Genomic DNA, 54,869 nt, shown 5'->3' with positions numbered 1-54,869 from the left:
GAGCAGGGAGCAGCCCGGGTGATCCTGCAGACCGGTGACAAGCAGCCCGAGGCCGTCGCGCTCTACCGCAAGACGGGCTGGGAGCAGATCCCGGTGTACACGCCGTACGCGGAGACCATGCCGTGGTCGTTCTGCTTCGCGAAGGCGCTCTAGCCGAAGAACAGCCATTGCACTCTCAGACTGATAGTGCAATTCTTGTGCGGTGAACACCACCGAACGCACCCGCGCGCTGCGCCGACGCATGATCGTCGAGGCGCGCCGTGCGACCGTCGAGCACGGGTTGCACGGCTTCACGATCGAGCAGCTCTGCGAGACCGTCGGGGTCTCCCGTCGCACGTTCTTCAACCACTTCTCCTCGAAGGACGACGCGGTGCTCGGCATCGAGCAGGGCGCGTCCGCGGCGATGCTCCGCGACTACGCCGAGCGGGCCGTCGTGGCGGAGGAGCTCGACCCGCTCGGGTCCGTCGTCGCGCTCGCCGTCGAGCAGCTCCACGTCGTCGGGCTCGACCGCGCGGACGAGGCGCTCGTCCGCCGGGTGTTCGACCGCGAACCCGCGATGGTCGCGAAGTTCCTCACGGCTGCCGACGCGCAGCTCGCCGCGGTCGCCGGCGCGGTCCGGGACCGCTTCGGTTGGCCGGACGACCCGAGCGACCACCGGGCGCAGCTGGTGGCCGAGACGGCGGCCGCCCTGCTCAAGGTCACCGCCGGCACGTACTTCGACGACACCTACGACGAGAGCACCGGTCCACCGTTCGACGTGCTGCTCACCGACAACCTCCGCCAGCTCAGGGCGGCCATCACCACCACCGGACAGGACCCCACCGCATGACCGCCACCGCGCAGGGTGCCCGGCGCACCCGCCCCGGCACCGACGGACCGCTGCTGCTCACCCAGCGGCGCATCTGGATCATCTTCTCGGCGCTCATCGCCGGGATGCTGCTGTCCAGCCTCGACCAGACCATCGTGTCGACCGCGATGCCGACCATCGTCGGCGACCTCGGCGGAGTGGCGCACCAGGCCTGGATCACGACCGGCTACCTGCTGGCCTCGACCGTCGTGATGCCGATCTACGGCAAGTTCGGTGACGTCATCGGCCGCCGGAACCTGTTCCTCGTGGCGATCGCCCTGTTCACGCTGGCGTCGCTCGGCTGCGCGATGTCCACCGACTTCTGGCAGTTCGTGGTGTTCCGCGCGCTGCAGGGCCTCGGCGGCGGCGGGCTCATGATCCTGTCGCAGGCGATCATCGCCGACATCGTGCCGGCCTCGGAGCGCGGCAAGTACCTCGGCCCGCTCGGCGCGATCTTCGGGCTCTCCGCGGTCGGCGGGCCGCTGCTCGGTGGCTTCTTCGTCGACCACATGACCTGGCACTGGGCGTTCTGGATCAACATCCCGGTCGGGATCGCGGCGTTCGCGGTGGCGTGGTTCGCGCTGACCCTACCGAGCAAGAAGGCGACGCGTCGCATCGACGGGCTGGGCGTCCTCCTGCTCTCCGCGACGACCGCCTGCCTGGTGTTCTTCACCGAGTCCGGCGGCAACCGCGACCACGGCTGGGGTGCCCCCGAGACCTGGGCCTGGGGTGCCGGGTTCCTCGTCGCCGCCGCGCTGTTCGTGTTCGTCGAGTCCCGCGCCGAGGACCCGATCATCCCGCTGTCGTTCTTCCGCAACCGCACGTTCGTGACCGCGACCGCGATCGGCTTCGTGCTCGGCGTCGGCATGTTCGCGGCGATCGGCTTCGTCCCGACGTTCCTGCAGATGGCGTCGGGCACCTCGGCCGCGGTGTCCGGCCTGCTGATGCTGCCGATGATGGCCGGCCTGATGGGGACCTCGATCCTCTCCGGCACGCTCATCACGAAGACCGGCAAGTACCGGATGTTCCCGATCGTCGGCACGATCCTGGTCGGCCTCGCGATGCTCTCGATGACGACCCTCGCGGCGAGCACCCCGATCTGGCTCATCTGCGTCTACCTGTTCGTGTTCGGCGCCGGGCTCGGGCTCATCATGCAGGTGGTCGTCCTCGTGGCGCAGAACGCCGTCCTGCCGGAGCAGGTCGGCACCGCGACGTCGACGAACAACTACTTCCGCGAGGTCGGCGCCTCCCTCGGGGTGGCCGTCTTCGGCGCACTGTTCACCTCGCGCCTGACCGACGCGCTCCGCGACGTGTTCACGAGCGCCGGTGGCAGCGCGTCCGACGCGGCGTCCGCGAGCGCGAGCATCGACCCGACGGCGCTCGCGAAGCTCCCGCAGGCGATCCAGGACGGCATCGTGAACGCCTACGCGGACTCGCTCGCGCCGGTGTTCTGGTACCTCCTGCCGTTCATCGCGGTCGCGCTCGTGCTCGCACTGTTCATCCCGCAGATGCAGCTCGCCGACGTGGCCGGGATGGTCGCCCGCGGCGAGGCCGTCGGCGGTGCCGAGGCCGACGAGCTCGAGCGCGCGCAGCGCGGCCCGGCTGCACCGGCCGCTGCGGCTCCCGCCGGGACGGAGGGCGACGGCCGAGACTCGGCCTGACCGGTTCCCCGCGTCACCACCGACGGACGGGAGGCACGGTGCCAGCTGGCACCGCGCCTCCCGTCCGTCATGTGGTGCTCCGGCACTCGCCGGGACCACGCGCGTCCTGTCACCATCGCGAAAGCGACAGCATGCCGCGGACCGGACGCACGCACCTGTCGCTCTCGCGGCACAGAGGTGGTCGCGTCAGCCGGCGGTGCTGGCGCGGACGACGAGTCGTGTGGGGAGCGACGGCACCTCCGCGGCACCGCCGTCGAACGTCGCGAGGAGGCGGAGCGCTGCAGCCCGGCCGAGGTCCGCTCCCGGCAGGGCCACGCTCGTCAGCGCCGGAGCGGTGACCGAGGACGACGGCAGGTCGTCGAAGCCCGCGACCGCGAGCTGGCCCGGGACGCGCAGTCCCCGGTCCGCGGCCACCCGCAGGACGCCGTACGCCAGGGTGTCGGCGGCCGCGACGACCGCCGTGACCCCGTCGGCGACCCACGGGTCGAGCAGCTCCGACGCCACCGAGGCACCGGCGTCCACCGTGAGGTCCGCGCGCCCGACGAGCGGCGACACCGTGAGTCCGGCGGCGGTCGCAGCACCCTCGAGCAGGCGTCGGCGGAGCGCGAAGGTCGCCGCGCGGGAGGTGCCGTCGAGGTACCCGATCCGGCGGTGCCCGGCACCGGCAAGGTGCTCGACCAGCTCGTGCACGCCGGTCGTCAGGTCGTAGTTCACGGCGTCGGCCCCGCCCGGGGCGTCGAGCTGCACGACGGGCACGCTGGCGGAGAGGTCCTCGCCGGCGGCCGGAGCGTCGACGAGGATGCCGGCCGGTCGGAGCCGCTCGAAGCGCCGCACGTCCGAGGTCTCGGGCTGCCGTCCGCGCTCGGTGACCGAGAGCACGAGCTGGAAGCGGTCGGTCAGGGTGTCCCGGACACCGCGGATGACCTCGGCGAAGAACGGGTTCGACAGGTCGGGGGCGATGAGCACCACGAGGTCGCCACTGCCACGGGCGAGGGAGCTCGCGGCGTGGTCGACGACGTACCCGAGCTCGTCGACCGCTGTCCGGACCCGTTCGGCGATCGGGGCCGAGACGCGGCCGCGGTCCTTCCCGTTGACCACGAGCGAGACGGTGGCGATGCTGGTGCCGGCGCGCTCGGCGACCATCGCGGCGGTGACGCGGGTGGGGGAGGACACCTGCCGATCGTACCGACAGGCCTCGCAGCAACTTGACGTCAAACGCTTGACGTGGTTCCATGTCAAACGCTTGACGTGCCGCGGGAGCTGATTCCTCCGCCGCGGACCCCACCGCGTCAGGCCTCGACGTTCCATCCCCGACGAAGTGGAGACCCCGTGGCAGAAGACCGCGTGCCGGCTCGCGTGCCGAGCAAGATCATCCTCGACTGCGACCCCGGCCACGACGACGCCGTCGCGATGCTGCTCGCCCACGGGAACCCCGACATCGACCTGCTCGCCGTGACCACGGTCGTCGGCAACCAGACCCTCCCGAAGGTCACCCGCAACGCCCTCGCCGTCGCCCGCATCGCCGGCATCACCGGCATCCCGTTCGCCGCAGGCTCGCCCCGACCGCTCCTGCGCGAGATCGAGGTGGCCGAGGACATCCACGGCGAGAGCGGCCTCGACGGGCCGATGCTCCCCGAACCGTCGTTCGACCTCGACGAGCGGCACGCGGTCGACCTCATCATCGACACCGTCATGGCGCACGAGCCCGGGACGGTCACGCTCGTCCCGACCGCCGGCCTGACGAACATCGCCCTCGCGGCCCGCAAGGAGCCCCGCATCGTCGAGCGCGTCAAGGAGGTCGTCCTGATGGGCGGCGGCCTGCACGTCGGCAACTGGAGCCCGGTCGCCGAGTTCAACATCGTCATCGACCCCGAAGCCGCGGACATCGTCTTCAGCGCCGGGTGGGACGTCGTCATGGTCGGGCTCGACCTGACGCACCAGGCACTCGCCACCCCGGAGGTCGCCGCCCGCATCGCCGCCGTCGGCACCGGCCCGGCCGCGTTCGTCGGCGAGCTCCTCGACTTCTTCGGGCAGACCTACCAGGACGCCCAGGGCTTCGACGCGCCGCCCGTGCACGACCCCTGCGCCGTCGCGTACGTCATCGACCCGACCGTCGTGCGCGCCGTGAAGGTGCCGATCACCGTGGAGACGAAGGGGGAGCACACCCTCGGCATGACCGTCGCCGACTTCCGCGCCCCGGCCCCGGCGGACTGCCGCACGAGCGCCGCGACCGAGCTCGACCACGGCCGGTTCTGGGACCTCGTCGTCGACGCCCTCGAGCGCATCGGCGAGACGCCCGACACCGGCTGGACCCCGCGTGCCGCAGCCTCCACCCTCACCGACCCCGACACCGCCGTCACCCCGGAGCACTGACCCCCATGACCACCACCTCGACGAAGAAGTCGATCGGCGCACTGACCGCCGCACTGCTCGCCGCCTGCGTCGCGTTCCAGCTGAACGCGAGCATGCTCAGCCCCGCCCTCGTCACGATGGCGCGCGAGCTCCGCACCGACGACGCGACGATCGGGCTCTCGCAGACCCTGTTCTTCACCCTCGCAGCGCTGTTCTCGTTGTTCCTGCCCCGACTGTCGGACATCGTCGGCCGGAAGCGCGTCCTGCTCGGCATGCTCGTCGTGATGCTCGTCGGCAGCGTCGTGGCCGCCCTCGCCGTCAACGTCCCGATGCTGTTCGTCGGCCGCATGATCCAGGGCGTCACCGGGCCGGTCGTGCCGATCGGCCTGCTCATCCTCCGCAACGAGATCGCCGACCCGAAGCGCTACGGCGCCGCGCTCGGCCTGCTCACCGCGGTCAACGGCGGCATCGCGGGCGTGGACGCCCTCGCAGGCGGGTGGATCGCCACGCACTTCGGCTTCCGCGGGATCTTCTGGGTGATCGCCGTCGTCACGGTGGTGGCCGCGCTCATGGTCGCCGTGTGGGGCGTCGAGTCGAAGCCGTCCGCCGGCACCCGGATGGACTGGTGGGGTGTCCTGCCGCTCGTCGTCAGCGTCGGCGCCCTGCTCACCGCGTTCAACGAGGCGGGCAAGCTCGCGGCCGCGGACTGGGCGCTCGTGGTCGGCGGGATCGTCGTCGCCCTCGTCGCGTTCGGCGTCTTCTGGGCGGTCGAGTCGCGGGTCCGGGAACCCCTCGTCGAGACGCGGTTCCTCAAGCGCCGCGGCACCTGGGCGCTCCTCGTCACGACCCTGCTCACGATGACCGGTGTCTTCGCGGTGGTCAACGGGCTGGTCACGTCGCTCGCGCAGAACACGGAGGTGGGCTTCGGGATGGAGGCCGACCTCGCCTCGCTCGCGTTCCTCACGCCGTACGCGCTGGTCGGCTGGATCGTCGGGCCGTTCGCCGGTCGGCTCGCGCCGACCCTCGGCTACCGGGCCGTCCTCCGCGTCGGCCTCGTCGGGAGCATCGTCGCGACGCTCGTGATGGCCTTCGTCGGCGTGCACTCGCTCCCGGTGCTCGTCGTCGCGACGGTCCTGATCGGCATCACCTACGCGGGCATCGCGAACATCATCCTCAACGGACTGGGCATCGTGCTCTCGCCCGAGTCGAACCCGGGGTTCCTGCCCGGCCTGAACGCCGGGGCGTTCAACCTCGGCGCGGGCATCAGCTTCGCGGTCCTCCCAGCGTTGCAGATCGCGCTCGGGACCGGTGGGTCCGCGGGTACCGCCGGGTACTCCGGTGGCATGCTGCTCGGGGCCGTGATCACGTGCGCGGCCCTCGCCACGTCCTTCCTCATCCCGCGCCCGGCCTCGGCCGAGACAGGAGCAGCCGCATGACCGGCATCGTCGTCGTGGGCAGCCTCAACGCGGACCTCGTGGTCCGCACCGAGCGCTTCCCGAAGCCAGGTGAGACCCTGCAGGGCTCGGACCTCGCGATCCTTCCCGGCGGCAAGTCCGCCAACCAGGCGGTGGCAGCCGGGAGGCTCGGGGGCACGGTGCGCATGATCGGTGCGGTCGGCGACGACGGGAACGGTGCGCTGCTCCGCGACTCCGTCGCGGCGGCCGGGGTCGACACGACGCACGTCGCCGTCCGGCAGGGAACGGCGACCGGCACCGCCGTCATCACGGTCGACGGCGCGGGGGAGAACACCATCGTGATCTCCGCCGGCGCGAACGGCACGCTGACGCCGGACGACGTCCCCGCCGACGCCTTCGCCGACGCCCGTGTGCTCGGGCTCTGCCTCGAGGTCTCGATCGACGTCGTGCTCGCCGCCGCCCGCGCCGCGCACGACGCCGGGGTCACCGTGCTGACGAACCTGTCGCCGTTCGGCGCCGTCCCGCAGGAGCTCCTCGACCTGACCGACGTCCTGCTCGTGAACGAGCACGAGGCGGCCGAGCTCGGCGACCACGGTGTCGCGCGCTCGATCGTCACCCGGGGCGGAGCGGGCTGCACCGTGCACGACGGCGACGCGGACCCGGTGTCGGTCGACGCCGTCCGCGTGGACCCGGTCGACACCACGGGCTGCGGCGACGCGTTCATGGGGGCGGTGGCGCTCCGGCTCGCCGCCGGGGACTCCCTCGCCGACGCGGCCCACTTCGCCGTCGGGGTCGGGGCGTACGCCGCGACGAAGCCGGGCGCGCAGGCGTCCTACCCGACCACCGCCGAGCTGGAGGCGTTCCTGCGGGCGTGAGCCGCGCCTCCCGGCCGCTAGCGTGGTGCCATGCGCGTCGGAGTCCTCGACATCGGGTCCAACACCGGCCACCTGCTCGTGGTGGACGCCCACGGCGGGGCCGCCCCGCTGCCGGCGTCCTCGTTCAAGCAGCCGCTGCGGCTCGCCGAGCACCTCGACGACGCCGGAGCCGTGACGCAACGGGGGATCGACGCGCTCACCGCGTTCGTCGCCGACGCCGTCCGCGTCGCCGAGGAACGCGGTTGCGAGGACATGCTCGCGTTCGCCACCTCGGCCGTCCGCGACGCGGTGAACTCCGACGCGGTGCTCGCCCACGTCGAACAGGCGACCGGTGTCGAGCTCGCCGTGCTCTCCGGCGACGACGAGGCGCGGCTGACGTTCCTGGCGGTCCGCCGCTGGTTCGGGTGGTCCGCCGGACGGCTCGCGGTGTTCGACATCGGCGGTGGCTCGCTCGAGATCGCCGGCGGAGCCGACGAGGCACCGGACGTGGCGTGGTCGATGCCGATCGGTGCGGCCCGGCTCGCGCGGTCGTTCTTCGCCACGGGCGCACCCACCGACGACGACGTCCGACGGCTCCGGCACGAGATCCGGGTGTCGATCGCGCGGGACGCCGGGCTCCTGCTCCGCTCCGGGCGGCCCGACCGGGCCGTCGCGACGTCGAAGACGTTCCGGTCGATCGCCCGGATCTGCGGCGCGGCGCCCTCGGCCGACGGGCCGCTCGTCGCGCGGTCCCTCGACGGCGCCGAACTCCGACGGCAGCTGCCCGCGCTGCTCGGCATGACGGTCGAGGAACTCGCGACGCTCCCCGGGGTCTCACCGAGCCGCGCGCACCAGGTCGTCCCCGGCGCACTCGTCGCCGAGGCCTGCCTCGACATCTTCGACCTGCCGGCGCTCGAGATCTGTCCGTGGGCCCTCCGAGAGGGTGTCATCCTCGAGCGGCTCGACCAGCTGTCCGTGCTGGGCTGAGGGTCACGCGTCCCGGGGCGGTGCGAGCAGCCACGGGCGGATCGCCTTCGTCACGAACGGCAGTACCCAGAACGTCATGATCGGCGTGAGCACGAGCGTCGTGACGAGCACGCGCGGCAACACGGCGAGGTGCCCGAACGCCGGGACGAGCCAGCCGACCAGGTACGTGAAGACGAGGTTCACCGGGAAGAAGCCGAGCCAGATGCTCACCGCCTGCTTCCACCGCGGGGGAGCGCTCGACGCCGGGGTGTCCTGCGGGGCGTCGAACCAGCCCTCGATGCCCGTGCGCTTCTCGACCCGGGACTCCACCACGAGGTCACGGCCGAGGTCGAGCCACCGCAGACGGTCGTCGGAGGACTCCCACGTCGCGAGCTGCTCGTGGTCGGCGAACCGGTACAGCACGTGCCACTCGCGGCTCGTCGCGTGCGAGCGGACCCACCCGGAGCCGAGGAAGCCCGGGTAGCGGTTCGCGAGGTTGACGCCGGACTGCACCCAGCGGGTGGCCTCCGGGATGCGGTCGGGTTCGACGAGGCGGGTGATGGACACGGTGACGGGCGGGCCTGCGCTCACGGATGACGAGGTCAGGCTCCCTGGCTCTTGTGGAGTCATGCTCCCAGTGTCCCCGAAGCGTGTTTCCGGCTCGTGACGGAGCGGGGCGATCCGCGGGCCGCCGCGGGCAGTACGGTCGCGGCATGAGCGAGTTGCAGCGGGGTCGGAACGAGACCCCGACCGAACGGTGGGACCGCAACTGGAGCGACATCCAGCAGGAGCTGCGGATCGTGCAGACGGGGACGCAGATCCTCGCCGGGTTCCTGCTGACGCTGCCGTTCCAGCAGCGGTTCTCGTCGCTGACCGTCCGGCAGGAGACGATCTACCTCACGCTCGTCGTGCTCGCGGTCGTCGTGACCGTCGTCGCGCTCGCCGTCGTGGCCACCCACCGCCTCGTCTTCAAGCAGCGGCAGAAGCACGACCTCGTGCGCGCGGGGAACGTCCTGCTGCTCGTGACGCTCTTCGCCGCGGCGCTGCTGTTCGCCGGGACCGTGTGGTTCGTGTTCGACGTGGTGCTCGGCGGCCGCGGGGGGATCATCGCCGGGGTCGCGGTGTTCGTCGGTACCGGAGCGCTGTGGACGGCGCTGCCGACGGTGCTGCGCCGCACGGCGCGGGACACCGAGGACTAGCTGGCGCGCTTCTTCGCCGGTGCCTTCTTCGCCGGCGCCTTCTTCGCCGGTGCTCTCTTCGCCGGTTCCTTCTTCGTCGTGGTCCCCGAGGTCGACGCCTTCGTCTTCGTGGTGCTCGTCTTCGCGGTGCTCGTCCGCTTCGAGGCGGGCGTCTGCTCGGCCGGCGCGTCGTCGGCGGTGGAGTCGTGCGTCGCGGAACGCGACCCGCTCCGGTAACGCGACCCCGAGCCTCCCGTCCGCTTCTTGTCGACCGACGCCCGCAGGGCGGCCATCAGGTCGATGACGTCACCACCCTCACCCTCGTCGTCGTCCTCGTCGCGCTCACCGAAGGTCTCGGCGGTGTCGACGTCGTCGCCGGACGCGAGCTTCGCGTCGATGAGTTGCTGCAGCTCCTCCTGGTAGGCGTCCGTGTACCGGTCCGGGTCGAAGTCGGTGGACATGCTGTCCACGAGCGAGGACGACATCTTCAGCTCGTTCGCGCTCACCTTCACGGAGGTGTCGAGACCCTTGAAGTCCGCTGCACGGACCTCGTCACCCCACAGCAGTCCCTGCAGGAGGATGACGTCGTCGTTGACCCGCAGGACGCCGAGCCGGGTCTTCTGCCTGAGGGTGAACTGCACGATCGCCAGCCGGTCGGTCTTCGCCAGCGTCTCGCGGAGCAGCACGTACGCCTTCGGGGACCGGGAGTCCGGCTCGAGGTAGTACGACTTCTCGAACATCATCGGGTCGACCTGCTCGACCGGCACGAACTCCAGGACCTCGATCTCGTGCGACTGCTCCTCGGGGAGCTGCTTGAAGTCGTCGGCGGTGAGCACGACGGTCTTCTCGCCGTCGTCGTAGGCGCGCTGGATGTCGGCGTACTCGACCTCGTGGCCGAACTCGCACACGCGCTTGTACCGGATGCGGCCCTTGTCCTCGTCGTGGACCTGGTGCAGGGAGACGTCGTGGGTCTCGGTGGCCGCGTACACCTTGATCGGCACGTTGACCAGCCCGAACGCGATGGAGCCCTTCCAGATCGACCTCATGGCCACATGATGCCCGTCCCTGCACCGGAACGTCCGGAGGGACGGGTTCTCCACAGGTCCGCCGCTGCTGTGCCGGTGCCGGGGAAGGGCGAGCACGATGGGCACATGAGTCAGCTCGACAAGCAGGACCCGCGGACCCAGCACCCCCGCCCGCCGTTCCCCGCGCAGACGCAGGACGGCTCCGGGCTCGCGAGTGCGATGGACCCGGCGCCCGACCACGGCGAACGGTCCTACCAGGGGAGCGGTCGCATGACCGGCTACCGTGTGCTGGTCACGGGCGCCGACTCGGGCATCGGGCGGGCAGCGGCGATCGCGATGGCGAAGGAGGGCGCGGACGTCGCCCTGAACGCCCTGCCGGACGAGCTCAGCGACCTCGAGGACGTCCGCGACGTGATCGGCGACCTCGGACGCAAGGCGGTCCTGCTGCCGGGCGACCTCACCGACGAGGACTTCTGCGCACGGCTCGTCCGCGACGCCGTGAGCACCCTCGGCGGGCTCGACGCGCTCGTCACCGTCGCCGGGTTCCAGCAGGTGCACGAGGACGTCGCCGAGCAGACCACCGAGTCGTTCGACCGCACGCTCAAGGTCAACCTGTACTCGCTGTTCTGGCTCGTCCGGGCCGCGGTCCCGCACCTGGCACCCGGCAGCGCGATCGTCACGACGAGCTCGGTGTCGGCGTACGAGCCGCAGGCGCGGATGATCGACTACGCCGCCACGAAGTCCGCGATCATCACGTACACCAACGGCCTGGCCCGGCAGCTCGCGCCGAAGGGCATCCGGGCGAACACGGTCGTGCCGGGGCCGGTCTGGACACCCCTCCAGCCGATCAGCTACCCGGGCGACGAGATCGCCCACTACGGCGAGGGCACCCCGTTCGGACGACCGGCGCAGCCCGTGGAGCTCGGGAGCGCGTACGTGTACCTCGCCGGGCCAGAGTCGTCGTACACCTCCGGGTCCACCCTGACCGTGGCGGGAGCGACCGGGGTGGCGCTGTGAGCCCGGTCGCGAAGCGGCGGACGGTGCTCGTCGGCGGGCGGTCGATCAGCCTGAGCAACACGGACAAGGTGCTCTACCCGGCGACCGGGACCACCAAGGGACGGGTGATCGAGTACTACGAGCGGGTCGCGCCGTGGATGATCCCGCACGTGAAGGACCGCCCGGTGACCCGGAAGCGCTGGGCGAACGGCGTCGACGGGAAGGTCTTCTTCGAGAAGAACCTCCCCGACTCCGCGCCCGACTGGGTGCGGCACCACACGATCGCCCACAAGGAGCACGACACCGAGTACCCGATCGTCGACGACGTCGCGACCCTCGTCTGGATGGCGCAGCAGGCCGCGCTCGAGCTCCACGTGCCGCAGTGGCGCTTCGGCCCGCGTGGCGGGCACCAGAACCCCGACCGGCTCGTGCTCGACCTCGACCCGGGCGAGGGCGTCGGACTGCCCGAGTGCGTCGAGGTCGCCGTCGCTGCGCGCGAGGTCCTGCAGGGCATGGGGCTCGAGCCCTACCCGGTCACGTCCGGGTCGAAGGGCATCCACCTCTACGCGGCACTCGACGGGCGTGCGACGACGGCCCAGGTGTCCGACGTCGCGCACGAGCTCGCACGGGCGCTCGAGCAGGACCTCCCCGACCTCGTCCTGTCCTCCATGAGCCGCGCCGAACGCACCGGCAAGGTCTTCGTCGACTGGTCGCAGAACAACGGCAACAAGACGACGATCGCGCCGTACTCGCTCCGCGGCCGTGACCGGCCGACGGTCGCCGCCCCGCGCACCTGGGACGAACTGACGCAGCGCGGGCTCGCGCAGCTCACCCTCGACGACGTGCTCGACCGCCTGGAGGCCCGTGGGGACCTCCTGCACCCGGTCGCCTCCGCCTCGCTGGCCGTCGGACGACCCGACGCCGGCCACTGGGACAGCGACCGGACCGCCGACGCGAACCAGGCGAGCGAGGACCGCCTGACGGCGTACCGCGCCAAGCGCGACGCCGCGAAGACGCCGGAGCCCGTGCCCGCCGGGGCACCGACCGTGCGGGACGACGGCACCCCGACGTTCGTGATCCAGGAGCACCACGCCACCCGGGACCACTACGACTTCCGCCTCGAGCACGACGGCGTGCTCGTCAGCTGGGCCCTCCCGAAGGGCGAGCCGACGGACCCGGGGAAGAACCACCTCGCGGTGCAGACCGAGGACCACCCGCTCGAGTACGGCTCCTTCGAGGGGACCATCCCGAAGGCCGAGTACGGCGGTGGGACGGTCACGATCTGGGACGACGGCACGTACGAGCTGGAGAAGTGGCGCGACGGCGAAGAGGTCATCGTCACGCTGCACGGCCGGACCGGGGGAGCGCGACGGTTGGTGCTCCTGCACACCCGGGGGCGAGGACGCGGACGCGACGGCGACGAGAAGAGCTGGCTCATCCACCGCACGAAGGACCAGCCCGACCGCGAGCCCGGCAGCACGGCCGGCGCGACGCGCGGGGCGGGGCCGACCCGTGCCTCCCGGCCGGCAGTGCACGCGGCCAGCCCCGCGACCGAGCGCCCCGAGGAACGCCGCACCATGCAGGCGACGCTGGCGAAGGGCGAGCCCCGGCTCGACCCCGCGGACTGGGCGTTCGAGCTGAAGTGGGACGGCGTCCGGGCGCTCGCGACCGTCCGGGACGGCCGGGTCACCCTCCGGAGCCGGAACGGCAACGACCTCACCGCCCAGTACCCCGAGCTGCAGGACCTCGCCGAGCGAGCCGCGGTCGACGGCGTCTACGACGGGGAGATCGTGGCGCTCGACGACCGCGGACGGCCCTCGTTCCAGCTCCTGCAGAACCGGATGGGCCTCACGAAGACGCGCGAGGTCGAAGCGGCCCGTGCGACGACGCCGGTGCGCCTGCTGCTGTTCGACGTGCTCGAGGCCGACGGCCACGAGCTCACCCGCCACGGGTACGCCGCCCGACGTGAGGCCCTCGCGACGGTCGTCGAACCCGGCGGCGTGGTCGACGTCCCCGACGCCGTCGAGGGGGACTTCGCCGCCGCGCTCGCCGAGTCCGAGCGACGAGGGCTCGAAGGGGTCGTCGCGAAGAAGCGCAGCTCGAAGTACGCCGAGGGTCGGCGCTCGGAGGCCTGGCTCAAGGTCAAGCACCACGCCACGCAGGAGGTCGTGGTCGGCGGGTGGCGCCCCGGTGCAGGGCGGCGGGCGGGCGGCATCGGCTCCCTGCTGCTCGGTGTGCCGGGCGCCGAGGGGCTCGAGTACGTCGGCAAGGTCGGGACCGGGTTCCGCGACCGCGACCTCGACGAGATCGCCGGGGTGCTCGAGCCGCTGGCCCGCGACGACTCCCCGTTCGTGGACGTCCCTCGCCCGGATGCGCGTGACGCGCACTGGGTCCGACCGGTGCGGGTGGGCGAGGTGCAGTTCGCGGAGTGGACCGGGGACGGACGGCTCCGCCAGCCCTCGTGGCGTGGATGGCGTGCGGACAAGGACCCCGACGACGTCGTGCGCGAGTCCTGATCGCGCAGATGCACACGCATGGGGTCCGCCCCGGGCGAACAACCGTCCCCCGTTCGACGCGTCTCCGGGGGACGATCGCGGGACCACCCTCTGCCGAGGGTCCTGCGACTGTTACGTTCGCCGGGACGGAAGGGCGTGACCATGAGCGCGAGCAACTACCTGCCGCCGTTCACGCCGGAGGAGCGCGGATCGGCGGCGAGCCCGCGACCGCAGCACGTCCCGGCGCACCCCGAGGGCGGCACTGCGGACGGTGAGGTCACCTACGCCGACTTCCTCGGCGACGAGGTCGACGACTGAGCCCCGCCTCCGCAGCGGAACCCGCGGGTGAAGGCGACCCGTGCGCCGGATCAGGGAACGCACGGGCCGCCGTCCGAGCGCCGTGGCCGGCGTTCAGGGATGACCGGCCACGGCGCGCTGACGCCAGCCGCGGTGAGCAACTGGCAGGCTCACTGCTGAGACGGGTCGGCGGACCGGTTCGTCACACCTGATCGGAAGTTTTTCTGGGCCCGCTTGTCCGGGCCGGCTTTCCTGGCCGCGGTCGCTGGGCAGCTCAGGGCGCGGGCGCCGGGCCGTCGCTCGGTTCGGCGTCGTCCGCCACCGGGAGGTCCTGTTCGACGAGGTCGTCCTCGTCGGGCTCGGTCACGTCGGCCGCAGCGGCCTTCGCCTCGTCGATCGCGTCCTGGGAACGGCGGAGGAGTTCGTCGTCGTGGTGCGTCATGCTCGCGAACCTACGCGGGCGTCCCTGTGTCGGCCTCCCGGCGGGGGAGCGGCACGGAGGGCATCGGCGTCCGCGGGGCCCGCGACGAGTCGAGGTCGACGGCGGAGGTCGGCGCCGGCGTGGACGGCATCGCAGGGGCAGCGGGAGCGCCGAACGCATCGGCCGCGTCGAGCACAGCACGGGTGGCGGCGGCCGCGGTCCGGAGGGCATCGGCGGTCGGCATGGCGCGGTGTGCTGCGGTCCGGACCTCGACGCCCCACGGCTCGTCGAAGCCCAGGTCGCGCACGGTCCGGACGAAGCCGGGCAGGTCCCACGCCCCGGAGCCGGGCAGGTGCCGTGCGCCGCGGGCCTCCTCGGCGAGGGTCATGCCGGCCGGCGTGTGGAGGAGCCCGTCGCTCAGCTCGACCGCGGCGAGCACGGCGGGCGCGACGCCCTCGTGCACCGATGCCAGGGTCGAGCCGCCCCGCAGAGTGTGCATCGCGTCGAGGAGCAGACCGCCGTTCGGGTGCCCTGCGGCGGTCACGAACCGAGCGGCACGTTCGACCGTCGGCAGGTTCGACCACGGCTCCGGCTCGAGGACGAGCTGCGCACCGAGCTGCTCGGTCCGCACCGCGAGCGCCACCCAGTCGTCGATCATCGCTGCGGGGCGGATCGTCAGGGTCGTGTCCGCCCCGACGACGACCTGCCACGCACGCAGCGCCGCGGTCGCCTCGAAGACCACACCGCGATCGGCGTCCTCGTCGGCGGAACGGTCGTCGCTCGACCACCAGCGGTCGAGTGGGCCGAGCTGCACCCAGACGATCCCGGAGCCGTCGAGGATGCGCCGGAGCTCCGCGAACCCGATGGTGGCGCGGACCTCGTGCAGGTCGCCGACGGTGAGGGAGAGTCCCGCGAACCCGGCGGCGCCGACGGCGCGCACCCGCTCGCCGATCGGTTCGTCGCCCGCCCAGGTCGAGGACGTGGCGAGCAGGTCGTGTTCGAGCACGGCGGCACCTCCGGTTCCGGACGGCCCGCTGCTCCCCGGCACCCGGCCCTGTCCGTGATGTTGCGACGTCGCTGACCCCTGACGTCACATGAGGTCTACGCTGCAGACCTGCGAGCGCTCCCAGTCCGTCGACACGTGCGCGAAACGCGGCGGAACCCCGAGTGTGGAGGGGCGTCGCGGCTCGCTCAGACGATGACGGTGCGGACCGACCCGACGCCCGCGATGCGCCCCTCGACCTCGTCGCCCCGGACGAGCGGACCCACGCCGTCCGGCGTGCCGGTCATGAGGAGGTCGCCGGGAGCGAGCCGGACCGAGCGGGACAGTTCTGCGATCGTCTCGGCGACCGACCAGATCTGGTCGGCGAGGTCGCCGGCCTGCCGGAGGGTGCCGTTCACCGTCAGCTCCACGGTCCCCTGTGTCGGGTCCACCCCGGTGGCGGGGACGAGGACGCCGACCGTGGCAGACGCGTCGAACCCCTTCGCAGCGTCCCACGGGCGGCCGAGCCGCTTCGCCTCGGCCTGGAGGTCGCGGCGGGTGAGGTCGAGCCCGACGCCGTAGCCCCAGACGACGCCCAGCGCGTCGGCCACCGGGACGTCCACCGCGGCGGCGCCGATCGCGACCACGAGTTCGACCTCGTGTTCGAGCTGCGCGGTCAGCGGCGGGTACGGGGTGTCGGCACCGTCACCGACGACGGCGTCCGCGGGCTTTGTGAAGAAGAACGGCGGCTCACGGTCCGGGTCGTGGCCCATCTCCCGGGCGTGCGCGGCGTAGTTCCGGCCGACGCAGAAGACCCGCCGGACGGGGAACCGGCCACCCGTGGTCGTCGGGACGGTCGGTTGCGGCGGGGCCGGGATGACGAGGTCGCTCACCCGTCCACCCTGGCACGGCGCTGCTCGGCACGGCCCGGCGTGCTCCGGCCTGCCTGCTCAGCCTTCGGCGAAGGAGGCCTCGGTGCGGAGCTTCCGGGCGCGGGCGCGTTCCTCGCGCTCGCGGCGCTCGATGCGCATCTCCTCGAGTTCAGCGAGGGAGCCGTCCGATCGGATGATCGGTCCGTAGTGCGGATCCTGCAACAACCTGCTGGTGCTGCGTTCCAAGCGCGCGAGGATCTCGAAGAAGCGTTCGTCTTCCATGTCAGTGATCACGTCGTGCCTCTCTCCGTCGTCGCCGAGTCGCTTGGTACTCGTGCATGTCCAAGGCTCGTTCCATCCAGTCGTCGTCCGGTGTCGACCACGAACGACTCAGGACCGCCCGAGCCATCAACGCTGCGGCGTCGTGGTCGCACTCGGCGTTCGAGAGCGCCCGCTCGGCGATCCACGACCAACGCTGCCACCAGTGATCGTGGTGGGCCAAGTACTTCGTATGTCGCCTTGCCCGTACCCCTTCGACGATCGTGACCACCAGGCTCGCCACCGCCACCACGGCGCCGATCACCGCCACCGCTGCGCTCGTCCACCCCACGTCCATGTCCTGAGCCTGGCGGCCCAGGACCGGCCACGCGACGGGCGTGACCGGTCCTGTGGAGGGGGATCCGAGCCTCCAGGTCGGTGCAGGAGACGCGTCCGGCGCGGGCGCCGCGCCAGACCGCGCGGGCCTGCGGACCTGCGGACCTGCGGCTCAGTCCTGCCGCTCGGTCCGGCCGCTCAGTCCTGCGGCCAGCCGGCGAACTCCCACCCCGCGACCGACGGGTGGTCCTCACCGCGCGTGTAGGCGTACTCCCGCGCCGCGTCACGAGCTGCACTGAGGCGGTCGAGCAGCTCGGCGTGCACCGACGCGTCGACCCGGGTGAGTGCGTCGTGCGCCAACGCGAAGCGGTCCATGTCGTTCCGCACGAGCATGTCGAACGGCGTGGTGGTGGTGCCCTGCTCCTGGAAACCGTGCACGTGGAGGTCGTCGTGCCCGTGTCGGCGGTACGTGAGCTGGTGCACGAGTGCCGGGTACCCGTGGAACGCGAAGACGGCCGGCGTCCCGGGGAGGAACACCTCGTCGTACCGCTCGTCGGAGACCGGGTGTTCGTGCTTGCGCGGGTCGCCGATCGACAGCAGGTCGACGACGTTCACGACCCGCACGCCGACCGAGGGTGCGTGCTCGCGGATGATCGCGGCGGCCGCCAGCGTCTCGACCGTGGGGACGTCGCCGGCCCCGACGAGCACGACGTCCGCCCGGCCGACCGAGGTCTCGGTGCCGGCCCACTCCCACACGCCGAGTCCTGCCTCGGCGTGTGCGACGGCGTCCTCGAGCGACAGGAACACCGGCTCCGGGTGCTTCCCGGCCACGATGACCTCGATGCGGTTCGTGGTCTCGAGCGCGTGGGCCGTGACGGCCAGCAGGGTGTTCGCGTCGGCGGGGAGCTTGATCCGTACGAGGTCCTGCTGCTTCGACGCGACGACGTCGAGGAACCCGGGGTCCTGGTGCGAGAAGCCGTTGTGGTCCTGTCGCCAGACGTGCGACGAGAGCAGGATCGTGAGGTTCGACACCGGCATGCGCCAGTCGAGGTCCGCGGAGGACTCGAGCCACTTCGCGTACTGCCCGACCATCGAGTCGATGATGTGCGCGAACGCCTCGTACGTGTTGAGGATGCCGTGCCGACCGGTCAGGACGTAGCCCTCGAGCATGCCCTCGAGGACGTGCTCGGACAGGACCTCGATGACGCGGCCGCGCGCCGAGAGGTGTTCGTCGCCGGGCGCCCGGTCCGCTCGCCAGACCCGGTTCGTGACCTCGAACACCGCGTCGAGCTTGTTCGAGATCGTCTCGTCGGGGCCGAACAGGCGGAAGTCCGATCCGTTCCGCTCGACCAGGGCGGCGAGCCACGGGCCGAGGGTGCCGGTCGCCGAGGCGGGCTCACCGGCGGGGACGCCGTGGTCGGCGATCGCGGGGAGGTCGAGCGCGGTCCGGATCCGGCCGCCGTTCGCGAACGGGGTCGCGCTCATGCGGAGGTCGCCCTCGGGACGGATGGATCCGAGGATGCCGATCGGCCGGCCGTGCTCGTCGAACAGCTCCTCCGGGCGGTAGGAGCGCATCCACTCCTCGAGCCGGCCGCGGTCCTCGTCGTTCGTCCGCACGTCGGGCAGCGGGATCTGGTGCGAGTGGAAGGTGCCCTCGTTCGGCCCCGTCCAGCCCTTCGGGGTGCGGAGGACGATCATCGGCCACCGCGGGCGGAGGTCGGCAGCACCCGCGGGCTGTCCGGCCGCGGCCCGTTCCGCCTGCGCACGAGCGGCTGCCTGGACGTCGTCGATGCGGGCGAGCGCCCGCCGGAGTGCGGCGTCGAGCAGGGCGTGCACGGCGAACGGGTCGTGGTCGACCCGGGAGGAGTCGACCGTGATCGGCTCGTAGCCGAGCCCGCGGAAGTACGCGTCGAGGTCCTCCCCGGGGATGCGGGCGAGGACGGTCGGGTTCGCGATCTTCCACCCGTTGAGGTTGAGGATCGGCAGGACGGCGCCGTCGGACACCGGGTCGAGGAACGTGTGCGCCTGCCAGGACGCGGCGAGCGGCCCGGTCTCGGCCTCGCCGTCGCCGACCACGCACGCGACGACGAGGTCCGGGTTGTCGAGCGCCGCACCGTAGGCGTGGGCGAGGGAGTACCCGAGCTCACCGCCCTCGTTGATCGAACCGGGGGTCTCCGGCGCGGCGTGCGACGGGATGCCGCCGGGGAACGAGAACTGCCGGAAGAACCGCTGGAGCCCGTCGGTGTCCGGCGTGATGTCCGGGTAGAGCTCGCTCCACGTGCCGTCGAGCCACGCGTTCGCGTTCATCGCCGGGCCGCCGTGCCCCGGCCCGCAGACGTACAGCAGCTGGCGGTCCGTCTCGGCGATGAGCGCGTTGCAGTGCGCGTAGACGAGGTTGAGCGCCGGCGAGGTCCCCCAGTGTCCGAGCAGGCGCGGCTTGATGTCGTCCGGCTCGATCGGCCGGGTGAGGAGCGGGTTGTCGAGCAGGTGGATCTGCCCGGCGGTGAGGTAGTTCGCGGCGCGCCACCAGGCGTCGATCGCCCGGATGCGGTCGGTGGTCGCGATGGGTGCAGGGGACATGCGCCCACGGTACGGAGGGGCGGGTGGAGATTTTCCAGCAAACCGGCCAAACCGTTCGGCGAGGGGTGCCGAATGCAAGTCACCAGGGCGAAACGCCCAAGAAGCTCCCCGGTCACGTACGGCCGGTACACGTCTCCCGCACAGTGAGGGAGGCAGGGCCACCGGCCGGAGCACCGACACAGCAAAGGAAGCATCATCATGCGCAAGAGCCTGAAGACCTCGATCACCCTCGCCACGACCGGCGCGCTCGTCCTCGGTGGCGCCGCGTTCGGTGTCGGCGCCGCGAACGCGTCGACGCCCGCGATCCACACCGTCTCCTCCAGCTCGTCGAAGATCCCGGCGCCGGTCGCGTCGGTGCCCGAGGTCCTCGGCGGCTCCACGGCGGTGAAGCTCGACTCGGGCTTCACCGACGCGCTGACCGCGCTGAAGCTCACCCCTGGGGTGTCGGGCAACGCCAAGCTCGAGGACGGGTCGGTGTCGTTCCCGATCACGGCCGGTTCGGTGACGTACTGGAACCCGGACGGCTCGTACCGTCCGTACGTGCAGGGGCTGCTCAACCACGACGACTCGGGGCTGACGCTCAAGGCCGGTGACACGACGGTGACGCTGGAGAACTTCGTGGTGAACCCGGGGTCGTCCAAGCTCTACGGTGACGTGCTGGTCAACGGCAAGGTCGCCGCGGCGAACGCGTACCTGTTCGAGCTCTGGGGCGGCACCCTCAAGCCGCTGCAGCTCGAGGGCGACAACGCGATCCTGACCGGCACCACGGTCCACGTCTCCGAGGACGCCGCGGGTCTGCTGAACAAGACGTTCGGCACCGACGCCGTCAAGCGTGGCCTGCTCGTGGGCACCGCGACCATCACCGCCAAGATCAAGTAACACCCGGAACGACTCCGAGAGCGTCGTCCCCGACAGGGGACGGCGCTCTCGTGCGTGTGGGCCGGCCTGGAGGCGCAGATCACCTCAGCGACGACGGCGCCACCAACGAGGTTGCCGGGTGTCGGACGCCGCAGCCCGTGCGGCCGCCGCGGCCGCGTCGGACGCGGCTCGAGCCTCCCGACGGGCGTGCCACGCCGACACCGCTGCATCGACGTCGCGGAGCGGTGTCACCACGGGCGGGCCGCCGAGCAGCTGCCGTCGAGCTTCCTTGACCCGGGCGTTGAAGTCCTCGAGGACGTCGCGGACATCGCCCTCCGTCGAGAGCGCGTCGAGCTGGTCGTCGAGCTCGGCGTCCTCCTTCCGGAGCGCGAACGCCGGCGGCGCGATCCCGCTGATCTGTTCCCGCTCGATCTTCGAGCGGATCCACCAGTCGGGGTCGTGGCGGCCGTCGTTCGAGGGGAGCGGCTTGCCGTGGTACGGGTTGCCCTCGAACACGCCGCGGCGCTCGGCCTCCTCGATGAGGGCCCGGGCGTGCTGCCCGACGTCCTTCGCCTGCAGCAGCCGTCGCTCCTCACGGACCTCGTCCGGGTCGAGGGACCCGCGCTCGATCTCGCTCTCCACGAGCCGCTCGTACCGGTAGCGAGCGGCGCGTCGGAGTCGGTCCATGCGTGCGTCGACGTCGTTCATGACCCCTCCATGATCACGCTGTGCGGTCGGACCCGCCAGTGTCGTCCCCGTCCGCCGAGTCGCTGTCAGCCGTCTCGGCACGGACCTCCTCGATGGTGAGCGCGGCCTGGATCAGTGCGAGGTGCGAGAGCCCCTGCGGCAGGTTCCCCATGAAGGAGCCGTCCTCGCTGATCATCTCGCTGTACAACCCGACGTCGTTCGCCTGCGCGACCATCGCGTCCATGAGCCCGGCCGCGTCGTCCACCCGCCCGGTGCACGCCATCGCGGCAGCGAGCCAGAACGAGCACGCGACGAACGGCGACTCCTCCTGCTCCATGCCCGAGTACCGGTAGACGAGCGGACCGCGCTGCAGCTGCTCCTCGATCGCGCGGATCGTGGACGCCATGCGCGGACCGCGGTCGAAGGCGCTCATCGCGTGCAGCAGGATCGAGGTGTCGAGCTTGTCCGAGCCCGGGTACATCACGTAGTACCCGCGTTCCTCGTCCCAGCCGTGCTCGGCCACCCACTGCTCGATGAGCTCGCGGTTCTCGACCCACTTGTCCCGCGGGCCGTCGATCATGCCCGCGTCGTGCAGCTCGGCAGCGGCGTCGAGGGCCTGCCAGCAGCCGATCTTGCTCGTGACGTAGTGCTGCGTGTCCTGCAGCTCCCACATGCCGGAGTCGGCTTCCTCCCACCGGTGGCACGCGTCGTCCGCGAGCCGTTCGAGGACGGCGGCGGTCTTGCGGTCGAGCACGTTCCCGGCGCGGACGTACTGCCGCAGGATCTCGAAGACGTCGCCCCAGACGCCGAGCTGGAGCTGGTCGCCGGCGCGGTTGCCGATCGTCACCGGCCCGATGCCCTGCCACCCCGGCACGTCGCGGTCCTCGACGCCGTCGCTCTTCGACCCGTCGAGCTCGTAGAAGATCGGCATCGACGAGTCGTGCTCGGCGATGGTCCGCATCACCCAGGACACCGCCGCGTGCGTCTCCTCGCGCAGCCCGAAGCGGGTGAGGGCGTGCACCGTGTACGACAGGTCGCGGACCCAGGCGAAGCGGTAGTCCCAGTTCTTCCCGCCGGTGCGGTCCTCCGGGAGGCTCGTGGTCGGCGCCGCCGCGATCGCCCCCGTGGGGGAGTAGATGAGCAGCTTGAGGGCGAGGGCGCTCCGCTGCACGGCGTCAGCCCACGGCCCGTCGTAGTGGAAGGCCTCGGACCAGGTCGCCCAGTTGTCGATCGTGCGGTCCATCGCGGCGAGGGCCGCCTCGGGCTTCGGCATGAAGATCGGCTCGTCGTGGGTGCCGACGATCGTGAGGATGTGCTTCGAGCCCTCGGTCGCGGTGAACCGGCCGGAGAAGCGCGGCCCGTCGTCGTGCACCGGCTCGAAGCCCTGCTCGACGATCGCGATCGTGATGCCGTCGACGCCGATCACGGCGCCGTTCGCGGTGTCGAGCCGCTTCGGCTCAGTGGTGCCCAGCAGCGTGCCGGGCACCACGGCCCACTCGAGCTCGACCGACCCGCGGACGCCCTGGACACACCGGGCGACTTCGGCCCACGGCAGCCGACCGGCGACACCGGTGACCATCGCGTCGGACACCGTGACCTGCCCGGAGGGCGTGGTCCACGTCGTGACGAGGACGTTCGTGCCCGGCAGGTACTCGCGGGAGACCTCGGCGTCGCCGACCGGCCGGAGTGCGACGTGCCCGCCGTGCTCGGCGTCGAGGATGCTCGCGAACACCGGCGGTGAGTCCATCGACGGGATCGGGAGCCAGTCGATCCGACCGTCGAGCGCGATGAGGGCCACCGTGCGCCCGTCACCGACGGCGCCGTAGGACCGCAGGGGCACGTACCCGTCGGTGCGTTCCTCGTTCTCGGTCGCATCAGGGGTGTCCCGGGTCCGCTCGCTCATGGGCCCAGCCTGCCCCGGCGGTGGTGGCGACCATCAGCCGGACGTACCCCGCTGTGGAGACCCGAGTCGTGCCTCCAGGCAGTGCAGGAGCCGTCAGGCGACGTCGGCGAGTCCCGTCGACGCCACCAGGCGGTCGAGGAGGAGCCGCCGGAACGGCACGGACGACCACCCGTGATCGGCGCCCTCGACCGGGGTGAACGCCGCCCCGGGCAGGACCTCGCCGTAGCGCTCGCCGTAGGACAGCGGCACGATCTGGTCCGCCGTACCGTGGAACACCTCCGCCGGACCGGTGTAGCGGTCGATCCCCGCGTACACGTCGAGCCCGGCGGTCACCTCGTCGATGAACGCCGTACCGAGCGCCATCCCACCAAAGTCGAAGAAGCCCTGCTCGCGTGCCGGCGCCAGCGGCTGTCCCTGGATCTCGTCCTTGCTCGCGATGTCGTCGACGACCACGCCGGCGGGTGACCACAGGGTCAGTGTCGCGACGAGGTCCGGCTCGCGTGCGGCGGCGAGGGCGGACTCGACGGCTCCGAGGCTGTGCGCGACGACGTGAACGGGGCCGTCGACGTCCGCGGCGAGCGTCCGGACCATGGTCGTGACCTGCTCGACCTCGTCGCCGATGGTGATGTCCGCGAAGTCGCCGTCGCTCGTTCCGTGGCCGAGTCGGCTGTACGAGCGGACCGCAGCGCCGTGGTCGGCGAGCCGTCGTGCGGTCTGGACGAGGAGCTGCTGCCCGCCGGTGTCCGTGCTGCCGAACCCGTGCACGAGGAGCGCCGCCGGGCGCCCGGGCTCGTCGGCGCCGAGCTGCCAGCCGCGGAGCGTCCGGCCGTGGTGCTCGAGACTGATCGGCTCCATCAGTTCGTCCGGTCCGCGAAGCCGGCGGGGAGGTCACCGGGGGCGGTGTCGACGACGGTCTCGTCGTCCTCGCCGACGTGCTCGAACAGCGTGATGTACGCGAACTCCGGCACGACGTAGATCGGGTAGGTGGGGCCCTGGTCGCGGTACTCGCGCATGCGGTCGAGGTGGTCGTTCTGGAAGAGCACCGTCTTGCTGCCGTCCTCCTCGACCCAGTGCGGGAAGAAGATCGTGCCGTGCAGCACCCGCTCGCCCGGGACGACCGTCACCACGACGCTCGTGCCCGTGGGTTCGTTCCACGAGACCTTGTAGACACCGGCGGTCAGCGCCACGAGGTCGACGTGCTGGTCCTTGACCCAGCGGCCGCCGACCATGCCGGAGTGGATTCGGTAGTCGATGGTCGTCGCGTTCTTGACGTACATCTCGTACCGCCAGCCGTTCGCGTACGTGTAGATGAACCGGTGTCCGACGATGCCCGAGAGGTCCTGCTCGGGCACGGGGTGTTCGACGCTCGTCGTGATCTGCATGCGTCGAGTTTGCTCCAGTGATGCGTTTGTTGCACACGTATTTCCGGTGAGTACCCTGGGAGGGTGACGATCAGTCCGAGCGACCCCGACCTGCCGGCAGTCGCGCGTCGGCTGAGCGCCGAGGTCGGCCCGTTCCGACGGTCGCTCCTCAACACCGCGCGACGCTCCGTCGACCTGCCCGACATCCCCGACGCGCAGATCGAGGTCCTCCGACGGCTCGACGTCGACGGGTGGTCGAATCCGACGGCGCTCGGCCGGGCGCTCGGGCTCGCGCGCTCGACCGTCAGCAACCTCGTCGCCGCGATGGAGCGCGACGGGCTCGTCGAACGGCGGCTCGCGCGCGGTGACGGGCGGAGCACCGAGGTCGGGCTGACCGACCTCGCACGGCAGCGGCTCGCGGTGTACGACGCCTCGGCGGAGCGCGTGCTCGTCGCCGCGATGGAGGCCCTGTCCGACGGTGAGCGGCGGGTGCTGCGGGACGCGGGACCCGCGCTGGAGCGGCTGCGGCAGCAGCTCGAGACGCGAGCGGACTGAGCCGTGCCAGGGCGTGTCGCCCTTGCGCACCCCGGGCGTGTCGCACTACTGTCGTGCTCCTGCCCACCGGCAGGACCGCCCGTCCCGGGCACCACGGAAGGACCGCGCATGCGCGCCGTACGGCACCTCGAACAGCGGGTCGAGCCCACGCTCGACACGCTCGTCGTGCTGCCCGGACGGCAGTACGCGAGCCAGTCCCTCCGCAACCCCGCGTAGGCACGCGACCGTCACCCGACGCCCCGCGTGCCCACCCGGCCCGGGGCGTCCTCCTCCTGCTCTCCGCGCACGGTCCACCCTCGGGGCGGACCCGTCCGCCCGCAGCGTCGTCGTCCCGGACCGCCACCGAAGGCCGTCACCACGGCCGCGACACCGTCACGGAAGCGAGACGAACGATGCAGAAGATCACCGACCGATTGCTCAGCTGGGCCTCGGTGCTCGAGGAGAACACCGAGCAGCAGGCCCGCACGACGGCGCGGATGCCGTTCGTGTTCCCGCACCTGGCACTCATGCCCGACGCCCACCTCGGCCTCGGCGCCACCGTCGGCTCGGTCATCCCCACCCTCGGCGCGGTCATGCCGGCGGCCGTCGGCGTCGACATCGGCTGCGGCATGATCGCCGTGCGGACGCAGTTCAACGCGGCCGACCTGCCGTCCGACCTGCGGACGCTCCGCGAGCAGATCGAGCGGGCGATCCCGCTGTCCGCCGGCGCTGCGAACCGGAAGATCGTCGCCACGGCCGAGCCGCGCATCGCCGAGCTCGAGACCCTGGCCGAGGCCGCCGGCTTCGACCCGGCACGCGCGCACGGCGGGTGGCGGAACCAGCTCGGCACGCTCGGGTCCGGGAACCACTTCATCGAGGTGTCCCTCGACGAGGCGGACCGGGTCTGGCTGTTCCTGCACTCCGGCTCCCGCGGGGTCGGCAACAAGATCGCGCAGCGGCACATCGCCGTCGCGAAGAAGCTGATGCAGCGCTGGTGGATCGAGCTCCCGGACCGCGACCTGGCCTACCTCGTCGAGGGCACCGCCGAGTTCGACCGGTACATCGCCGAGCTCCGGTGGGCGCAGCACTTCGCCCTGCTCAACCGCGAGGAGATGATGGACCGCGTCGTCCGCCAGCTGGCCGAGGTGCTCGGGACCGGGGTCGACGAGCAGGAGCGGATCAACTGCCACCACAACTTCACGCAGCGCGAGACGCACTGGGGGAAGAGCGTCTGGGTGTCCCGCAAGGGTGCGATCCAGGCGTCGGCCGGACAGCCCGGGCTCATCCCCGGGTCGATGGGCACCGCGTCGTACGTCGTGGAGGGGCTCGGCAACAAGCCCTCCCTCGAGTCGTCGCCGCACGGCGCCGGCCGACGGTTCTCACGGTCCGCGGCCCGGAAGGCCTTCACGCACGACGAGCTGCGGGCGGCGATGGCCGGCATCGAGTACCGGGACACCGACGCGTTCCTCGACGAGATCCCGGCGGCGTACAAGGACATCGACCAGGTGATGGCGGACGCCGCGGACCTGGTCCGCGTCCGGCACACACTCCGGCAGGTCGTCAACGTCAAGGGCGACTGACGGACGGGAGGCCCGTGGCGGCGCCGCCACGGGCCTCCCGGCGGCAGGCGGACCGGTCCGGCGACCGCGCCGCCCGGACACGGCGGCGGCGGACGGGCACGCTGGATCGATGAGCGGAACGGCGGAACGAGCGGTCGAGGACGCCGGGCGACAGGCCCGACGGGTGGCGGACAGCCGCTGGTTCGAGCTGCTGGCCCGCGGCGGCTTCATCGGCAGCGGTGTCGTCCACCTGCTGATCGGGTACCTCGTCGTCCTGCTCGGGATCGGCAGCGCGGCCGGCGGGAGCGAGACCGACCAGTCCGGGGCGCTGCAGCAGATCGAGCGTGTCCCCGGCGGGGTGTTCCTGCTCTGGGTCGTCGCGGTCGGGACGGCGGCGCTCACGATCCGGCTCGTCGTCGAGGCCGTCGTCGGCGGTCGGAGCGACAGCGCCCGCGCATGGGGTGCCCGGGCGAAGAACGCCGGCAAGGCCATCGTGTACGGGGCGGTCTCGGTGTCGGCGGTGCAGTACGCGATCGGCGCCGGGACGAGCTCGAGCGGTTCGTCGAGGAGTGCTGCGGCGAAGGCACTCGCGACGCCGGGTGGGGTGTTCCTCCTGCTCCTCGTCGCCGCCGTGGCGATCGGCATCGGCGTCGCACTGGTCGTCGAGGGGGCCCGGCGCTCGTTCTGGAAGCAGCTCGTCCGGCCCCGTCAGCCGATCGAGCACGCCGTGACGGTGCTGGGGGTCGTCGGGTACGTCCTCAAGGGCGTCGCGGTGATCGCCGTCGGCGTGCTCGTCGCCGTGGCGGCGTTCCGGAGCGACCCGGACCAGGCGACCGGGCTCGACGGCGCCTTCGACGCGCTGCGCGGCGTGCCCGGTGGGACGGTCGTGCTCGTCGTGATCGGCATCGGGTTCGTGGCGTTCGGCGCCTACAGCTTCTTCCGCGCCCGGTACGCCCGCCTCTGAGGCAGCGGGCGGTCGTCACGGGGGCAGGTCTCCACTCGGGCCCGGATCGCTACGAGGGTTCGTCTTCGACCGGGTCGGCGGGCTGGGACGTCTCCCTCGGTTCCATCCCGGACGCGAAGAACTCCCCGACCGACACCGCGAGTCCGACGGCCGTCCCGACGACGATCGCGGCGCTGCCGACGGCCACGTACACCCAGTCGCCGAGGCGTGTACGGAGGGACGGTCGTGGCTTCGGCGTCATGGGCCCCCTCCTGTCGTCGGGACGTCCCGGACGATGGAAGCCCAACGATCCGCTCGTCGCGCCGCGGGGGCAAGCCGTCCGGACCAGGAACCGGGTGAGAGTCCGCACACCTTGTCGGACGGGCACGGAGCTTGTTGGACGGGCACGGAGCCGACCGCCGGTAGGCAGGACCGATGGACACCGTGACCACCGGACCCGTGACGGTCTTCTGCGACGACAAAGCCGTGCTCGCCGAGAGCATCGTCTGGAGCCCGGAGGAGCAGGTCCTCCGCTGGACGGACATCACCCTCGGCACGCTCACCACCGCCGCTGCCGACGGCACGGTCCGGAGCGTCGTCCCGCTGCCGCCGCCCCTCGCGAGCTTCCAGCCCCGGGCCGCGGGTGGGTTCGTGGCGGCCCTCGGGGACACCGTGGTGCTGACGGGCCCGGACGGCGCGGTCGAACGCGAGCTCGTGCACGTGCAGCACGCGACGCCCGGCATCCGGTTCAACGAGGGCAAGTGCGACCCGTTCGGCCGCTTCGTCGTCGGCAGCATGGACCTCGGTGGCGAGGACCCGGCCGGGGCGCTGTACGCGGTCGAGCCAGACGGCTCCGTCCGGACGCTGCGTGGCGGGTTCGGTGTCGCGAACGGCTTCGAGTGGACGGCGGACGGCTCCGCGATGTTCGTCACGGACACGAGCACGTCGACGATCTACCGCGCGTCCTACGGTCCGGACGGGCAGCTCGGCGAACTGGTGCCGTTCATCAGCGGGGCCGCGCACGACGGCCTCGTGCGGGACCACGAGGACTGCCTCTGGACGGCGGTCTACGGCGCGGGCCGGGTCGAGCGGTGGGGGCCGGACGGAGCACACCTCGAGACGGTGGAGGTCCCTGCCCCGAACGTGACCTCGGTGGCGTTCGGCGGCGAGGACCTGTCGACGCTCTACGTCGGGACCGCGCGGGAGAACCTCGCGGAGGAGGACCTGGAGCACCACCCGCACTCGGGCGCGGTGTTCGCGGTGCCGACCCGCGTGCACGGCTTCCCCGCGTACACGTTCAGCGGCTGACGGGGTGGGGTCCGCCGGGCGGACCGCCACCGCGGGTATCCTGGGCGACCGTTCGACCCGAGGAGACACCGTGGACGACGACCGCACGCCGCACGACCGCACCACGCACGCCGCCGACCGCGCTGCCCGCACTCCCGACCGCGCTGCTCACGCACCCGACCCGGCGAGCCGCCTCGCCGAGGCCGAGGACGCCGACGTCACCGTCGAGGTCGACCGCATCGCCGTCGACGGCACCTACGTCCGCGTCAGCTCCATCGGTGAGCCGGGCGACCGCGCCTTCGTGCTCGTCGCCGGACTGGGCATCGCAGCGACGTACTACGAGCGGCTGGCACCGCACCTCAACGAGAACGGTCCGGTGCACGCCCTCGACCTGCCCGGCTTCGCGGGCGTGCCGCACTTCCGCGGCAAGGTGTCGATCGAGCGCTACGCGGACGCCGTCGAACGGGTCATCGACGAGCTCCGGCTCGAGGACCCGGTGCTCGTCGGCCACTCGATGGGCACCCAGGTCGTGACGGAGGTCGCGGCCCGCCGTCCGGGCATCTCCGACCTCGTGCTCATCAGCCCGGTCGTCGACTCCCGCGCCCGCACCGTTCGGCAGTCGGCGTTCCGGTTCCTCCGGTCGACGGTGCACGAGCCCGCGGCGGTGCGCTGGCACGGCATCACCGCGTACGTGCTCTGCGGATGGCACTGGTTCTCGAAGGTGCTGCCGCGGATGATCGCGTTCCCGATCGAGGAGCGCGCCGCCGAGGTGCAGGCCCGGACGCTGATCGTGCGCGGCGAGCACGATGCGATGGTGCCGCGCGACTGGGTCCGCCGTCTCGCGCGGGTGTTCCCGTACGCGGTGCTCCGCGAGGTCGTCGACGGCGCGCACTCGGTCATGCACGCACAGGCGGACGCGGTCGCGCGGCTCGCGGTGGACCACGTCGCCGGTCGCATCCCCGACCGCGGGGTGTCCTCGCTCCAGCGGGTGCGCGACGACTCGACGTCCTCGGACCTCTCCCGGCTGAGCCCCGGGGACGCCTGGCTCCTCGTGAAGTCGCGCTTCATCGAGCTGTTCGGCATGGCGCGGAACGACGACGAGGCGCTCGAGGCCGCGAAGTCCGCGCACGCGGTCGCGATGGCGGACGGGGACGGCGTCCCGGTGGACCCGGCCGACCGACGCGAGGTGGTCGACGAGGTCGCCCCCGAGGCGCGCGACGCGCGCTGACGCCCAACGCGACCGACGGCCGGACGGGAGCGCGCCCCGCTCAGCGGCGACGCGGAGCGTCGCGCGCGGCGCGCCGAACGCGACTGACGGACGGACGGGAGGCGCGGTGCCAGCTGGCACCGCGCCTCCCGTCCGTCGGTCGGTCCGGCCCGTCAGGGCTGGATGCGTCCGATGAGCATGTCCGGCGTGAGCGAGTGGGCATCGGCGAGCACCTTCCGGGCCTCGTCGGTCTTGTCCCACACGTTCCAGAGGAGGACACCCTTCACGACCTGGTCGTCGTCGAGGTAGTAGACGACGCCGGTCACGGTCGGCTCGCGCCAGTCCTCGACGGTGTGGAGTGACGAGGTGACCTGCCCCACGGCCTCGTAGCCCATGTCGAACACGTCCGAGTAGAACATCGGCGTGTGGTCGTAGGTCTCGTCGGCGTCCGCGAGGTTCCGCCCGGCCTGCCGGCCCTGCTGCTGCGCGTTGTCGACGTGCTCCACGCGGCGTGTGCCGAGGATCCGGTCCGGGTACTCGGCCACGTCGCCCGCGGCGAAGACCGACTCGTCGTCGGTCCGGAGCGTGGAGGACACCAGGATGCCGTCCCGGACGGTGAGCCCGGCATCGGTGGCGAGCTGCGTGACCGGCTCGATGCCGAGGCCCACGACGACCGCGTCGGCCTCGACCGTCGATCCGTCGTCGAGCGTGAGCACGACACCGTCGGCGGTCTGGGTGCCCGACTCGACGCGGCGACCCAGGCGGAGGTCCACCCCGGCGTCGACGAACCGCTGCTGGAACGCCCGGGCGAGGTCGTCGGGGAACATTCTTCCGCCCACGACCTCGTCGGGGTCCACGAACGTGACCTCCGCCCCGTTCTGCGAGATGCCCGCCGTGATCTCGGTGCCGATGTAGCCACCACCGACGACGACCACGTGCGCGCCGGCGTCCGCGAACTCCCGGAGCTTCCGGTAGTCGGCGGCGCTCCGGTAGTCGAGCACGCGGTCGGAGGGCTCGAGTCCATCGAGTCCTCGTGGCTTGCCGCCGGTCGCGATGAGCAGTCGCTCGTACCCGTGGGTGTCGCCCTGGTCGGTCGTGACGGTCTTCGCGTCGCGGTCGATCGACGTCACCCGGGTGCCGAGCACGAACGTGGCGCCGGTCTCCTCGGTGTGGAGGTCGACCTTCTCGTCCCAGCTGAACTCGGGGTCGGTCCACAGCTTCTTCGAGAGCGCCGGCCGGGCGTAGGGCCGGTCGACGTCCTCGCTGATGATCCCGATCGACCCGTCGGCGTCGAGTTCGCGGATGCCGCGCGCAGCGGAGTCCGCGACCATCCCGCCGCCGACGATGAGGTACCGGAAGTCGGTCATGTCGTGCTCCTAGATCGTGGCGACCGAGCCGGAGTCGACCCGGTAGTTCGCGCCATTGACGAAGCTCGCGAGGTCGGAGCAGAGGAACGCGACGACGTTCGCGACCTCCTCCGGTTCCCCGCGGCGTCCGAGTTCCATGTACGGGCGTTCCTCGTCGAGGAACGACGAGACGGCCTCGTCGAACGACGTCCCGAGTTCCTTCGACCGCTTGTCCATCATCGCGTCGGTCATCGGCGTGTGGATGAACGCCGGGCTGACGCAGTTCACGAGCAGGCCCTCAGACGCGTAGCTGCGCGAGAGGCCCTTCGCGAACGAGAGGACGCCGGCCTTCGCAGCGCAGTACGGCAGTTCGTCGTCGTACGGCTGCGAGGCGTCCTCGGACACCAGGTAGACGATGCGACCCCAGCCGCCGCTCCGTAGGTCGGAGATGAACTCGCGCGTGATCCGCACCGGCCCCATGAGGTCGATGTCGATCGTGTCGAGCCAGCCCTGCTCGTCGATCTCGTGGAACAGCCCCTGGGCGCCGGTGACGCCCGAGGACTGCACGAGGATGTCGATCTCGCCCACGGCCTCGCGCACCCGGTCGTGCAGGGCGGCGAGGCTGTCGGCCTTCGTCACGTCCGCGGCGAAGGCGAACAGTTTGCCGTTCGGCGCCTCGAGCTGGTCGGCGCTGGTGTCCAGGCGGCTCTGGTCGAGGTCGGTGACGACGACGGTCGCGCCCTCGGCGAGGAGGATCCGCGCGGTGTTCCAACCGATCCCGGAGTCCCCGCCGAAGACGAGCGCGGTCTTGCCCTGGATGCCGAGGTCCATGCGCTGCTTACTCGTGGTCGGAAGCGCTCGCGACCGCCGGTGTGGTGGCCGAGGCCAGCGGCGTGCTGGGGGAGCGGTTCTCCGCGGAGACCATCCAGGCCAGCTGCTCGAGCCGCTCGATGAAGCCGTGCAGCAGGTCGGCGGTGGTGGGGTCTTCCTCGTCGACCTCGTCGTGCACGTCGCGCATGGTGCCGGTCGCCTGGTAGAGGCGCAACGTGATCTCGTCGATCGCGTCGTGCGTCAGGATCTCGCCGTCCGGGAAGGCGTCGAGGTGGGTCGAGGCGGCGATGGTGGCCGAACGGCCGTCCGGCACCACGTACAAGGCGCGCATGCGCTCCGCCATGTCGTCCGCGAACTCGCGCGCGGCGTCGACGATCTCGTCGAGCTGCAGGTGGAGGTCACGGAAGTTCGTGCCCAGGATGTTCCAGTGGGCCTGCTTGCCCTGGAGGTGCAGGTCGATGAGGTCCACGAGGACCGCCTGGAGGTTCTTGGCGAGCTTGTCCGATGCGTGCATGATCGGCTCCTTCCACGTCGGTGACCACTCCGGTCTACGCGGGGTCGCCTCAGTGCTCCCTGGTCGTCCGTCCCCCGGGCTCGCTCCCCGGACGTCCGGGCGCGTTCAGTGCGCGGCGACGGGGTCGACCTGGTCGACCGCGCTGCGCATGTCCTCGAGGAAGCGCGCCACGACGCGCGCGTCGTCGGCGGGCAGGCCCTCGGCGATCGCCATCATGCGGCGGTGCATCACGCCGAGGGTGGCGCGGACCTCTTCGTCGGTCTCGGTGGTCGGCACGATGACGAGGGCCCGGCGGTCGGTGGGGTGCGGTTCACGACGGACGTGGTTCGACTTCACGAGGCGGTCGATGAGGATCGTCGTCGAGGCGGACGAGATCTTGAGGTACGCCGCGAGGTCCTTCGGGCTGACCTGGCGCCCGGAGCGCTGGGCCTGGAGGAGGAACCGGACCGCGAGCAGGTCGGTCTCGCCCATGCCCATCGAGTCACGGGTGCGTCGGCGCATCGCGGTCTCGGCGGAGCGGTAGCGACGCAGGGCGTTGAGGACGGCGACGCCGCGCTGCGTTGCGTCGTCGTCGGGGAACCAGTACCCGGACGCCTCGGTGATCTCCTGCGTGGACATGCGGGACAGCGTAACCCGTCTCCTTACTAGAGCGTCTAACGACTCTGTGGATGGGGGACAGGCGCATGCGTCCGCATGCTGTGCTGGAGACGGACTGGAGGCGCGGTGCGGGCTGGCACCGCGCCTCCAGGCTGCAGACGGTCGCGTCGGGGCGACCCGCGATCGCTACGCGGCGACCGGCTCCGCGGCGGTCGCTGCGAGCGCGCGCAGTGCGCCCTGCACGAGCGAGACGACCTCGTCGTCCTCCTTCGGGTGCGTCTCGGCGAACCGGACGACCGACTGCGGGATGGCGACCTTGACGTCCTCGAGGACCTTCGCGCCGGCGATGCCGGCGACCTTGCGGGCGTCGTCGTGCGCCCAGACCCCGCCGTACTGCCCGAACGCCGAACCGATCACGGCGAGCGGCTTGCCGGAGATGGGCGAGGCGCCGAACGGACGCGAGGCCCAGTCGAGCGCGTTCTTCAGCACGGCCGGGATCGAGCCGTTGTACTCCGGCGTGACGAGGAGCACGCCGTCGGACGCGGCGAGGGCCTCGCGGAACGCGACGGCGGCGGCGGGCGGGGTGTCGCCGTCGATGTCCTCGTTGTAGAAGGGCAGGTCGGTGATCGCGTCGTACGTGGAGAGCTCGACGCCCTCAGGAGCGTGCTGCTCCGCTGCCTCGGCGAGCTTGCGGTTGATGGAGCCGGCGCGGAGGCTGCCGACCAGGACCAGGACGTTCGTCATCAGCGTTCCCTTGTTCGTTGACGGAAAGGTGTCACGTACAACCAATCAGGTCACCGGGGCCGCTATTCCCGTGCGCAGCCGGCGTCGGTATCGTCGGCCGCGTGAGCACCCCGAGGACGCCCGCCAGCACGCCCCGCACCCCCGATGCCGACTGGTGGCGTGACGCCGTCGTCTACCAGGTCTACCCGCGGAGCTTCGCGGACGCGGACGGCGACGGGCTCGGGGACGTGGCAGGGATCACCTCGCGGGTGCCGTACCTCGCCTCGCTCGGCGTGGACGCGGTGTGGCTCTCGCCGTTCTTCCCGTCGCCGCTCGCCGACGGCGGCTACGACGTGGCCGACTACCGGGCGGTCGACCCGCGGCTCGGGACGCTCGACGACTTCGACGCGTTCCTCCGTGCCGCGCACGAGCACGACCTCCGCGTGATCGTCGACATCGTGCCGAACCACACCTCCTCGGCGCACGCGTGGTTCGAGGCAGCGCTCGCCGCGCCGCCCGGTTCCCGGGAACGTGCTCGGTACGTCTTCCGTGAGGGCGCGGGGGAGTCCGGCGAACTCCCGCCGAGCGACTGGGTGTCGAACTTCGGTGGCAGCGCCTGGACGCGCGTGCCGGACGGGCAGTGGTACCTGCACCTGTTCGCGCCGGAGCAGCCGGACCTCGACTGGTCGAACCCCGAGGTGCGGGCCGACTTCGAGGAGACGCTGCGGTTCTGGGCGGACCGCGGGGTGGACGGGTTCCGTGTCGACGTCGCCCACGGCCTCGCGAAGGACCTCTCGACGCCGTACCGCCCGTCGAACGAGCAGGCGTTGCCGCTCGACGGCTCCGACCCGCTGTACGACCGCGACGAGGTGCACGAGATCTTCGAGGGGTGGCGCCTCGTGCTCGACGAGTACGACCCGCCGCGGGCCGCCGTCGCCGAGGCATGGGCCCCGGCGCCGCGTCGCGTGCTCTACGCCCGGCCGACCGAGCTCGGACAGGCGTTCAACTTCGACCTGCTCGAGGCCCCGTTCGACGCCGAGGTGTTCCGGACGATCATCTCGCGGAACATCGCAGCGGCGGAGGAGTCCGGTGCGTCCTCGACGTGGGTGCTCTCGAACCACGACGTCGTCCGGCACGCCACCCGCTACGGCCTGCCCGAGGGGACCGACACCGACGCCTGGCTCATGACCGACGGCACGACGCCGGCGCTCGACCGGGAGCGCGGGCTCCGGCGGGCACGGGCCGCGACGGTGCTCCTGCTCGCCCTGCCCGGTTCGACCTACGTGTACCAGGGCGAGGAGCTCGGGCTGCACGAAGCGCCCGCGATCCCGCACGACGAACTCCAGGACCCGAAGTGGATCCGGACCGGGCACACCGTGAAGGGCCGCGACGGCTGCCGTGTACCCATCCCGTGGACCACGTCGGGGCCGTCGTTCGGGTTCGGTGCCGTGGCGCCGCACCTGCCGCAGCCGGAGGACTTCGGGGCGAGTTCGGTGGAGGCCGAGGACGGCGAACCCGGGTCGACGCTGAGCCTGTACCGTGCAGCGCTCGCGGAGCGGGGCCGACTGCAGCGCGGCGAGGAGCTGACGTGGGTCGACGGTGCGACGGCGTCCGCGGCTTCGGTCGCGTCTGGGTCGGCGGCTGCGTCCGTCGTCGCGTTCGACCGGCACGACGGGTGGCGGTGCGTCATGAACTTCGGGACGGAACCGGTTCCGCTGCCCGCGGGGCGGGTCCTGCTCGCGTCCGGGCCCCTCGGCGACGGGCTGCTCCCCGGGGAGACGACGGTCTGGGTGGACCCGGCCCGCTGAGCGCGCGTCCGCGCCGTTCCTGCACAGGCGCCGCGCTGAGCGGGTCCGTCCACCGACCGGCCGACGGACCCTCGGCGGCCGTGCCCTGCTCGCGACGATCGGGGCATGACAGAACCCAGCACCACCAGATCTCGGATCCTCCGACGGCTCGTGGGGACGGCGAGCGTGTGCACCGCCCTCGCCGTGCTCGCCGCCCCCGCTCTCGTCTCCGCCTCCTCGACCGCCGCCGAGCTCACGTTCCCCTACGACCACCGGTTCACGTCGCCCGCAGGCGGTTCGCTGCACGGCGACGCGACGATCACCGACGGTCGTCTGCGCCTCACCACGGACGACCGCAAGCAAGCGGGAGCGTGGTCGACCGACGACACGTTCCCGTCCGACACCGGGCTCGAGATCGAGTTCACGTACACGATGCACACCGCGAAGGACGATCCCGGCGCGGACGGCCTCCTGCTCTTCCTCGCGGACGGGGCCGCTCCCCAGGGCGTCGGCTCGTTCGGCGCCGGGCTCGGCTACACCTGTCGGAAGGAGTCGACCGAGGGCGGCAGCCGGCAGTGCGACCTGCCCGGCGTCCCCGGCGGCTTCGCGGCCGTCGCGCTCGACCACTACGGCAACTTCTCGGCGCGCATCAACGGTTCGGGCCCAGGAGCGAGCCCGCAGCACGTGGTCATCCGCGGCTCCGGCGACGGGGTCGAGGGCTACCGCTACATCGCCGGGGCGCCCGCGCCGACCGGGGTCCTCGCACCAGCTGACGAACCACGGCGCGTCCGGATCACGCTGCTGCCCGGCGACGCCGGTGAGCTGACGATGAGCGTCCGCCTGCAGGAGGGGGACGAGATGCGGCCCGTCCTCGCGGACGTCCCGCTGCACGGGGACGGACAGGCACCCCTGCCCGCGACCCTGCGGCTCGGCTTCTCCGCCGCGACCGGCAGCCACGTCAACGTCCACGAGATCGAGGAGTTCTCCGTCCGCAAGCCTGCCGACCTCGCCGTCGAGCAGGACCTGCCCGCGCAGCTCGCACCCGGCGCAGCGGTCGAGTACACCGCGACCGCGCGGAACGTCGGTGTGAACGCGAGTGCGCCCAGCGCGTTCGCCGTGGACGTCCCGGACGAGCTGCAGGACGTCACCTGGCGGTGCGCCGGGGCCGACGGTGCCGCGTGCGGAACGGCGTCCGGCACCGGCGACGTTGGCACCGACCTCGACCTGCCCCGGGGCTCGGCCGCGGCCGTCACGATCAGCGCCACGGTGGCCGAGCAGGCCGCGGGGACGCTGGAGAGCACCGCGACGATCGCTGCCGCGCCCTCCGTGTCGGACGTCGACGAGTCCGACAACACCTCACGCGCGACGGCGACGGTGGACGGCGTCGCACCGGTCGCCCACGTCGAGACGGACAAGCGCGTGGCCCCGGCCGACGGCGTCGAGCCCGGCGACGAGGTCGAGTACACCGTGACGGCCCGCAACCGGGGTCCTGCCGTCGCCGAGCACGTCGGCGCCGTGGACGTCCTCCCCGGACCGCTGCGCTTCACCGGCTCGCCGGACGACTGCGCCGCCGAGGGGCAGACGGTCACGTGCCACTCCGGACGCTCGCTCGCGGCGGGGGAGACCACCGCGTTCCGCATCCGGGCCGAGCTCGACCCGGACTACCGCGGCGACGGCTCCGACATCCCGAACGTGGCGACGGCCACGTCACCGACCGACCCCGACGGTGGTGACGAGTCGGAGGAGGTGGTCATCGGCGTCGTCGATCCGGCCGGCCCGGAACCGTCCGTGTCACCGCAGCCGTCGGTCTCGCCGGAGCCCACCGGCACGCCGACCGACGGTGACGGCCGACCCGGAGCCGACCGATCGCCCGTCGCGGCGCCGGACGGGTCCGACGCTCGTGCCGGTGGACCAACGGCGCTCGCGTACACGGGTGCTGCGGACCTCGCGATGGTCGCGGCGCTCGCCGGGGTCGTGCTCGCCGCCGGAGGCGCCTGCTGGTGGCTCGCGCGTCGGCGGCACCGCCTCGTGACCGGCGCCACCGACCGGGTCCCGGCACCCGGTGTCGGCTCCGGGTCGGACGTCGATCCGGTCTGATCGGGCGCGGCCGCCCGACCGGGTTCGAGCATCCTCAGCGCGGACGCCCGGCCCCGGTCGGGCGTCCACCCCGCCGGCGGTAGGATCGACCGTACGATCCGCATGCCTGAAAGAGGTCCTGTGTCCGACTCCGTGGACGACGTCTCCACCATGGACGACGCCACCCGTCGCGCACGGTACTGGCCGATCCCGGTCCTTCGGGCCGTCCCCGCTGCGGTCGTCGCGCTCGTGATCACCTTCTCCTCGAACCACGCCGCCGGCTACGGTCTGCTGCTGTTCGGCGGGTACGCGGTGGTCGAGGGCATCGTGCTGGCCGCCGGCTCGCGTCGACTCGACGGCGACGGGCGCGCTCGCCGGTCGACCCTCGCGCAGGCGATCATCGCGGTCCTCTGCGGGATCGCCGCGCTGGTCCTCAACGGCGGCGGTCTCCCCGCGTTCATCACGATCGTCGTGGCGTTCGCGGTCCTCACCGGCGCGCTCGAGCTCACACAGGGACTGCGCGCCCGCGGCCGGTCTCCGTTCGCCCGCGACTGGACGACGGTCGGCGGCCTGACCCTGCTGCTCGCCATCGCCTTCCTCGTGACCCCGCCCGACTACTCGAAGCAGCTCGGTGGCATCGACGAGGCCCAGGGCACCCTCGACGCGCCGATCATCCTGGTCGGCCTGCTCGGCGCCTACCTCGCCGTCACGGCGGTCTTCCACGTGATCGCCGGACTCTCGCACAAGTGGGGCACGGCCGCTCCGGCAGCCGCCCCGGACGGAGCACCACACGCATGACCACCCCCAGCCGCCGCGACCGTCTGCGCCCGGCCGAACTCCTCGGCATCTCGGCGATCATCGCCGTGTTCGTCGCGCTGGTGGTCCTCATCTCGACCCGTGAGCCTCACCTCGCCGTCATCTTCCTCGGTGTCGCGTTCATCGTGGTCGTCGTCGTGCTCGCGATGCTCCAGCTGGCGTCCACCAGCGACCAGGACGACAACGACATGCTCGGTGGGCACAAGACCCCGGGCGAGAGCGACGGCGACGACTTCCACTGACCGCAGGCGTCCGGCCCCGTCCTGGGTCGTGACCGGTCCGTCCCGACACGCCCGGACGCTCGATCCGGACACTGCGCTGTCATGATCGCGGGTCCTGCCGACACTCCTGGTCGAAGGAGGTGGGATGTGGACGTGGAGACGAGGACCGAGACGGACGAGCAACTCGTCCGGGCGATCGGGCACGGCGACCAGCAGGCGCTCGCGAGGGCGTTCGACCGGTACGCGGCCACCCTCACCCGGTACGCCTGGGCCGTCGTCGAGAGCCGCCCGGACGTCGAGGAGGCCGTGCAGGACAGCTTCCTCACCCTCTGGCAGCGTGCGTCGACCCTCGAGCTGCCGGCCGACACGATGTTGCCGTGGCTGCTCGTCGTCTGCCGGAACCACGCGCTCAACGTCGGTCGGAAGCAGGCGCGACGCCGCGGGGTCGAACTCCCGGAGGAACTCCCGGCACCCGATGACCACGCGGAGGCCGCCGAGCGACTCCGCTGGGTCCGTGACGAGATCGCGGCCCTGCCCGAGACCGACCGACGGATCTGCGAGCTGTGCCTCCTCGAGGGACACTCCTACGCCGAGGCGGCACAGCTGCTCGGCCTGAGCGTCGGTGCGGTCACCCAGCGGGTCGCACGGTCCCGCGCACGACTGCGGAAGGCGGTGATGCACGATGAACACTGAACCCCCCGAGGGAGACGACCTCCAGCGGATGCTCGTGGCGATGAAGCAGAACGTCCTCGAGCGCGCCACCCCGCGTTCCCGGCGTCGCCGCATCCGTCCGGGCATCGCGATCGGTGTCGTCGGGCTGCTGGCGCTCGGGACCGCATCGGGCGCGGTCGCGGTGTCGCTGTCCCAGCAGGACCAGCCGGTCGCCGCACCCACCGCGACGCAGGAGCCCGCGCCGGCTCCGTCTGCGACCACTCCGACGTCCGCGCCGATCACGACGACCCCTGCGCCCCGCCCGACACCGACGAGCACCGCGACGGCGGCGAGCGAGCCGGACGTCCGGATCCCGGGAGACTGCTACCTCCTCGTCCCCGATGCCGACTACGCCCGCTTCTTCGGCGCTGCTCGGCAGACGTCCACGATCTGGACGGCCGACGGCGGCGAACGCGAACCGGACGGCAACGACCGCATCCAGAAGCTCCGCGACCCGGCGGAGTCGCTCGCCTGTGGGTGGCAGAACGAGGGCGTGGCGGCACACATCAGTGTGACGGTCCGACCGGTGACGTCGGAGCTCAACGAGTACGCGGCGAGCAACGTCGACAGCTTCGATCCGACGTGCGTCGACCGTCTGGGGGGTCGGGCGTGCACCTACCGTCCGGGGACGGACAGCGGTGTCGACGTGACCGGTACCTACTTCACCCGCGGGAACCTCGCGATCGAGATCGTGCAGACCGACTTCCCGACGAACGGGCTCCTGCCCGCGATCGTCGGGGAGATCTGGGGGGACTGACGGCCTGGAGGCGCGTGGCGGCGCCGTGCCGTCTTCCCTCGCAGGCTCGGTCAGCGCGGCACGCGCAACGCTGGAGCGTTGCCACCGAGCGTGCCGCGCCAGTCCGTCGGTCGGGTGACTACCCGACGCGCGCCGCGACGATGTCGCGGGCCAGCGTCTGCGTCGCGCGGTTCGGCTCCGGGGCGGTGCGCATCGCGAGGCCGATCCGCAGCGGCGGTACGTCGTCCTCGAGTTCGAGCACCGCGCCCTCGTGCCGCACCCCCGAGTCCGGCACCACGCCGACCCCGAGACCGGCGGCCGCGAACCGGACGACCGCCGGCATGTCGTTCATCTCCGCGACGATCCGGCGCCGGATGCCGCGCTGCTCGAGTGCCTGGTCGAGGATCACCCGGTTGCCGAACCCGTGCGCCGTGTCGACGAACGGTTCGTCGGCGAGCTCCGCGAGTGACACCGACGCCCGACCGGCGAGGGGGTGGTCCGGCGCCGTGAACACCCGGAACGGCAACTCCCGCAGCGGCTCGACGACGACACCGCTCGGCGGGTTCGGCAGACCGGAGTACGCGAGGTCGATCCGCCCCGCCACGAGGTCCTGCACGAGTCCGGTCGTCCCCGACGGCGACGTCATCAACTCCACCGCGACGAGCGGGTGCCGCTGCCGGAACCGTCGCAGCACCCCCGTGAGGTCCACGATGTCCATGCTCGTGAAGATCCCGAGCCGCACCCGTCCGCGCAGGTCGGCGTCGTCCACCGTCGCGAGGTCGCGCATCCGGTCGAGGGACTCCAGCACGGCCCGGGCGTGCGGCAGCAGGTCCTCACCCGCGGTCGTGAGCACGAGGGTGCGGCCGGTGCGATCGAACAACCGGACGCCGAGCGACCGTTCGAGCGACGCGAGGCCGGCGGACACCGTCGACTGCGCTGCCCAGAGGCGTTCGGCCGCACGGGTCACGCCACCCTCGTCGGCCACGGCGACGAACTGTTCCAGCAGGCGGGTCTCCATGACCCGATCATCGACCAGATCGATGGTGATCATCAAGAGCGTCCGTTGGACTCGATGCTCAACGAGGCAGAGGATCGGACCATGTCAGTCATCGAGCACAGCACGGGATCCGTCCGGACGACCCGGGTCGCCCCCGCCCCGCGCGGTCGGCGGGCCCACACGCGACGTCGACACGGCGCCGGCTTCTGGGCCGTCGCGTTCGCCTTCCTCTCGGTGATGGCCTTCGCGACCGTCCCGGCGCCCCTGTACGTCATCTACCAGGCGCGGGACGGCTTCCCCACGATCACGACGACCGTGGTGTTCGCGGCGTACGGCGTGGGCGTCGTCGGCTCCCTCTGGCTCGCCGGACACCTCAGCGACGTCCACGGGCGGAAGCCGCTCATCCTCGTGTCGATCGCGCTCGAACTCCTGGCGGCGGTGCTCTTCCTGGTGTGGAACGACGTCACCGGGCTGGTGGTCGCGCGGCTGGTGACCGGCCTCGGCGTCGGTACCCTGACCGCGACGGCGACCGCGCACCTCGGCGAGCTGCGGGTCCGGGCGACCGGCTCCGAGGCGTCCGCGAAGGGTGCGAGCGTCGCCGCCGGAGCCGTCAACCTCGGTGGGCTGTCCCTCGGTGCCCTCGTCGGTGGCGCGCTGGCCGAGTTCGTCGGACAGCCCCTCATGGTCCCGTACGTCGTCTTCGTCGTCGCGCTGACGATCGCGTTCGTCGTGGTGCTCGTCGCGCCCGAGACCGTCGACCGCCCGGCGTCGCGGGTGTCGTACCGCCCGCAGCGCCTGCAGGCCCCCGAGGGCAAGGGTGCTGCGTTCTGGGCAGCCGGCACGGGGGCGTTCGCGGCGCTCGCCGTCCAGGGCCTCTTCACCTCGGTCGCGCCGACGTTCCTCGCCACCACGTTCCACGTGACCGACCGGCTCGCGGCGGGCGCGACCACGTTCGGGGTGTTCGCCGCGAGCGCCCTGAGCCAGCTCGTGTTCGCCCGGCTCTCGCAACGGGGGCAGATCCGGCTCGGCGTCGTGCTCCTCGTCAGCGGGCTCGCGGTGCTGGCCGTGGCCGCCGTGCTCCTGCAGGTCGGGGGCTTCATCGGCGGCGGGGTCGTCGCGGGTGCTGGCGTCGGGCTGCTCTTCCGGGCGTCGATCGCCAGCGCGGGCGCCCTCGTGGGGCCGGAGCGTCGGGGCGGGGTGCTCGCGGCGACGTTCCTCATCGCGTACGCGGGCCTCACCGTCCCGGTGGTCGCGGTCGGCGCAGCTCTGCTGGTGCTCCCGACGATCGTCGTGCTCGTCGGGTACGTGGTGCTCGTGGCCGTGCTCGCGGTGTTCGCCGGGCAGCGGCTCGCGGCGCGGGCGTAGTCGACACGGCCCGTGACGCGGGCCCGGCCGACGCGGGAGGTCGGCGGGTCGGAAGGTCGGCAGGTCGCCGGGTCGGCGGGTCCGACCCGGCCTGGAGGCGCGGTGCCGGTCCGGCATACTGTCCGCATGTCCCAGAAGCGTCGCCGGTCCGTCATCACCGGTGTCGCCGCCGTGGTCGCCGCCGGGCTCCTCGCGGGCGGGCTCGTGCTCACCGCGGAGCGCGGCGTCGACGAGCCGGTCCTGGACGGAGGCGCCGCGTCCGGCGGTCCGTCGACCCCGGGGGCCACGCTGCCGAGCGACGGCGTCGTGGTCATCACGCGCGACGGCCCCGACCTGCCCGGTGCGGACGTCCTCGACCGGTGCGAGACCGACGGCCGACAGGTCGTGGCGCAGTACGACACCGACGCCCTCGGCCGCGTCGTCCTCCAGTGCGGCAACTCCGGGCAGGGCTACGAGCACATCCGGGCCCGGCACGACCAGGACTGGACCGACGTCCTCGGCGGGCGGGGTTCGCGCGACTGGGACGACGCCATGCTCACCGCGGTCCGGACAGCGCTGACGACCCCGCGCTCGGGCTACCCGCAGGACGCCGGCGACGGCAAGGTCTGCTTCGCCGCGCCGGTGTCGTTCGACGACGGATCACGCCCCGAGCGCGAGCCCTTCGTCAAGGTGATCGTCTCCGCGACGACGGACCGCGTCATCACCGCCTACCCGACCCGCACCGACGGCTGCTGACCCGCGCGTCCCGCGCCGCCCGGGTGTGTGCACGAAACGCGCGCGTTCCGACGACGCACCCGTCGTTCGACACGTGCATCGTCGCTCTGTGCTCCCGCATCGACGTGCCAGGAACGCGTGCGACGAAACTCGCCGAGATCGACGCGCGGGACGTCGGGACGCGCGCGTTTCGTGGCAAGCGGGAACCCGGCGGGACGCCCGGGTGCGCGGGCTAGGCGTGCACCTCGTGCTCGTGCCGGCGGTGCGACGCGGGCTCGAGCTGGAACGTCGAGTGCTCCACGGGGACGTCGAAGTGCTGCGCCACGCACTGCTGCAGCTCGTCAAGGATGCGCGGCGCGTGGGCGGTCGAGAAGCAGTGGTCGTCCACCACGACGTGCGCGGTGAGGTTCGGCACGCCCGTCGCGACGAGGGTGGCGTGCAGGTCGTGGACAGCGATGACGTGGTCGAGCTCGAGGATGTGGCCGCGGACGGCGTCGAGGTCGAGGCCCGGCGGCGTCGACTCCAGCAGCACGTTCGCGGTCTCGCGCAGCAGCCGGAGCGCCCGCGGCAGGATGAGCAGCCCGATCAGGATCGCCGCCACCGAGTCCGCACGCTCCCACCCGGTGACCATGAGCACGACCGCCGCGAGGATGACCGCGACCGAACCGAGGGTGTCGTTCAGCACCTCGAGTCGGGCGGCCCGTGAGGTGAAGCCCTCGCCCGAGGCCCGGAGCAGCACCGCGTAGGCCACGAGGTTGCCGACGAGTCCCACCACGCCGAAGACGAGGAGCGGACCCGAGTGGATCTCCGCCGGGACGAACAGCCGCTGGATGGCGGAGATGATCACGAAGACACCGACCGCGAGCAGGATGGCGGCCTGGGCCGTGGCGCCGAGCACCTCGGCACGCTGGTACCCCCACGTGCGCTGTGCCGTCGGGCTCCGCCGGGCGAGCCGGGTGGACACGAGGCCGATGCCGATCCCGCCCGTGTCGACCACCATGTGCCCGGCGTCGACGAGCAGCGCCAGTGACCCGGTGACCACGGCGCCGACGACCTCGGCGAGGAGGATGCCCGCCGAGATGCAGAACGCGACGAGCAGGGCACGCTCCGAGGCGTGTCCGTGCGTGTGCCCGTGGTCGTGTCCCATGCCGACATCGTAGGAGCCGCGACCGACGGCGTGCCAGGATCGGGGCGTGGTCCGGTCGCCGTACGAACTGAGCACGCCCGCCGACGTCCTGGCCGGGCTGCACCCACGACTCCGCACCTACTTCGGCGCGGTGCCACCGGGTCACGTGGGCCGGGGCACGGGGGTGTTCGACGTCGTCGGCACGCCACGGCGGTGGCTCTGGCCGGTGCTCGCCTGGTTCGCCCGCGACGCGGTGATGTTCCCCGTGTGGGAGCTCGACGTGCCGTTCACCGTGGAGAACCGGCCGGTGCGGGTCGGGCGCGGACGAGGGGCAGAGGGGCACGTCGCGGTCCGGGCCCACCGGACGTTCCGGTTCCGCACCGGCGACCGCACGATGGTGGACGCGATCACCGCCGGCCCCGACGGCCTCGTCGACCACCTCGGGCGTCGCGGGCGCGTCAGCGCACGACTCCGGGCGGAGGTCGACGCGGGCGGACCCGACGCGGGCGCCCTGCGCCTGGTCTCCACGCACGTGACGTTCCGGGCGCTTGGACGCGAGTGGGGCCTCCCGGCGGTGATCGCTCCGCGTGTGACGCTCGTCGAACGATTCGATGACGATGCGGGTCTCCAGCGCGTGTCCCTGGTGCTCCGTGCGCCGTTCGTCGGCACGCTGTACCGGTACGAGGGGGCGTTCCGCTACTCCGTCGTGCCGGAAGGAGGACGCTGATGGCAGCACCGGGACCGGGCCCGAAGGCCCGGGTGGTCGTCGCAGGAGCGAGCGGCTTCGTGGGGCAGTACCTCCGTCGCGCGTTCGCGGACGAGGGGTACGAGGTCGTCACCGTCGGACGGACCGGCGACGCCGTGTGGGGCAACACCCTCCGGATCCGTGAGCTCGTCGACGGCGCGGCGATGGTCGTCAACATGGCGGGCAAGAGCGTCAACTGTCGGTACGGGCGGCGGAACCGTCGGGAGATCCTGCGCTCGCGGGTGGAGACGACGCTCGAGCTCGCCGAGGCGATCCGCACGAGCGAGCACCCGCCGCCGCTGTGGGTGAACGCCTCGACCGCGACGATCTACCGGCACGCCGACGACCGCCCGCAGGACGAGCACACCGGGGAGCTCGGCGAGGGGTTCTCGGTCGGCATCGCGAAGGCGTGGGAGCAGGCGTTCTTCGGGGCCGACCTGCCGTCCACGCGGCGGGTCGCACTCCGGATGGCGATCGTGTTCGGCGACGGGAGCGCCCTCGTACCGCTGCTCCGACTGGCCCAGGCCGGGCTCGGCGGCCCGCAGTACGACGGCGCGTGGTTCCCGACCCCGGCACGGCTCCGTGCGGGCACCTACCACGAGCACCGCCGCACCCGGGGACGGCAGAAGTTCTCGTGGGTGCACATCGACGACGTCCTCGGCGCGATCCGCTTCGTCCGAGACCGCCAGGACATCGAGGGACCGGTCAACGTGTCCAGCCCGAACCCGTCGGACAACCGGACGGTGATGGCGACGATCCGGGACGCCGTCGGGCGCCGCATCGGGCTCCCGACGACGCGGTGGATGCTCGAGCTCGGGTCGTTCGCGATCCGCACCGAGACCGAGCTCGTCCTGAAGAGCCGGTGGGTGGTGCCGACGCGGCTCCTCGAGGCGGGCTACGAGTTCCGGTACCCGGAGCTGCGGGGGGCGCTCGCCGGGATCATCGCGGAGCGTCGGCAGCACCGGGGCTGAACGCCGGAGCCGCCGCGCCAGCGGCGCCCGGCACGGCGGCCAGCCCAGCCAGCGCACCCGGCACGGCGCCCGGCCCGCCCGGCACGGCGCCCGGCCCGCCCGGCACGGCGGCCGCGACCGCCGCTCCCGCGGCGGCCGACCCGCCCGCAGCCGGCCCGCCCGGCAGCGCCCGTGCCGCCGGCCGCGACGACCACAGCACAGCCCCGACGACGACCGCCCCCGCCACGATCTCGACCGCGTCCGGTACCTCCCCGAACGCCACCCACGACGCGAGCACCCCGATCACCGGCACGAGCATCGAGAACGGCGCCACCGTGCTCGACGGGTACGACGCCAGGAGACGGGACCAGATGCCGTACCCGACGAGCGTCGCCACGAGCACGATGTAGAGCAGCCCGAGGTCGGCGGGCAGGGCCGATGGCGTGAACACGGTGCCGAGCGCCCGCCCGATGCGCGCCGGCCCCTCGACCGTCAGCGACAGCACGGCCATCGGCACGGGCGGCACGATCGACCACCACAGTGTCAGGTGCAGCGGGTTCGACGCCCCCGCCCGCCGGGTCGCGACGTTGCCGATCGCCCACCCGAGCGCCCCGCACAGCGCGAGCACGACGGGCAGCAGCGCCGCCGCCTGCGCCCGGTGCACGGCGATCGCGGCGAGGGCGCACACCGCCACCGTCACCCCGATGACCTGCCGTCCGGTGAGCCGCTCGCGGAGGAACACCCCCGCGAGCACCACGGTGAACGGCGCCGACGCCTGGAGCACGAGCGATGCGAGCCCCGACGGCATCCCCGACGCCATGCTCAGGTACAGGAACGCGAACTGCAGCACGCCGAGCCCCAGCCCGACGAGCAGGAGCCGTCCGAACGGGATGCGCGGGCGCGGCACGAACAGCACGGTCGGCACCGCGAGGAGCGTGAACCGCAGCGCCGCGAGCAGGAACGGCGGGAAGTGGTCGAGGGCCAGCGCGGTGGCGGGGAAGTTCAGTCCCCAGGCCACGGCGACGACGACGGCGAGGAGACGATCACGGGCGAGCACCCTCCAACGATGGCTGCGGAGAAGCTGTAGCACCAGCGAACAGTTCGACACCGAGGTTGTAGGGTCCCTGCATGGTCGACTTCGACGTGCAGCTCCTCGCCGTCCTCCGGGAGCTCGCCGAGCGCGGCAGCGTCACCGCCGTCGCCGAGGCCACCCACCGAACGCCGAGTGCCGTCTCGCAGCAGCTCCGCACCCTGCAGCGACAGGTCGGGACACCGCTCGTCGAGCGCAGCGGCCGCGGTGTCCGCCTCACCGACGACGGGCGGGTGCTCGCCGGGCTCGCCGCCGGCATCGCCACCGCGGTCGCCGAGGTCGACGCGGCCTGGCGCGACCACGTCGGCGGAGCCGTCGGCCGGGTGGACCTCGCGATCTTCCCGTCGGCCGCGGAGCTGCTGCTGCCGGGCCTCCTCACCCGGATGCGCGAGCACCCCGGCATCGAGCTCGTCCTGGTCGACGTGGACGTCAGCGAGGACGAGTTCGGCCCGCTCGCCGCCGACCACGACGTCGTCGTCGGGCACCGGCCGGACGGGGCGCCACCGGCGGGTCGGTCCGGCCTCGAGACCGTCCCGCTCCTCCGGGAACCGCTCGACGTCGCGTTCCCGCCGGACCACCCGCTCGCCGGACGCCGACGGGTCGGGATCGACGACGTCGTGGGGGAGACCTGGATCGGTGTCCCGGAGGACTACCCGATCGATCGCGTGCTCACCGCGCTCGCCGCGGCGACGGACACCCCGCCGAGCGTCGCGTTCCGGACCATCCACCTACCGGTGATCGAGAACCTCGTGGCCGCCGGACACGGCATCGCGCTCGTGCCGCGGTACACGTCGGGCACGCGCGCTGCCGGACGGTTCCACCTGGCGGAGCTCGCGGACGTCCGAGCGGGACGGCGCATCGATGCGCTCGTCCGTCCGGACCGTGCGGTCCGTCCCGGCGTGCGCACCGTCCTGGAGGCACTGGTCGCCGAGGCGCGGGACGTCACCACCTGAGGTGGTGACGTCCGCGGCGGGGCCGACCCGTGCCTCTCCCCACCGGCACGGCCTGCCCGCCGCTGGCGCATCGGCCAGGAACCGGCGGCGTGGGCCCAGGCCGGCGCGTCAGCGCACGACCACCCCGAACGCCGACGGCCGCCTCCGCAGATCGCGGAGACGGCCGTCGGACTCGGAGGTCACACGTCGAGGTGGTCGACCAGCTCGTCCGCCAGCCCGGTGTAGGTGGCGGGCGTGAGGTTCGTCAGCCGGGCCTTCGCGCCGTCCGAGATGTCGAGGCCGTTCACGAACGCGACGAGGTCCGCCTGCCCGATGCGCTTGCCGCGGGTGAGCTCCTTGAGCATCGCGTAGGGGTCCTCGATGTTCGACTGCCCGGCCGTGACCTCGGCGCGGATGACCGTCTGGATCGCCTCGCCGAGCACCTCCCAGTTGCCGTCGAGGTCCTCCGCGAGCCGCGACTCGTTCACGGCGATCTCCGACAGCCCGCGGCGGAGGTTGTCGAGCGCGAGCAGCGAGTGCCCGAACGCGACGCCGATGTTCCGCTGCGTGGTCGAGTCCGTCAGGTCGCGCTGCAGCCGGCTCGTCACGAGCGTCTCGGACAGCGTGGAGAACAGCGCGGACGAGATCTCGAGGTTCGCCTCGGCGTTCTCGAACCGGATCGGGTTGATCTTGTGCGGCATCGTCGACGAACCCGTCGCACCGGCGACCGGGATCTGCGTGAAGTACCCCATCGAGATGTAGGTCCACACGTCGGTCGCGAGGTTGTGCAGGATGCGGTTCGCGTGCCGGACGCGGTCGTACAGCTCCGCCTGCCAGTCGTGCGACTCGATCTGCGTCGTCAGCGGGTTCCACGTCAGGCCGAGGCCCTCGACGAACTCGCGCGACAGCGTCGGCCAGTCGGCCTCGGGGTCCGCGGCGAGGTGCGCCGAGAACGTGCCGGTCGCGCCGCTGAACTTGCCGAGGTACTCGGTCGCCTCGACCTGGGCGAGGACGCGCTCGAGGCGGTACACGACGACCGCGAGCTCCTTGCCGAGCGTGGTCGGGGTGGCCGGCTGGCCGTGCGTGTGCGACAGCATCGGCACGGCCTTGAGGTCCTCGGCCATCGTGCGGAGCGCCGCGATGACGGCCTTGAACGCCGGGAGCCAGACCTGGTCGACGGTGTCGCGGACGGTGAGGGCGTACGACAGGTTGTTGACGTCCTCGCTCGTGCACGCGAAGTGCGTCAGCTCGGCGATCGCGTCGAGCCCGAGCTCCGAGAGGCGACGACGGACGAAGTACTCGACCGCCTTGACGTCGTGCCGGGTCGTGGCCTCGATCTCGCCGAGCTCCGCGATCTGCTCCTGCCCGAACGTCTCCGCGACGCGGCGGAGCGCGGCCTTGTCGTCGACGCTGAGCGGCGACGTGGTGAACATCGCGTGGTCGGTCAGGAAGACCAACCATTCGACCTCGACCACGATGCGTGCGCGGTTGAGGCCGGCCTCGGAGAGGTGCTCGCCCACCGTGTGCACGATCGGGTAGTACCGCCCGTCGAGCGGGCTGATCGGCTGCGGGGGAAGGGGGGTCATGGGGCTCCCTGACGGACTGCCGGCTCGAGCTGTCGGAAGAGCGCCCGGCAGGCCCGCTCGACGGTCGAGAGCACTCGGTCGAACTCGTGCCGGTCCGCGTAGTACGGGTCCGGTACGTCGGTCTGCTGGGGCCAGGCGTCGTCGTACCGCAGGAGGAGCGTCACCTTCGCGGCGTCGTCCATGGTCGGTGCCCACGAGCGCAGGACGCGTTCGTGGGAGCGGTCGAGTGCGACCACCAGGTCGAGGTCCGGGAACCGGTCCGGGTCGAACTGGCGGGCGCGATGCCTGCTGCCATCGTATCCGCGCGCGGCGAGGGCCGCGATCGTGCGCTCGTCCGCGGGCTCGCCGACGTGCCAGTCGCCGGTGCCGGCGGACTCGACGACGAAGCGGTCGCTCAGCCCGGCGTCGGCGGCGAGCTGGGCGAAGACGATGCCGGCCATGGGGGAGCGGCAGATGTTGCCGCTGCAGACGAACGAGACGCGGAACGGGGCGTCGGCGTCCTGTGTCATGGGGACATCATGGCGCAGTGCGGTGACGTCGGCGACACCCGTGATCCTGCCGGGAGGCACGGTGCAGGTCGACGGGGCCGGCGTCGTCGGGCGGTCGGTCGGTTCCGGCGCGTGCGCGCTCACACGCCTGCGCGGTGCGGTCCGGTGCCCCGTCGGCGCGGGCGCCGGCGCGCTCACGCCCGCTGGCGGCTCAGCACCGGCCGGACGAAGAGGCCGATCAGCCAGGCGAACACGGCCAGCACGAAGGCGCCGACGATGCCCCAGCCGAACGACTCGACCTGCAGGCCGAAGCCGATGGCGGTCGAGATGCCGGCGACGATGAGCAGGAGCACCGCGTTCACGACGAACGAGATGAGCCCGAGGGTCAGGATGTAGAGCGGGAACGCGACGACCCGGATGATCGTGCCGATCACGGCGTTCACGAGACCGAACACGAACGCGACGAGCAGGTAGGTGAGGACGGTCGCGGTCGTGCCGCCGTCCCCGAACGCGGTCACGGAGACGCCGCTCACGAGGAGGGTGGTGAGCCAGAGCGCGAGGGCGTTGACGACGAGGCGGACGAGGAATCGCATGCGCCCATGATGCCGTCGTGCAGCCGCGAGGGTGCCGCTAACCTGCTGTGATGAGCGACGAGCGCGTCCACATCCGCCCCGACATCGCGGTGCTCCCCGCCTACAAGCAGGGTCGACAGGCCGCGGCCGACGCCTTCAAGCTCTCCAGCAACGAGAACCCCTTCGCGCCGCTCCCCGGTGTCGTGCAGGCGGTCCAGGCGCAGACGGCGTTCAACCGCTACCCCGACGCCACCGCCCTCGCCGTGCGCGCCGAGCTCGCGCGCCGCTTCGACGTCACCGCCGAGGAGGTCCACGTCGCACCGGGGAGCGTCGCGATCCTGCACGAGCTCGCGAAGGCCACGAGCGGCCCCGGCGACGAGGTCGTGTACGCGTGGCGGTCCTTCGAGGCCTACCCCGGAGTCGTCACGGTGGCGGGGGCGACGAGCGTGCAGGTGCCGAACCGGCCGGACGGCGGGCACGACCTCGACGCGATGGCGGCCGCCGTGACGGAGCGCACGCGCATGGTGATCGTCTGCACGCCGAACAACCCCACGGGGCCGATCGTCACCGCGGACGAGTTCGAGCGCTTCATGGTCTCGGTGCCCTCGACCGTGCTGGTCGTCCTCGACGAGGCCTACGCCGAGTTCGTCACCGACCCCTCGGCGGTCCGCGGCGGCGCGCTCGTCGGCCGGTTCCCGAACCTCGTCGTCCTGCGCACGTTCTCCAAGGCGTACGGGCTCGCCGGCCTCCGGGTCGGGTACGCGGTCGGGCCGCAGTACGTGCTCGACGCCGTCCGTGCGTGTGCGATCCCGCTGTCGGTGACGGCACAGGGCCAGGCCGCGGCGCTCGCGAGCCTCGAGCGCGAGGACGAACTGCTCGAGCGCGTCGCCGAACTCGCCGCCAGCCGGGACCGCATCGTCGCGGCGCTCCGGGAGCAGGGCTGGCCGGTACCGGACGCCCAGGGCAACTTCGTGTGGCTGCCGACCGGTGCCGGGACCGCCACCGCGGCCGAGGCGTTCGAGGCCGCCGGCATCATCGTCCGGGCCTTCCCGCCCGAGGGGATCCGCATCTCGATCGGCGAGCACGAGGCTGTGGAAACGCTCCTCGAAACGGCGCGGTCGCTTGTGGGGGACCTCACATCGGCACGTTGAGCGCTGCCGCTACGCTGGCCCGCATGTCATTCCGCGCCGCGGCCCCCGCGACGACCACCGTCCGGCTCCTCGACCCCGAGGGCCGGTTCGTGGAGACCGACGAGAACGCCGAGTTCGCCGCCGCAGCGCGGGCGATCCCGGACGAGACCCTGCTGGCGATGCACCGCCGCATGGTCCTCACCCGTCGGTTCGACCACGCCGGTCACAACCTCCAGCGCACCGGGCAGCTCGGCCTCTGGGTGCCGAGTCACGGGCAGGAAGCCGCGCAGACCGGCTCCGTGTTCGCGCTCCGCGCCCAGGACCACGTCTTCCCGTCGTACCGCGAGCACGCCGTCACCACCGAGCGTGGTGTCGAGCCGATGGAGATCATCGCGATGTACCGCGGCCAGACCCACGGCGGATGGGACCCGGACGAGCGCGGCAACACGCACATCTCGACGCTCGTGATCGGCTCGCAGACGCTCCACGCCACGGGCTACGCGCTCGGCCAGAAGCTCGACGGGGTGGTCGGCACGGGCGACCCCGACGTCGACGCATGCTCCATCGTGTACTTCGGTGACGGCGCGACCAGCCAGGGCGACGTGAACGAGGCGTTCGTCTTCGCCTCGTCGACGAAGGCTCCGGTCGTGTTCTTCCTGCAGAACAACCACTGGGCGATCTCGGTCCCGGTCACGGTCCAGTCGCCGACCCCGCTCGTCGACCGCCCGCGGGGCTTCGGCATCCCGAGCGTCCTCATCGACGGCAACGACATCCTGGCGTCCTACACGGCGTCCGTCGTCGCGACCGAGCACGCCCGGAGCGGGCAGGGCCCGGCCTTCATCGAGGCCGACACCTACCGCATCGGCGCCCACACCAGCTCGGACGACCCGAGCCGCTACCGCGCCGACGGCGAGCTCGAGGACTGGGTGCGCCGCGACCCGATCGTCCGCTCCGAGGCGTACCTCCGCTCGAAGGGCGCGACGGACGAGCAGTTCGCGGCGTTCGACGCCGAGGGCGAGGACCTCGCCGCCGACGTCCGCCGCCGGACGGTCGAGCTCACCGCGCCGCCCGTCGACGTCATGTTCGACCACGTCTACCGTGAGCCGCACCCGCTCGTCACCGAGCAGAAGGCCTGGCTCGCGCAGTACGAAGCCGGCTTCGAGGGGAGCGCCCACTGATGAGCACCACCGAGCAGCTCTTCGACTACACGCTCCGCGCCCACCCCGGCGCCGGCGAGGTCCCGAGCGACCCCACCCCCACGCTGACAATGGCCAAGGCGCTCAACGCCGGGCTCGCCGCCGCGATGCAGGCCGACGACAAGGTCCTGCTCATGGGCGAGGACATCGGCCAACTCGGCGGTGTCTTCCGCATCACCGAGGGCCTGCAGGACCGCTTCGGCCCCGAGCGCGTGCGCGACACCCCGCTCGCCGAGTCCGGCATCATCGGCACCGCGATCGGTCTCGCCCTGCGCGGCTACCGGCCCGTGGTCGAGATCCAGTTCGACGGCTTCGTGTGGCCCGGCTTCGACCAGATCACCTCGCAGCTCGCGAAGATGCAGAACCGGCTGCCGGCCCACATGTCGCTCCCGGTCGTCATCCGCATCCCCTACGGCGGCCACATCGGTGCCGTGGAGCACCACCAGGAGTCCCCGGAGGCGTACTTCGCCCACACCGCGGGCCTCCGGGTCGTGAGCCCGAGCACCCCGAACGACGCCTACTGGATGATCCAAGAGGCAGTGGCGTCGAAGGACCCGGTCGTCTTCCTCGAGCCGAAGTCCCGGTACTGGCCGAAGGGGCAGGTCGACCTCGTCGACGGCCACGTGCCGATGCACACCACGCGCGTCGCCCGCACCGGCACCGAGGTCACCCTCGTCGGCCACGGCGCGATGGTCGCGACGCTCATGCAGGCTGCGGAGATCGCCGAGTCCGAGGGCACGAGCTGCGAGGTCGTGGACCTCCGGTCGATCTCCCCGATCGACTGGGAGCCGCTGCTCGCCTCGGTCGCGAAGACCGGCCGACTCGTCGTCGCGCAAGAGGCCTCCGGCTTCGTCAGCGTCGGCAGCGAGATCGCGGCGACGGTCGCCGAGCGGGCGTTCTACACGCTGCAGGCCCCGCCGCTCCGGGTGTCCGGCTTCGACGTGCCGTTCCCGGTGTCGAAGCTCGAGCACCTGCACCTCCCGGACGCCGACCGCGTCCTCGAGGCCGTCGACCGCGCCCTCGCGTACTGACCCCCGTCCGACCCCGAACGACGTCGAAGGAGCCGTAGTGGCCGCCGCCGAATTCCCCCTGCCCGACGTGGGCGAAGGCCTGACCGAGGCCGAGATCGTCCAGTGGCGCGTCGCCATCGGGGACGAGATCGCCGTCGACCAGGTCCTCGTGGAGATCGAGACGGCGAAGTCGCTCGTGGAGCTCCCGTCGCCGTTCTCCGGCACCGTCACCGGCCTGCTCGTCGCCGAGGGCGACACGGTCGAGGTCGGCCGACCGATCATCCGGGTCGACTCGGACGCGCTCGCCGGTGGCCAGCCGGGAGGCGCGGCCCCCGTCGCCGACGCAGCCCCGGCCTCGCCCGTGGTCGCGCCCACCCCGTCGGTCGCGCCCGCCCCGGCGGCACCGGCTCCCACTGCGTCCGCGCCCGTCGCTGCGCCCGCGGCACCCGCCGCCGCCCCGGCGGCAGCCGCCACGCCGGTCGCTCCGGCCGTGCCGGCGGCCGCGGCACCGACGTCGGTCGCCGACGGCGCGGGCGTCGTCGGGACCGACGAGACCTCCGGCGCGGTCCTCGTCGGCTACGGCTCGGCGACCTCCGCACCGTCCCGCCGGAAGCCGGGCGCCCGCCGGGCCGCGGCCCTCGCTGCGGAGGCGAGCCGTGCCTCCAGTGCGGACGCCGCAGCGCTCGCCGCAGCCGCTGCGGACCCGGGTGAGGACTCGACCGCGGACGCCGTCGCG

General features: G+C 72.2%; 57 protein-coding genes (2 of these 57 only partly in view). 32 read left to right on the top strand and 25 right to left on the bottom strand.

The features are described from left to right. The 3 genes in view from QPJ90_RS03265 to QPJ90_RS03255 are tightly spaced (at most 49 nt apart) and all read left to right on the top strand, a layout consistent with a single transcriptional unit that may run on beyond the window. Window positions 1-153: the 3' portion of a GNAT family N-acetyltransferase gene (locus QPJ90_RS03265; protein WP_290133040.1), read on the top strand. Its footprint begins 330 nt before the window's first position; only the last 153 of its 483 coding nucleotides appear in the window; its start codon lies beyond the left edge, outside the window; it ends in the stop codon at window positions 151-153. Between the two features lie 49 nt (window positions 154-202). Then, entirely contained in the window at window positions 203-829 is a 627-nt protein-coding gene (locus tag QPJ90_RS03260; protein ID WP_290133039.1) for a TetR/AcrR family transcriptional regulator, read from the top strand. After that, window positions 826-2,508, top strand: a complete 1,683-nt coding sequence (locus QPJ90_RS03255) for an MDR family MFS transporter (protein ID WP_290133038.1) — start codon at window positions 826-828, stop codon at window positions 2,506-2,508. The genes QPJ90_RS03260 and QPJ90_RS03255 overlap by 4 nt, the downstream gene beginning before the upstream one ends. A 186-nt stretch (window positions 2,509-2,694) precedes the next feature. On the opposite strand, the gene QPJ90_RS03250 is transcribed toward QPJ90_RS03255, so the two are convergent. Further along, window positions 2,695-3,681 carry a LacI family DNA-binding transcriptional regulator gene (locus tag QPJ90_RS03250; RefSeq protein WP_290133037.1) on the bottom strand — a complete coding sequence of 329 codons (987 nt, stop codon included), beginning with the start codon at window positions 3,679-3,681 and terminating at the stop codon, window positions 2,695-2,697. A 183-nt stretch (window positions 3,682-3,864) separates the two neighbouring features. Here QPJ90_RS03250 and QPJ90_RS03245 point away from each other — a divergent pair, with 183 nt between their 5' ends. From QPJ90_RS03245 to QPJ90_RS03230, 4 genes are read left to right on the top strand one after another with little or no spacing between them, the layout of a single operon-like run. Further along, complete coding sequence (locus QPJ90_RS03245; protein ID WP_290134160.1) at window positions 3,865-4,881, top strand: nucleoside hydrolase; 1,017 nt, start codon at window positions 3,865-3,867, stop codon at window positions 4,879-4,881. Between the two features lie 5 nt (window positions 4,882-4,886). Continuing rightward, the gene (locus QPJ90_RS03240; protein WP_290133036.1) at window positions 4,887-6,296 is read left to right on the top strand and encodes an MFS transporter; all 1,410 of its coding nucleotides are present in this window, start codon (window positions 4,887-4,889) and stop codon (window positions 6,294-6,296) included. Then, entirely contained in the window at window positions 6,293-7,150 is an 858-nt protein-coding gene (locus tag QPJ90_RS03235; RefSeq protein WP_290133035.1) for a ribokinase, read from the top strand. Before QPJ90_RS03240 ends, QPJ90_RS03235 begins: the two co-directional genes overlap by 4 nt. A gap of 30 nt (window positions 7,151-7,180) precedes the next feature. Next, the gene (locus tag QPJ90_RS03230) at window positions 7,181-8,116 is read left to right on the top strand and encodes a Ppx/GppA phosphatase family protein (protein WP_290133034.1); all 936 of its coding nucleotides are present in this window, start codon (window positions 7,181-7,183) and stop codon (window positions 8,114-8,116) included. A 3-nt stretch (window positions 8,117-8,119) separates the two neighbouring features. On the opposite strand, the gene QPJ90_RS03225 is transcribed toward QPJ90_RS03230, so the two are convergent. Beyond that, complete coding sequence (locus QPJ90_RS03225) at window positions 8,120-8,725, bottom strand: antibiotic biosynthesis monooxygenase (RefSeq protein WP_290133033.1); 606 nt, start codon at window positions 8,723-8,725, stop codon at window positions 8,120-8,122. Window positions 8,726-8,808: 83 nt separating this feature from the next. On the opposite strand from QPJ90_RS03225, the gene QPJ90_RS03220 reads away from it, so the two are divergent. Continuing rightward, on the top strand, window positions 8,809-9,294 hold the full coding sequence (locus tag QPJ90_RS03220; RefSeq protein WP_290133032.1) for a DUF6328 family protein: 486 nt from the start codon (window positions 8,809-8,811) through the stop codon (window positions 9,292-9,294). Here QPJ90_RS03220 and QPJ90_RS03215 read toward each other — a convergent pair. After that, window positions 9,291-10,319, bottom strand: a complete 1,029-nt coding sequence (locus QPJ90_RS03215; RefSeq protein WP_290133031.1) for a Ku protein — start codon at window positions 10,317-10,319, stop codon at window positions 9,291-9,293. The two genes, QPJ90_RS03220 and QPJ90_RS03215, sit on opposite strands and share 4 nt — an antisense overlap. Before the next feature lie 105 nt (window positions 10,320-10,424). On the opposite strand from QPJ90_RS03215, the gene QPJ90_RS03210 reads away from it, so the two are divergent. The 3 genes from QPJ90_RS03210 (at window position 10,425) to QPJ90_RS03200 (ending at window position 14,107) form a co-directional block, all read left to right on the top strand. Next, the gene (locus QPJ90_RS03210; RefSeq protein WP_290133030.1) at window positions 10,425-11,315 is read left to right on the top strand and encodes an SDR family oxidoreductase; all 891 of its coding nucleotides are present in this window, start codon (window positions 10,425-10,427) and stop codon (window positions 11,313-11,315) included. Continuing rightward, the gene (locus tag QPJ90_RS03205; RefSeq protein WP_290133029.1) at window positions 11,312-13,810 is read left to right on the top strand and encodes an ATP-dependent DNA ligase; all 2,499 of its coding nucleotides are present in this window, start codon (window positions 11,312-11,314) and stop codon (window positions 13,808-13,810) included. The genes QPJ90_RS03210 and QPJ90_RS03205 overlap by 4 nt, the downstream gene beginning before the upstream one ends. A 141-nt stretch (window positions 13,811-13,951) precedes the next feature. Beyond that, the gene (locus QPJ90_RS03200) at window positions 13,952-14,107 is read left to right on the top strand and encodes a hypothetical protein (protein WP_290133028.1); all 156 of its coding nucleotides are present in this window, start codon (window positions 13,952-13,954) and stop codon (window positions 14,105-14,107) included. 253 nt (window positions 14,108-14,360) lie between these two features. Here QPJ90_RS03200 and QPJ90_RS03195 read toward each other — a convergent pair whose 3' ends face one another. From QPJ90_RS03195 to QPJ90_RS03170, 6 genes are all read right to left on the bottom strand, one after another. Next, window positions 14,361-14,528, bottom strand: coding sequence for a hypothetical protein (locus tag QPJ90_RS03195; protein WP_290133027.1), 168 nt, complete (start codon window positions 14,526-14,528; stop codon window positions 14,361-14,363). 10 nt (window positions 14,529-14,538) lie between these two features. Continuing rightward, window positions 14,539-15,513: a TIM barrel protein gene (locus tag QPJ90_RS03190; RefSeq protein WP_290133026.1), complete on the bottom strand. Its 975-nt coding sequence runs from the start codon at window positions 15,511-15,513 to the stop codon at window positions 14,539-14,541. 185 nt (window positions 15,514-15,698) lie between these two features. Beyond that, a complete protein-coding gene (locus QPJ90_RS03185) occupies window positions 15,699-16,382 on the bottom strand; it encodes a fumarylacetoacetate hydrolase family protein (RefSeq protein WP_290133025.1) in 684 nt (227 codons plus the stop codon). Between the two features lie 57 nt (window positions 16,383-16,439). Continuing rightward, window positions 16,440-16,655, bottom strand: a complete 216-nt coding sequence (locus QPJ90_RS03180) for a hypothetical protein (RefSeq protein ID WP_290133024.1) — start codon at window positions 16,653-16,655, stop codon at window positions 16,440-16,442. After that, window positions 16,645-16,977 (bottom strand): hypothetical protein, encoded by a 333-nt coding sequence (locus tag QPJ90_RS03175; RefSeq protein WP_290133023.1) that lies wholly within the window; start codon window positions 16,975-16,977, stop codon window positions 16,645-16,647. The genes QPJ90_RS03180 and QPJ90_RS03175 overlap by 11 nt, the downstream gene beginning before the upstream one ends. A 176-nt stretch (window positions 16,978-17,153) precedes the next feature. Continuing rightward, window positions 17,154-19,535 carry a phosphoketolase family protein gene (locus QPJ90_RS03170; RefSeq protein ID WP_290133022.1) on the bottom strand — a complete coding sequence of 794 codons (2,382 nt, stop codon included), beginning with the start codon at window positions 19,533-19,535 and terminating at the stop codon, window positions 17,154-17,156. A 198-nt stretch (window positions 19,536-19,733) separates the two neighbouring features. On the opposite strand from QPJ90_RS03170, the gene QPJ90_RS03165 reads away from it, so the two are divergent. Continuing rightward, complete coding sequence (locus QPJ90_RS03165; protein WP_290133021.1) at window positions 19,734-20,414, top strand: hypothetical protein; 681 nt, start codon at window positions 19,734-19,736, stop codon at window positions 20,412-20,414. Window positions 20,415-20,498: 84 nt separating this feature from the next. Here QPJ90_RS03165 and QPJ90_RS03160 read toward each other — a convergent pair whose 3' ends face one another. From QPJ90_RS03160 to QPJ90_RS03145, 4 genes are all read right to left on the bottom strand, one after another. Further along, complete coding sequence (locus tag QPJ90_RS03160; protein ID WP_290133020.1) at window positions 20,499-21,101, bottom strand: DUF1992 domain-containing protein; 603 nt, start codon at window positions 21,099-21,101, stop codon at window positions 20,499-20,501. Between the two features lie 13 nt (window positions 21,102-21,114). Next, window positions 21,115-22,983 (bottom strand): glycoside hydrolase family 15 protein, encoded by a 1,869-nt coding sequence (locus QPJ90_RS03155; protein WP_290133019.1) that lies wholly within the window; start codon window positions 22,981-22,983, stop codon window positions 21,115-21,117. Window positions 22,984-23,076: 93 nt separating this feature from the next. Next, entirely contained in the window at window positions 23,077-23,838 is a 762-nt protein-coding gene (locus tag QPJ90_RS03150; protein WP_290133018.1) for an alpha/beta fold hydrolase, read from the bottom strand. Next, window positions 23,838-24,365 carry a phenolic acid decarboxylase gene (locus QPJ90_RS03145; RefSeq protein WP_290133017.1) on the bottom strand — a complete coding sequence of 176 codons (528 nt, stop codon included), beginning with the start codon at window positions 24,363-24,365 and terminating at the stop codon, window positions 23,838-23,840. The genes QPJ90_RS03150 and QPJ90_RS03145 overlap by 1 nt, the downstream gene beginning before the upstream one ends. 63 nt (window positions 24,366-24,428) lie before the next feature. On the opposite strand from QPJ90_RS03145, the gene QPJ90_RS03140 reads away from it, so the two are divergent. The 3 genes from QPJ90_RS03140 to QPJ90_RS03130 all read left to right on the top strand — a co-directional run bounded on the left by QPJ90_RS03140 (window position 24,429) and on the right by QPJ90_RS03130 (window position 27,401). Further along, the gene (locus QPJ90_RS03140) at window positions 24,429-24,899 is read left to right on the top strand and encodes a MarR family transcriptional regulator (RefSeq protein WP_290133016.1); all 471 of its coding nucleotides are present in this window, start codon (window positions 24,429-24,431) and stop codon (window positions 24,897-24,899) included. A gap of 392 nt (window positions 24,900-25,291) precedes the next feature. Then, a complete protein-coding gene (locus QPJ90_RS03135; protein ID WP_290133015.1) occupies window positions 25,292-26,458 on the top strand; it encodes an RtcB family protein in 1,167 nt (388 codons plus the stop codon). A gap of 109 nt (window positions 26,459-26,567) precedes the next feature. Continuing rightward, on the top strand, window positions 26,568-27,401 hold the full coding sequence (locus tag QPJ90_RS03130; RefSeq protein WP_290133014.1) for a DUF1206 domain-containing protein: 834 nt from the start codon (window positions 26,568-26,570) through the stop codon (window positions 27,399-27,401). Between the two features lie 49 nt (window positions 27,402-27,450). On the opposite strand, the gene QPJ90_RS03125 is transcribed toward QPJ90_RS03130, so the two are convergent. Then, complete coding sequence (locus tag QPJ90_RS03125; protein ID WP_290133013.1) at window positions 27,451-27,642, bottom strand: hypothetical protein; 192 nt, start codon at window positions 27,640-27,642, stop codon at window positions 27,451-27,453. A gap of 173 nt (window positions 27,643-27,815) precedes the next feature. Between QPJ90_RS03125 and QPJ90_RS03120 the strand changes: the two genes are divergently transcribed. Both QPJ90_RS03120 and QPJ90_RS03115 read left to right on the top strand, forming a co-directional pair. Continuing rightward, complete coding sequence (locus QPJ90_RS03120; RefSeq protein ID WP_290133012.1) at window positions 27,816-28,688, top strand: SMP-30/gluconolactonase/LRE family protein; 873 nt, start codon at window positions 27,816-27,818, stop codon at window positions 28,686-28,688. Between the two features lie 70 nt (window positions 28,689-28,758). Continuing rightward, complete coding sequence (locus QPJ90_RS03115; protein WP_290133011.1) at window positions 28,759-29,895, top strand: alpha/beta fold hydrolase; 1,137 nt, start codon at window positions 28,759-28,761, stop codon at window positions 29,893-29,895. Window positions 29,896-30,047: 152 nt separating this feature from the next. On the opposite strand, the gene QPJ90_RS03110 is transcribed toward QPJ90_RS03115, so the two are convergent. The 5 genes from QPJ90_RS03110 to QPJ90_RS03090 all read right to left on the bottom strand — a co-directional run bounded on the left by QPJ90_RS03110 (window position 30,048) and on the right by QPJ90_RS03090 (window position 33,906). Next, a complete protein-coding gene (locus QPJ90_RS03110; protein ID WP_290133010.1) occupies window positions 30,048-31,241 on the bottom strand; it encodes an FAD-dependent oxidoreductase in 1,194 nt (397 codons plus the stop codon). 9 nt (window positions 31,242-31,250) lie between these two features. After that, window positions 31,251-32,051, bottom strand: a complete 801-nt coding sequence (locus QPJ90_RS03105; protein ID WP_290133009.1) for an SDR family oxidoreductase — start codon at window positions 32,049-32,051, stop codon at window positions 31,251-31,253. Between the two features lie 7 nt (window positions 32,052-32,058). Then, window positions 32,059-32,565, bottom strand: coding sequence for a DNA starvation/stationary phase protection protein (locus QPJ90_RS03100; protein ID WP_290133008.1), 507 nt, complete (start codon window positions 32,563-32,565; stop codon window positions 32,059-32,061). A 105-nt stretch (window positions 32,566-32,670) separates the two neighbouring features. Then, window positions 32,671-33,183, bottom strand: coding sequence for a MarR family transcriptional regulator (locus QPJ90_RS03095; RefSeq protein WP_290133007.1), 513 nt, complete (start codon window positions 33,181-33,183; stop codon window positions 32,671-32,673). A gap of 165 nt (window positions 33,184-33,348) precedes the next feature. Then, window positions 33,349-33,906: an NAD(P)H-dependent oxidoreductase gene (locus QPJ90_RS03090; protein ID WP_290133006.1), complete on the bottom strand. Its 558-nt coding sequence runs from the start codon at window positions 33,904-33,906 to the stop codon at window positions 33,349-33,351. A 101-nt stretch (window positions 33,907-34,007) separates the two neighbouring features. On the opposite strand from QPJ90_RS03090, the gene QPJ90_RS03085 reads away from it, so the two are divergent. The 6 genes from QPJ90_RS03085 (at window position 34,008) to QPJ90_RS03060 (ending at window position 40,253) form a co-directional block, all read left to right on the top strand. Beyond that, window positions 34,008-35,693: an alpha-amylase family glycosyl hydrolase gene (locus tag QPJ90_RS03085; RefSeq protein ID WP_290133005.1), complete on the top strand. Its 1,686-nt coding sequence runs from the start codon at window positions 34,008-34,010 to the stop codon at window positions 35,691-35,693. A 105-nt stretch (window positions 35,694-35,798) separates the two neighbouring features. Next, window positions 35,799-37,769: a hypothetical protein gene (locus QPJ90_RS03080; protein ID WP_290133004.1), complete on the top strand. Its 1,971-nt coding sequence runs from the start codon at window positions 35,799-35,801 to the stop codon at window positions 37,767-37,769. Between the two features lie 120 nt (window positions 37,770-37,889). Beyond that, entirely contained in the window at window positions 37,890-38,546 is a 657-nt protein-coding gene (locus QPJ90_RS03075; protein ID WP_290133003.1) for a DUF308 domain-containing protein, read from the top strand. Beyond that, window positions 38,543-38,806 (top strand): hypothetical protein, encoded by a 264-nt coding sequence (locus tag QPJ90_RS03070; protein ID WP_290133002.1) that lies wholly within the window; start codon window positions 38,543-38,545, stop codon window positions 38,804-38,806. Before QPJ90_RS03075 ends, QPJ90_RS03070 begins: the two co-directional genes overlap by 4 nt. 132 nt (window positions 38,807-38,938) lie before the next feature. Next, window positions 38,939-39,478 carry a sigma-70 family RNA polymerase sigma factor gene (locus tag QPJ90_RS03065; RefSeq protein WP_290133001.1) on the top strand — a complete coding sequence of 180 codons (540 nt, stop codon included), beginning with the start codon at window positions 38,939-38,941 and terminating at the stop codon, window positions 39,476-39,478. Beyond that, window positions 39,468-40,253, top strand: coding sequence for a hypothetical protein (locus QPJ90_RS03060; protein WP_290133000.1), 786 nt, complete (start codon window positions 39,468-39,470; stop codon window positions 40,251-40,253). Before QPJ90_RS03065 ends, QPJ90_RS03060 begins: the two co-directional genes overlap by 11 nt. A gap of 118 nt (window positions 40,254-40,371) precedes the next feature. Here the strand turns inward: QPJ90_RS03060 and QPJ90_RS03055 are convergent, their stop codons facing one another. Beyond that, window positions 40,372-41,283, bottom strand: coding sequence for a LysR family transcriptional regulator (locus tag QPJ90_RS03055; RefSeq protein ID WP_290132999.1), 912 nt, complete (start codon window positions 41,281-41,283; stop codon window positions 40,372-40,374). 48 nt (window positions 41,284-41,331) lie between these two features. On the opposite strand from QPJ90_RS03055, the gene QPJ90_RS03050 reads away from it, so the two are divergent. Then, window positions 41,332-42,594, top strand: a complete 1,263-nt coding sequence (locus QPJ90_RS03050; protein WP_290132998.1) for an MFS transporter — start codon at window positions 41,332-41,334, stop codon at window positions 42,592-42,594. Window positions 42,595-42,720: 126 nt separating this feature from the next. After that, window positions 42,721-43,329, top strand: coding sequence for a hypothetical protein (locus QPJ90_RS03045; RefSeq protein WP_290132997.1), 609 nt, complete (start codon window positions 42,721-42,723; stop codon window positions 43,327-43,329). A gap of 211 nt (window positions 43,330-43,540) precedes the next feature. On the opposite strand, the gene QPJ90_RS03040 is transcribed toward QPJ90_RS03045, so the two are convergent. After that, entirely contained in the window at window positions 43,541-44,455 is a 915-nt protein-coding gene (locus QPJ90_RS03040) for a cation diffusion facilitator family transporter (RefSeq protein ID WP_290132996.1), read from the bottom strand. A 46-nt stretch (window positions 44,456-44,501) separates the two neighbouring features. Between QPJ90_RS03040 and QPJ90_RS03035 the strand changes: the two genes are divergently transcribed. Together QPJ90_RS03035 and QPJ90_RS03030 are read left to right on the top strand one after the other, a co-directional pair. Then, the gene (locus tag QPJ90_RS03035) at window positions 44,502-45,161 is read left to right on the top strand and encodes a DUF4166 domain-containing protein (protein WP_290132995.1); all 660 of its coding nucleotides are present in this window, start codon (window positions 44,502-44,504) and stop codon (window positions 45,159-45,161) included. Continuing rightward, window positions 45,161-46,150, top strand: a complete 990-nt coding sequence (locus QPJ90_RS03030) for a DUF1731 domain-containing protein (RefSeq protein WP_290132994.1) — start codon at window positions 45,161-45,163, stop codon at window positions 46,148-46,150. Before QPJ90_RS03035 ends, QPJ90_RS03030 begins: the two co-directional genes overlap by 1 nt. On the opposite strand, the gene QPJ90_RS03025 is transcribed toward QPJ90_RS03030, so the two are convergent. Further along, a complete protein-coding gene (locus QPJ90_RS03025; protein WP_290132993.1) occupies window positions 46,119-47,186 on the bottom strand; it encodes an EamA family transporter in 1,068 nt (355 codons plus the stop codon). The genes QPJ90_RS03030 and QPJ90_RS03025 overlap by 32 nt on opposite strands. Before the next feature lie 71 nt (window positions 47,187-47,257). On the opposite strand from QPJ90_RS03025, the gene QPJ90_RS03020 reads away from it, so the two are divergent. Then, window positions 47,258-48,172 carry a LysR family transcriptional regulator gene (locus QPJ90_RS03020; RefSeq protein WP_290132992.1) on the top strand — a complete coding sequence of 305 codons (915 nt, stop codon included), beginning with the start codon at window positions 47,258-47,260 and terminating at the stop codon, window positions 48,170-48,172. Window positions 48,173-48,351: 179 nt separating this feature from the next. Here the strand turns inward: QPJ90_RS03020 and purB are convergent, their stop codons facing one another. From purB to QPJ90_RS03005, 3 genes are all read right to left on the bottom strand, one after another. After that, window positions 48,352-49,737, bottom strand: coding sequence for an adenylosuccinate lyase (gene purB / locus QPJ90_RS03015; RefSeq protein ID WP_290132991.1), 1,386 nt, complete (start codon window positions 49,735-49,737; stop codon window positions 48,352-48,354). Next, window positions 49,734-50,246 (bottom strand): low molecular weight protein-tyrosine-phosphatase, encoded by a 513-nt coding sequence (locus QPJ90_RS03010; RefSeq protein ID WP_290132990.1) that lies wholly within the window; start codon window positions 50,244-50,246, stop codon window positions 49,734-49,736. Before QPJ90_RS03010 ends, purB begins: the two co-directional genes overlap by 4 nt. 173 nt (window positions 50,247-50,419) lie before the next feature. Beyond that, the gene (locus QPJ90_RS03005) at window positions 50,420-50,818 is read right to left on the bottom strand and encodes a phage holin family protein (protein WP_290132989.1); all 399 of its coding nucleotides are present in this window, start codon (window positions 50,816-50,818) and stop codon (window positions 50,420-50,422) included. 50 nt (window positions 50,819-50,868) lie between these two features. Between QPJ90_RS03005 and QPJ90_RS03000 the strand changes: the two genes are divergently transcribed. The 4 genes from QPJ90_RS03000 to QPJ90_RS02985 form a co-directional block, all read left to right on the top strand. Beyond that, entirely contained in the window at window positions 50,869-51,948 is a 1,080-nt protein-coding gene (locus QPJ90_RS03000) for a histidinol-phosphate transaminase (RefSeq protein WP_290132988.1), read from the top strand. A gap of 23 nt (window positions 51,949-51,971) precedes the next feature. Next, complete coding sequence (locus QPJ90_RS02995; protein WP_290132987.1) at window positions 51,972-53,105, top strand: thiamine pyrophosphate-dependent enzyme; 1,134 nt, start codon at window positions 51,972-51,974, stop codon at window positions 53,103-53,105. A gap of 89 nt (window positions 53,106-53,194) precedes the next feature. Beyond that, window positions 53,195-54,154, top strand: a complete 960-nt coding sequence (locus tag QPJ90_RS02990) for an alpha-ketoacid dehydrogenase subunit beta (protein ID WP_290134158.1) — start codon at window positions 53,195-53,197, stop codon at window positions 54,152-54,154. Window positions 54,155-54,191: 37 nt separating this feature from the next. Then, window positions 54,192-54,869: the start of a dihydrolipoamide acetyltransferase family protein gene (locus QPJ90_RS02985; RefSeq protein ID WP_290132986.1), read on the top strand. Its footprint extends 897 nt past the window's final position; the window shows 678 of its 1,575 coding nt (coding positions 1-678); the start codon lies at window positions 54,192-54,194; its stop codon lies off the right edge, out of view.

The organism is Curtobacterium sp. 458, from assembly GCF_030406605.1.
In the GTDB taxonomy this organism is placed as follows: Bacteria; Actinomycetota; Actinomycetes; order Actinomycetales; family Microbacteriaceae; genus Curtobacterium.
The sequence above is the reverse complement of the archived record's forward strand: the minus strand, read 5'-3'. Positions and strand labels throughout refer to the sequence as shown.

Excerpts from the sequence above, each read along its gene's own strand:
- QPJ90_RS03255 (WP_290133038.1), top strand. The coding sequence starts at position 826 with ATGACCGCCACCGCGCAGGGTGCCCGGCGCACCCGCCCCGGCACCGAC.
- QPJ90_RS03240 (WP_290133036.1), top strand. The coding sequence starts at position 4,887 with ATGACCACCACCTCGACGAAGAAGTCGATCGGCGCACTGACCGCCGCA.
- QPJ90_RS03235 (WP_290133035.1), top strand. The coding sequence starts at position 6,293 with ATGACCGGCATCGTCGTCGTGGGCAGCCTCAACGCGGACCTCGTGGTC.
- QPJ90_RS03230 (WP_290133034.1), top strand. The coding sequence starts at position 7,181 with ATGCGCGTCGGAGTCCTCGACATCGGGTCCAACACCGGCCACCTGCTC.
- QPJ90_RS03225 (WP_290133033.1), bottom strand. The coding sequence starts at position 8,725 with ATGACTCCACAAGAGCCAGGGAGCCTGACCTCGTCATCCGTGAGCGCA.
- QPJ90_RS03220 (WP_290133032.1), top strand. The coding sequence starts at position 8,809 with ATGAGCGAGTTGCAGCGGGGTCGGAACGAGACCCCGACCGAACGGTGG.
- QPJ90_RS03215 (WP_290133031.1), bottom strand. The coding sequence starts at position 10,319 with ATGAGGTCGATCTGGAAGGGCTCCATCGCGTTCGGGCTGGTCAACGTG.
- QPJ90_RS03210 (WP_290133030.1), top strand. The coding sequence starts at position 10,425 with ATGAGTCAGCTCGACAAGCAGGACCCGCGGACCCAGCACCCCCGCCCG.
- QPJ90_RS03200 (WP_290133028.1), top strand. The coding sequence starts at position 13,952 with ATGAGCGCGAGCAACTACCTGCCGCCGTTCACGCCGGAGGAGCGCGGA.
- QPJ90_RS03195 (WP_290133027.1), bottom strand. The coding sequence starts at position 14,528 with ATGACGCACCACGACGACGAACTCCTCCGCCGTTCCCAGGACGCGATC.
- QPJ90_RS03175 (WP_290133023.1), bottom strand. The coding sequence starts at position 16,977 with ATGGACGTGGGGTGGACGAGCGCAGCGGTGGCGGTGATCGGCGCCGTG.
- QPJ90_RS03170 (WP_290133022.1), bottom strand. The coding sequence starts at position 19,535 with ATGTCCCCTGCACCCATCGCGACCACCGACCGCATCCGGGCGATCGAC.
- QPJ90_RS03165 (WP_290133021.1), top strand. The coding sequence starts at position 19,734 with ATGCGCAAGAGCCTGAAGACCTCGATCACCCTCGCCACGACCGGCGCG.
- QPJ90_RS03160 (WP_290133020.1), bottom strand. The coding sequence starts at position 21,101 with ATGAACGACGTCGACGCACGCATGGACCGACTCCGACGCGCCGCTCGC.
- QPJ90_RS03155 (WP_290133019.1), bottom strand. The coding sequence starts at position 22,983 with ATGAGCGAGCGGACCCGGGACACCCCTGATGCGACCGAGAACGAGGAA.
- QPJ90_RS03150 (WP_290133018.1), bottom strand. The coding sequence starts at position 23,838 with ATGGAGCCGATCAGTCTCGAGCACCACGGCCGGACGCTCCGCGGCTGG.
- QPJ90_RS03145 (WP_290133017.1), bottom strand. The coding sequence starts at position 24,365 with ATGCAGATCACGACGAGCGTCGAACACCCCGTGCCCGAGCAGGACCTC.
- QPJ90_RS03135 (WP_290133015.1), top strand. The coding sequence starts at position 25,292 with ATGCAGAAGATCACCGACCGATTGCTCAGCTGGGCCTCGGTGCTCGAG.
- QPJ90_RS03130 (WP_290133014.1), top strand. The coding sequence starts at position 26,568 with ATGAGCGGAACGGCGGAACGAGCGGTCGAGGACGCCGGGCGACAGGCC.
- QPJ90_RS03125 (WP_290133013.1), bottom strand. The coding sequence starts at position 27,642 with ATGACGCCGAAGCCACGACCGTCCCTCCGTACACGCCTCGGCGACTGG.
- QPJ90_RS03120 (WP_290133012.1), top strand. The coding sequence starts at position 27,816 with ATGGACACCGTGACCACCGGACCCGTGACGGTCTTCTGCGACGACAAA.
- QPJ90_RS03110 (WP_290133010.1), bottom strand. The coding sequence starts at position 31,241 with ATGACCGACTTCCGGTACCTCATCGTCGGCGGCGGGATGGTCGCGGAC.
- QPJ90_RS03105 (WP_290133009.1), bottom strand. The coding sequence starts at position 32,051 with ATGGACCTCGGCATCCAGGGCAAGACCGCGCTCGTCTTCGGCGGGGAC.
- QPJ90_RS03100 (WP_290133008.1), bottom strand. The coding sequence starts at position 32,565 with ATGCACGCATCGGACAAGCTCGCCAAGAACCTCCAGGCGGTCCTCGTG.
- QPJ90_RS03095 (WP_290133007.1), bottom strand. The coding sequence starts at position 33,183 with ATGTCCACGCAGGAGATCACCGAGGCGTCCGGGTACTGGTTCCCCGAC.
- QPJ90_RS03090 (WP_290133006.1), bottom strand. The coding sequence starts at position 33,906 with ATGACGAACGTCCTGGTCCTGGTCGGCAGCCTCCGCGCCGGCTCCATC.
- QPJ90_RS03080 (WP_290133004.1), top strand. The coding sequence starts at position 35,799 with ATGACAGAACCCAGCACCACCAGATCTCGGATCCTCCGACGGCTCGTG.
- QPJ90_RS03070 (WP_290133002.1), top strand. The coding sequence starts at position 38,543 with ATGACCACCCCCAGCCGCCGCGACCGTCTGCGCCCGGCCGAACTCCTC.
- QPJ90_RS03060 (WP_290133000.1), top strand. The coding sequence starts at position 39,468 with ATGAACACTGAACCCCCCGAGGGAGACGACCTCCAGCGGATGCTCGTG.
- QPJ90_RS03055 (WP_290132999.1), bottom strand. The coding sequence starts at position 41,283 with ATGATCACCATCGATCTGGTCGATGATCGGGTCATGGAGACCCGCCTG.
- QPJ90_RS03050 (WP_290132998.1), top strand. The coding sequence starts at position 41,332 with ATGTCAGTCATCGAGCACAGCACGGGATCCGTCCGGACGACCCGGGTC.
- QPJ90_RS03045 (WP_290132997.1), top strand. The coding sequence starts at position 42,721 with ATGTCCCAGAAGCGTCGCCGGTCCGTCATCACCGGTGTCGCCGCCGTG.
- QPJ90_RS03040 (WP_290132996.1), bottom strand. The coding sequence starts at position 44,455 with ATGGGACACGACCACGGGCACACGCACGGACACGCCTCGGAGCGTGCC.
- QPJ90_RS03030 (WP_290132994.1), top strand. The coding sequence starts at position 45,161 with ATGGCAGCACCGGGACCGGGCCCGAAGGCCCGGGTGGTCGTCGCAGGA.
- QPJ90_RS03020 (WP_290132992.1), top strand. The coding sequence starts at position 47,258 with ATGGTCGACTTCGACGTGCAGCTCCTCGCCGTCCTCCGGGAGCTCGCC.
- purB (WP_290132991.1), bottom strand. The coding sequence starts at position 49,737 with ATGACCCCCCTTCCCCCGCAGCCGATCAGCCCGCTCGACGGGCGGTAC.
- QPJ90_RS03010 (WP_290132990.1), bottom strand. The coding sequence starts at position 50,246 with ATGACACAGGACGCCGACGCCCCGTTCCGCGTCTCGTTCGTCTGCAGC.
- QPJ90_RS03005 (WP_290132989.1), bottom strand. The coding sequence starts at position 50,818 with ATGCGATTCCTCGTCCGCCTCGTCGTCAACGCCCTCGCGCTCTGGCTC.
- QPJ90_RS03000 (WP_290132988.1), top strand. The coding sequence starts at position 50,869 with ATGAGCGACGAGCGCGTCCACATCCGCCCCGACATCGCGGTGCTCCCC.
- QPJ90_RS02995 (WP_290132987.1), top strand. The coding sequence starts at position 51,972 with ATGTCATTCCGCGCCGCGGCCCCCGCGACGACCACCGTCCGGCTCCTC.
- QPJ90_RS02990 (WP_290134158.1), top strand. The coding sequence starts at position 53,195 with ATGGCCAAGGCGCTCAACGCCGGGCTCGCCGCCGCGATGCAGGCCGAC.